The sequence below is a fragment of the Janthinobacterium sp. SUN026 genome, assembly GCF_030397625.1.
GTDB lineage: Bacteria > Pseudomonadota > Gammaproteobacteria > Burkholderiales > Burkholderiaceae_D > Janthinobacterium > Janthinobacterium kumbetense.
Genome location: NZ_JAPQNU010000001.1, coordinates 509,566 through 566,142 on the forward strand (window position 1 = coordinate 509,566; position 56,577 = coordinate 566,142).

General features: G+C 59.6%; 56 protein-coding genes and 1 tRNA gene (1 of these 57 only partly in view). 30 read left to right on the top strand and 27 right to left on the bottom strand.

Annotated features, from left to right (window positions below):
• The 14 genes from OX459_RS02390 to eutC form a co-directional block, all read left to right on the top strand.
• Positions 1-216, top strand: partial view of a cation:proton antiporter gene (locus OX459_RS02390; protein WP_099666623.1) — the final stretch only. Its footprint begins 1,536 nt before the window's first position; only the last 216 of its 1,752 coding nucleotides appear in the window; the start codon falls outside the window, past its left edge; its stop codon occupies positions 214-216.
• Positions 217-308: 92 nt separating this feature from the next.
• Positions 309-1,217 carry an ion transporter gene (locus OX459_RS02395; RefSeq protein WP_099666624.1) on the top strand — a complete coding sequence of 303 codons (909 nt, stop codon included), beginning with the start codon at positions 309-311 and terminating at the stop codon, positions 1,215-1,217.
• 49 nt (positions 1,218-1,266) lie between these two features.
• On the top strand, positions 1,267-2,247 hold the full coding sequence (locus OX459_RS02400) for a 3-oxoacyl-[acyl-carrier-protein] synthase III C-terminal domain-containing protein (protein ID WP_289903648.1): 981 nt from the start codon (positions 1,267-1,269) through the stop codon (positions 2,245-2,247).
• Positions 2,248-2,257: 10 nt separating this feature from the next.
• The gene (locus OX459_RS02405) at positions 2,258-3,295 is read left to right on the top strand and encodes an SDR family NAD(P)-dependent oxidoreductase (RefSeq protein WP_289903649.1); all 1,038 of its coding nucleotides are present in this window, start codon (positions 2,258-2,260) and stop codon (positions 3,293-3,295) included.
• Positions 3,288-4,118 (top strand): MBL fold metallo-hydrolase, encoded by an 831-nt coding sequence (locus tag OX459_RS02410; RefSeq protein ID WP_289903650.1) that lies wholly within the window; start codon positions 3,288-3,290, stop codon positions 4,116-4,118. The genes OX459_RS02405 and OX459_RS02410 overlap by 8 nt, the downstream gene beginning before the upstream one ends.
• Positions 4,115-5,419: a F390 synthetase-related protein gene (locus OX459_RS02415; protein WP_289903651.1), complete on the top strand. Its 1,305-nt coding sequence runs from the start codon at positions 4,115-4,117 to the stop codon at positions 5,417-5,419. The genes OX459_RS02410 and OX459_RS02415 overlap by 4 nt, the downstream gene beginning before the upstream one ends.
• Positions 5,416-6,054, top strand: a complete 639-nt coding sequence (locus tag OX459_RS02420) for a phosphatase PAP2 family protein (RefSeq protein ID WP_289903652.1) — start codon at positions 5,416-5,418, stop codon at positions 6,052-6,054. The genes OX459_RS02415 and OX459_RS02420 overlap by 4 nt, the downstream gene beginning before the upstream one ends.
• Entirely contained in the window at positions 6,051-7,166 is a 1,116-nt protein-coding gene (locus OX459_RS02425; protein ID WP_289903653.1) for a sterol desaturase family protein, read from the top strand. Before OX459_RS02420 ends, OX459_RS02425 begins: the two co-directional genes overlap by 4 nt.
• Positions 7,163-8,287 (top strand): acyl-CoA desaturase, encoded by a 1,125-nt coding sequence (locus tag OX459_RS02430; protein WP_289903654.1) that lies wholly within the window; start codon positions 7,163-7,165, stop codon positions 8,285-8,287. Before OX459_RS02425 ends, OX459_RS02430 begins: the two co-directional genes overlap by 4 nt.
• A gap of 186 nt (positions 8,288-8,473) precedes the next feature.
• Positions 8,474-9,034 carry a GbsR/MarR family transcriptional regulator gene (locus OX459_RS02435; protein WP_289903655.1) on the top strand — a complete coding sequence of 187 codons (561 nt, stop codon included), beginning with the start codon at positions 8,474-8,476 and terminating at the stop codon, positions 9,032-9,034.
• Positions 9,031-9,672, top strand: a complete 642-nt coding sequence (locus OX459_RS02440; RefSeq protein ID WP_289903656.1) for a DUF4166 domain-containing protein — start codon at positions 9,031-9,033, stop codon at positions 9,670-9,672. Before OX459_RS02435 ends, OX459_RS02440 begins: the two co-directional genes overlap by 4 nt.
• Positions 9,669-11,132: a TIGR01777 family oxidoreductase gene (locus OX459_RS02445; protein ID WP_289903657.1), complete on the top strand. Its 1,464-nt coding sequence runs from the start codon at positions 9,669-9,671 to the stop codon at positions 11,130-11,132. Before OX459_RS02440 ends, OX459_RS02445 begins: the two co-directional genes overlap by 4 nt.
• 34 nt (positions 11,133-11,166) lie before the next feature.
• Positions 11,167-12,555, top strand: a complete 1,389-nt coding sequence (locus tag OX459_RS02450) for an ethanolamine ammonia-lyase subunit EutB (RefSeq protein WP_289903658.1) — start codon at positions 11,167-11,169, stop codon at positions 12,553-12,555.
• Between the two features lie 9 nt (positions 12,556-12,564).
• Entirely contained in the window at positions 12,565-13,338 is a 774-nt protein-coding gene (gene eutC / locus OX459_RS02455) for an ethanolamine ammonia-lyase subunit EutC (RefSeq protein ID WP_289903659.1), read from the top strand.
• Here eutC and tsaD read toward each other — a convergent pair whose 3' ends face one another.
• A complete protein-coding gene (tsaD, locus tag OX459_RS02460; protein WP_099666637.1) occupies positions 13,339-14,379 on the bottom strand; it encodes a tRNA (adenosine(37)-N6)-threonylcarbamoyltransferase complex transferase subunit TsaD in 1,041 nt (346 codons plus the stop codon).
• 209 nt (positions 14,380-14,588) lie between these two features.
• Here tsaD and OX459_RS02465 point away from each other — a divergent pair, with 209 nt between their 5' ends.
• Positions 14,589-14,999 (top strand): nitrite reductase (NAD(P)H) small subunit, encoded by a 411-nt coding sequence (locus tag OX459_RS02465; protein ID WP_099666638.1) that lies wholly within the window; start codon positions 14,589-14,591, stop codon positions 14,997-14,999.
• Positions 15,000-15,044: 45 nt separating this feature from the next.
• On the opposite strand, the gene OX459_RS02470 is transcribed toward OX459_RS02465, so the two are convergent.
• Positions 15,045-16,106: a 3-deoxy-7-phosphoheptulonate synthase gene (locus tag OX459_RS02470; RefSeq protein WP_289903661.1), complete on the bottom strand. Its 1,062-nt coding sequence runs from the start codon at positions 16,104-16,106 to the stop codon at positions 15,045-15,047.
• Between the two features lie 150 nt (positions 16,107-16,256).
• Complete coding sequence (locus OX459_RS02475) at positions 16,257-16,934, bottom strand: hypothetical protein (RefSeq protein WP_289903662.1); 678 nt, start codon at positions 16,932-16,934, stop codon at positions 16,257-16,259.
• Positions 16,935-17,081: 147 nt separating this feature from the next.
• Between OX459_RS02475 and ybiB the strand changes: the two genes are divergently transcribed.
• The 10 genes from ybiB to OX459_RS02525 all read left to right on the top strand — a co-directional run bounded on the left by ybiB (position 17,082) and on the right by OX459_RS02525 (position 27,962).
• Positions 17,082-18,074, top strand: coding sequence for a DNA-binding protein YbiB (ybiB, locus tag OX459_RS02480; protein WP_289903663.1), 993 nt, complete (start codon positions 17,082-17,084; stop codon positions 18,072-18,074).
• A 56-nt stretch (positions 18,075-18,130) separates the two neighbouring features.
• Positions 18,131-19,345: an NAD(P)/FAD-dependent oxidoreductase gene (locus OX459_RS02485; protein ID WP_289903665.1), complete on the top strand. Its 1,215-nt coding sequence runs from the start codon at positions 18,131-18,133 to the stop codon at positions 19,343-19,345.
• A gap of 183 nt (positions 19,346-19,528) precedes the next feature.
• Complete coding sequence (gene rpsU, locus OX459_RS02490) at positions 19,529-19,741, top strand: 30S ribosomal protein S21 (protein ID WP_008451879.1); 213 nt, start codon at positions 19,529-19,531, stop codon at positions 19,739-19,741.
• Positions 19,742-19,936: 195 nt separating this feature from the next.
• The gene (locus tag OX459_RS02495; protein ID WP_076567823.1) at positions 19,937-20,389 is read left to right on the top strand and encodes a GatB/YqeY domain-containing protein; all 453 of its coding nucleotides are present in this window, start codon (positions 19,937-19,939) and stop codon (positions 20,387-20,389) included.
• A gap of 130 nt (positions 20,390-20,519) precedes the next feature.
• Positions 20,520-22,316, top strand: a complete 1,797-nt coding sequence (gene dnaG, locus OX459_RS02500) for a DNA primase (RefSeq protein WP_099666643.1) — start codon at positions 20,520-20,522, stop codon at positions 22,314-22,316.
• A 464-nt stretch (positions 22,317-22,780) separates the two neighbouring features.
• Positions 22,781-25,021 (top strand): RNA polymerase sigma factor RpoD, encoded by a 2,241-nt coding sequence (gene rpoD, locus OX459_RS02505; RefSeq protein WP_099666644.1) that lies wholly within the window; start codon positions 22,781-22,783, stop codon positions 25,019-25,021.
• Positions 25,022-25,129: 108 nt separating this feature from the next.
• Positions 25,130-25,208, top strand: a tRNA-Ile gene (locus OX459_RS02510).
• Positions 25,209-25,825: 617 nt separating this feature from the next.
• On the top strand, positions 25,826-26,257 hold the full coding sequence (locus OX459_RS02515; RefSeq protein ID WP_289904809.1) for a site-specific integrase: 432 nt from the start codon (positions 25,826-25,828) through the stop codon (positions 26,255-26,257).
• Positions 26,258-26,298: 41 nt separating this feature from the next.
• Entirely contained in the window at positions 26,299-27,384 is a 1,086-nt protein-coding gene (locus OX459_RS02520; RefSeq protein WP_289903667.1) for a hypothetical protein, read from the top strand.
• 242 nt (positions 27,385-27,626) lie between these two features.
• On the top strand, positions 27,627-27,962 hold the full coding sequence (locus tag OX459_RS02525) for an FKBP-type peptidyl-prolyl cis-trans isomerase (RefSeq protein WP_289903668.1): 336 nt from the start codon (positions 27,627-27,629) through the stop codon (positions 27,960-27,962).
• A 16-nt stretch (positions 27,963-27,978) separates the two neighbouring features.
• On the opposite strand, the gene OX459_RS02530 is transcribed toward OX459_RS02525, so the two are convergent.
• Together OX459_RS02530 and OX459_RS02535 are read right to left on the bottom strand one after the other, a co-directional pair.
• Entirely contained in the window at positions 27,979-28,455 is a 477-nt protein-coding gene (locus tag OX459_RS02530; RefSeq protein ID WP_289903670.1) for a DUF2726 domain-containing protein, read from the bottom strand.
• A gap of 97 nt (positions 28,456-28,552) precedes the next feature.
• A complete protein-coding gene (locus OX459_RS02535; protein ID WP_289903671.1) occupies positions 28,553-29,266 on the bottom strand; it encodes a YjjG family noncanonical pyrimidine nucleotidase in 714 nt (237 codons plus the stop codon).
• Between the two features lie 131 nt (positions 29,267-29,397).
• Between OX459_RS02535 and OX459_RS02540 the strand changes: the two genes are divergently transcribed.
• Positions 29,398-30,123, top strand: coding sequence for a pyridoxine 5'-phosphate synthase (locus tag OX459_RS02540; protein ID WP_289903673.1), 726 nt, complete (start codon positions 29,398-29,400; stop codon positions 30,121-30,123).
• A 5-nt stretch (positions 30,124-30,128) separates the two neighbouring features.
• Positions 30,129-30,644 (top strand): DUF2947 family protein, encoded by a 516-nt coding sequence (locus tag OX459_RS02545; RefSeq protein WP_289903675.1) that lies wholly within the window; start codon positions 30,129-30,131, stop codon positions 30,642-30,644.
• A gap of 7 nt (positions 30,645-30,651) precedes the next feature.
• On the opposite strand, the gene OX459_RS02550 is transcribed toward OX459_RS02545, so the two are convergent.
• Positions 30,652-31,146: a DUF4265 domain-containing protein gene (locus tag OX459_RS02550; RefSeq protein ID WP_289903677.1), complete on the bottom strand. Its 495-nt coding sequence runs from the start codon at positions 31,144-31,146 to the stop codon at positions 30,652-30,654.
• 118 nt (positions 31,147-31,264) lie between these two features.
• Between OX459_RS02550 and OX459_RS02555 the strand changes: the two genes are divergently transcribed.
• Positions 31,265-31,657: a GFA family protein gene (locus OX459_RS02555; protein WP_289903680.1), complete on the top strand. Its 393-nt coding sequence runs from the start codon at positions 31,265-31,267 to the stop codon at positions 31,655-31,657.
• A 96-nt stretch (positions 31,658-31,753) separates the two neighbouring features.
• Here OX459_RS02555 and OX459_RS02560 read toward each other — a convergent pair whose 3' ends face one another.
• Together OX459_RS02560 and OX459_RS02565 are read right to left on the bottom strand one after the other, a co-directional pair.
• Positions 31,754-32,416, bottom strand: a complete 663-nt coding sequence (locus OX459_RS02560; protein ID WP_289903681.1) for a hypothetical protein — start codon at positions 32,414-32,416, stop codon at positions 31,754-31,756.
• Positions 32,417-32,591: 175 nt separating this feature from the next.
• On the bottom strand, positions 32,592-33,311 hold the full coding sequence (locus OX459_RS02565) for a Crp/Fnr family transcriptional regulator (protein ID WP_035828139.1): 720 nt from the start codon (positions 33,309-33,311) through the stop codon (positions 32,592-32,594).
• A 550-nt stretch (positions 33,312-33,861) separates the two neighbouring features.
• Here OX459_RS02565 and OX459_RS02570 point away from each other — a divergent pair.
• A complete protein-coding gene (locus OX459_RS02570) occupies positions 33,862-35,547 on the top strand; it encodes a methyl-accepting chemotaxis protein (RefSeq protein ID WP_289903682.1) in 1,686 nt (561 codons plus the stop codon).
• Between the two features lie 12 nt (positions 35,548-35,559).
• Here the strand turns inward: OX459_RS02570 and OX459_RS02575 are convergent, their stop codons facing one another.
• A complete protein-coding gene (locus OX459_RS02575) occupies positions 35,560-35,778 on the bottom strand; it encodes an oxidoreductase-like domain-containing protein (RefSeq protein ID WP_099666657.1) in 219 nt (72 codons plus the stop codon).
• Between the two features lie 375 nt (positions 35,779-36,153).
• Between OX459_RS02575 and OX459_RS02580 the strand changes: the two genes are divergently transcribed.
• Entirely contained in the window at positions 36,154-37,704 is a 1,551-nt protein-coding gene (locus OX459_RS02580) for a DEAD/DEAH box helicase (protein ID WP_289903683.1), read from the top strand.
• Between the two features lie 278 nt (positions 37,705-37,982).
• On the opposite strand, the gene OX459_RS02585 is transcribed toward OX459_RS02580, so the two are convergent.
• The 18 genes from OX459_RS02585 to rfbB all read right to left on the bottom strand — a co-directional run bounded on the left by OX459_RS02585 (position 37,983) and on the right by rfbB (position 56,114).
• Entirely contained in the window at positions 37,983-39,212 is a 1,230-nt protein-coding gene (locus OX459_RS02585; RefSeq protein ID WP_289903685.1) for a lipopolysaccharide biosynthesis protein, read from the bottom strand.
• Positions 39,213-39,482: 270 nt separating this feature from the next.
• On the bottom strand, positions 39,483-41,423 hold the full coding sequence (locus tag OX459_RS02590; RefSeq protein WP_289903686.1) for a nucleoside-diphosphate sugar epimerase/dehydratase: 1,941 nt from the start codon (positions 41,421-41,423) through the stop codon (positions 39,483-39,485).
• Between the two features lie 284 nt (positions 41,424-41,707).
• On the bottom strand, positions 41,708-42,193 hold the full coding sequence (gene rfaE2 / locus OX459_RS02595; RefSeq protein ID WP_289903688.1) for a D-glycero-beta-D-manno-heptose 1-phosphate adenylyltransferase: 486 nt from the start codon (positions 42,191-42,193) through the stop codon (positions 41,708-41,710).
• A 56-nt stretch (positions 42,194-42,249) separates the two neighbouring features.
• Positions 42,250-42,810: a sugar transferase gene (locus OX459_RS02600; protein WP_070281463.1), complete on the bottom strand. Its 561-nt coding sequence runs from the start codon at positions 42,808-42,810 to the stop codon at positions 42,250-42,252.
• Positions 42,807-43,766: an NAD-dependent epimerase/dehydratase family protein gene (locus OX459_RS02605; protein WP_289903689.1), complete on the bottom strand. Its 960-nt coding sequence runs from the start codon at positions 43,764-43,766 to the stop codon at positions 42,807-42,809. Before OX459_RS02605 ends, OX459_RS02600 begins: the two co-directional genes overlap by 4 nt.
• A complete protein-coding gene (locus tag OX459_RS02610; protein ID WP_289903690.1) occupies positions 43,763-44,761 on the bottom strand; it encodes a hypothetical protein in 999 nt (332 codons plus the stop codon). The genes OX459_RS02605 and OX459_RS02610 overlap by 4 nt, the downstream gene beginning before the upstream one ends.
• Positions 44,762-44,782: 21 nt before the next feature.
• A complete protein-coding gene (locus OX459_RS02615) occupies positions 44,783-45,316 on the bottom strand; it encodes a serine acetyltransferase (RefSeq protein ID WP_035821856.1) in 534 nt (177 codons plus the stop codon).
• Positions 45,313-46,446, bottom strand: a complete 1,134-nt coding sequence (locus tag OX459_RS02620) for an SDR family NAD(P)-dependent oxidoreductase (RefSeq protein WP_289903691.1) — start codon at positions 46,444-46,446, stop codon at positions 45,313-45,315. Before OX459_RS02620 ends, OX459_RS02615 begins: the two co-directional genes overlap by 4 nt.
• On the bottom strand, positions 46,443-47,018 hold the full coding sequence (locus OX459_RS02625; protein ID WP_070281459.1) for a D-sedoheptulose 7-phosphate isomerase: 576 nt from the start codon (positions 47,016-47,018) through the stop codon (positions 46,443-46,445). Before OX459_RS02625 ends, OX459_RS02620 begins: the two co-directional genes overlap by 4 nt.
• Position 47,019: 1 nt before the next feature.
• Positions 47,020-48,300 (bottom strand): hypothetical protein, encoded by a 1,281-nt coding sequence (locus tag OX459_RS02630; RefSeq protein WP_070281458.1) that lies wholly within the window; start codon positions 48,298-48,300, stop codon positions 47,020-47,022.
• Positions 48,297-49,487, bottom strand: coding sequence for a glycosyltransferase family 9 protein (locus OX459_RS02635; protein WP_289903694.1), 1,191 nt, complete (start codon positions 49,485-49,487; stop codon positions 48,297-48,299). Before OX459_RS02635 ends, OX459_RS02630 begins: the two co-directional genes overlap by 4 nt.
• A complete protein-coding gene (locus tag OX459_RS02640; protein WP_289903696.1) occupies positions 49,480-50,715 on the bottom strand; it encodes an oligosaccharide flippase family protein in 1,236 nt (411 codons plus the stop codon). The genes OX459_RS02635 and OX459_RS02640 overlap by 8 nt, the downstream gene beginning before the upstream one ends.
• A 7-nt stretch (positions 50,716-50,722) precedes the next feature.
• A complete protein-coding gene (gene rfaD / locus OX459_RS02645) occupies positions 50,723-51,718 on the bottom strand; it encodes an ADP-glyceromanno-heptose 6-epimerase (RefSeq protein WP_289903698.1) in 996 nt (331 codons plus the stop codon).
• Positions 51,719-51,726: 8 nt separating this feature from the next.
• Positions 51,727-52,662, bottom strand: a complete 936-nt coding sequence (gene rfaE1, locus OX459_RS02650) for a D-glycero-beta-D-manno-heptose-7-phosphate kinase (RefSeq protein WP_289903699.1) — start codon at positions 52,660-52,662, stop codon at positions 51,727-51,729.
• Positions 52,663-52,729: 67 nt separating this feature from the next.
• Complete coding sequence (gene rfbD / locus OX459_RS02655; RefSeq protein ID WP_289903701.1) at positions 52,730-53,593, bottom strand: dTDP-4-dehydrorhamnose reductase; 864 nt, start codon at positions 53,591-53,593, stop codon at positions 52,730-52,732.
• Complete coding sequence (gene rfbC, locus OX459_RS02660) at positions 53,590-54,135, bottom strand: dTDP-4-dehydrorhamnose 3,5-epimerase (RefSeq protein WP_289903702.1); 546 nt, start codon at positions 54,133-54,135, stop codon at positions 53,590-53,592. The genes rfbD and rfbC overlap by 4 nt, the downstream gene beginning before the upstream one ends.
• Positions 54,136-54,138: 3 nt before the next feature.
• A complete protein-coding gene (gene rfbA, locus OX459_RS02665) occupies positions 54,139-55,032 on the bottom strand; it encodes a glucose-1-phosphate thymidylyltransferase RfbA (protein ID WP_289903703.1) in 894 nt (297 codons plus the stop codon).
• Positions 55,032-56,114 (bottom strand): dTDP-glucose 4,6-dehydratase, encoded by a 1,083-nt coding sequence (gene rfbB / locus OX459_RS02670; protein WP_289903705.1) that lies wholly within the window; start codon positions 56,112-56,114, stop codon positions 55,032-55,034. The genes rfbA and rfbB overlap by 1 nt, the downstream gene beginning before the upstream one ends.
• Positions 56,115-56,577: the final 463 nt, after the last annotated feature.

Here is a 56,577-nt window from a genome sequence, read left to right on the forward strand (position 1 = left end):
CTGCCCGTGTATGCGCGGGCGCGCGACGAGGCGCATGCCGTGGCCCTGATACAGGCGGGCGCCACCCTGGTCGTGCCCGAGGCGCTGGAATCGGCGCTGCAGCTGACGGCCACCGTGCTGCACACGGTGGGCCTGTCGGAAGCGCGCACGGCGGACATCGTGCAAGCCGAGCGCGACCGGCGCAATGCCGTGCTGCTGGCGAAAAAGCTGTCGTAGTGTTGTTGTGGGGAAACCTATAGCGCAACCGTGCGTGTCGCCGTGCTTTGTAAATTATCTATACAATAATAGTATATGAGCACATTACCCACATGAAAGCCGCGACGAAGAGCGGAGCGGCGCCCTTGACGCCGCAGCAACTGGCGGCGCAGGAAACGCAGCAGAAATATGGCAAGCCCGAGCGGGGCTGGCGCGAGCAGGTGTACACCGTCATTTTCGAGGCGGAAACGCGCACGGGCCGCGCCTTCGATTTGCTGCTGATCGCCGCCATCCTGATCAGCGTGACGGTGGTCGTGCTCAGCAGTGTCGCCTCCGTGGCCGAGCGCTACGGCACCTGGCTGACGGCGCTGGAATGGTTTTTCACCATTTTATTTACCATCGAATATTTCGCCCGCCTGTCTTGCCTGCAGCATCCGGTGCGCTATGCCAAGAGTTTTTTCGGCATTATCGATTTGCTGGCCATCGTGCCGACCTACATCGGCTTGCTGCTGCCGGGCGCGCACGTGCTGATCGACGTGCGCATTTTGCGCCTGCTGCGCATGTTCCGCATCCTCAAGCTCACGTCGTATGTGCATGAATACACGGTGCTGGGGCGGGCCTTGCTGGCCAGCCGGCGCAAAATCCTCATTTTCTTGTCTTTTGTCATGATGGTGGTCTTTCTGTTGGGTACTGTGATGTACGTGGTGGAAGGACCTGAGAACGGTTACAGCAGTATCCCCACGTCGATTTACTGGGCCATCAGCACCATGACCACCGTGGGTTTCGGCGATATCACGCCGAGGACCGACATCGGGCGCACCATCGCTTCCCTGATGATGTTGCTCGGCTGGGGCATCCTGGCAGTGCCTACCGGCATTATCAGCGCGGAAATGACGGTACAGCGCAGTTCCAAGCTGGTCACCACGCGTACCTGCCCCACGTGCCTGAAGGAAGGGCTCGATGACGATGCCAGTTTCTGCAAGAACTGCGGTGTTGCATTGCCGCCGCTGGCACGCGATTAGCGCATAGACCCTTCATCAACCGTATTTATTTTATTTTGTTAAGGCCAACATGATTCCAGTTCGCCTGATCGCGACGGGCAAGGCCGTGCCGTCGCAGAGTGTGACTTCCGCCAGCCTGGACCTGACTTTGGGCCATCCGGCTGGCTATACCCTGCGCAAGAGCGGCGTGCTGTCGCGCTTTGTCGCCGCGCCCGATGAATCGCAAAGCCAGCTGGGCGCCGCCGCCCTGCTCGACGCGCTGAAGAATGCCAGCCTGCGTCCGGCCGACATCGACTTGTTGATCTGCGCCAACGGCGTGCCCGAGCAAGCGTTGCCGAATACGGCTTGCTTCGTGGCCGAACATGCGGGATTGCCGCCAGGCACGCAAAGCTTCGACGTCAACGCCAGCTGCCTCAGCTTCATGGCCGCCTTCCGCGTGGCCGCGTCCATGCTGGCGGGCAGCGCCTACCGGCGCATCGCCATCGTTTCGTCCGACCTCGCCTCGCGCGGCGTCGACTGGAGCGAGCCGGAAGCGTCGATGATCTTTGGCGACGGCGCCGCCGCCGTCATCGTCGAGCGCGGCGATGGCAGCGCCGGCATCCGCGCCTACAAGATGGGCACGTATCCGGAAGGGCGGCGCTACTGCGAAATCCGTGGCGGCGGCACCGAGCGCAACCCGCGCAATGGCTGCGAGCCGGGCGACTACCTGTTCCGCATGGATGGCAAGGCCGTGTTCCGCCTGGCCGTCAAGGTGATGCCGGATTTCCTGGCGGAATTAATGCTGGAATCGGGCGCGGGACTGGAAAAAGTCGACGTGGTGGTGCCGCACCAGGCCAGCCCGCTGGGGCTCGCGCATGCGGCGCGCATCCTCGACGTTCCCGATGCTAAAATCATCAAGATCTTTGAAACGCATGGCAACCAGGTGGCCGCGTCCTTGCCCACCGCCCTGCACGAGGCGGTGATGACGGGGCGGGCCGTGGCAGGCCAGCGTTTGCTGATGATGGGCACGGCCGCGGGCTTGACCATCGGCGGCATGATTCTTGACCTGTGAAGGTGGTGCGATGAGGCGGATACTGGTCACGGGAGCGACGGGCGGCTTGGGGCGCAATGCCGTGCGCACCCTGCTGGCGCAGGGCGTGGAAGTGCGCGCCACGGGCCGCAACGCCGCCGTCGGCCGCGAACTGGAACGCATGGGCGCGCAATTCGTCGCGCTCGACCTGGCACAGGCATCGCCACGCCAGGTCGATGAACTGGTGCGCGGCATGGACACCGTCTGGCACTGCGCCGCGTTGTCGTCGCCGTGGGGGCCGGAACGCGACTTCATCGCCGCCAACGTCACGGCCACGGGCCAATTGCTGCGCGCGGCGGCCAGCCTGCACGTGGCGCGCTTCGTGCACATCTCCACCCCGGCCATCTATTTCGACTACCGCAACCACCTCGAAGTGCCGGAAACCTTCCGCCCCGATGCCTTCGTCAACGCGTATGCGCGCAGCAAGGCGATGGCGGAAAAGCTGGTGCAGGATTGCGTCGACCGCCACCGCGGCATGACGTGCGTGATCCTGCGCCCGCGCGCCATCTTCGGCCCGCACGACCAGGTCCTGATCCCGCGCCTGGCGCGGGTGCTGCAGGAGCGCGGCGGCAAGCTGCCCCTGCCCAACGGCGGCGCGGCCACCATCGACATCACCTATGTCGACAATGTCGTGCACGCGATGTGGCTGGCCACCGTGCACAAGACCATCGCTTCCGGCGCCGCCTTCAACATCACGAATGGCGAACCGGCGCGCCTGTGCGACATCTTGCGCACCCTGTTCTGCGACCATCTGCAGCAGCCGTTCGAGATCGTCAGCGTGCCTTACCGCGTGCTGGCGCTGGTCGCGCGCCTGATGCAGTTCGCCTCGCGCTTTACCCGCCGCGAACCGTCGCTCACGCCCTACAGCATCGGCGCACTCAGTTTCGACATGACGCTCGATAATGCCAAGGCGCGCAAGGTGCTCGGCTACCGTCCCATCGTCAGCCTGCAGGAAGGCATCGCCCTGACGGCGCAGTGGATGCGCCAGGAAGCGGCGGCGCACAAGGTGGGCAAGGAGCGCAATGGCTAGCATCACCGCGTTTCGCGTCGGCCACTGCACCCATCCTTCGTGCATGGTCTTGAAAGGCAGCGGGCTGGCCAGCCGCTGCTTCCCCTCGCGCGCCTACCTGATCGAAACGCGCGCGGGCCTGTACCTGTGGGACACGGGCTACGCCGAGCACTTCCGCGCCGCAACGTCGAAGGGCGTGTACCGCATGTATGCGTGGGTGACGCCGATTTCCTTCGATGAGAGTGAATCGTTGCAGGGCCAGTTGCGCGCGCATGGCGTGGCGCCCGGCGATATCCACACCTTGCTGCTGTCGCACTTCCACGCCGACCATATCGCGGGGCTGCGCGACTTTCCCGGCGCGCGGCTGATGGCCTCCCAAACGGGCTGGGACGCCGTGCGGGGACTGTCCGGCGTGGCCGCCGTGCGCCAGGCCTTCGTGCCCGAACTGCTGCCGAATGACATAGCCGACCGCCTGGATTTCGTGGAAAGCGTGCCCGAGACGGCCTTGCCGGCGGCCTTGCTGCCATTCACGCATGGGCGCGACGTCAGCGGCACGGGCGAAATCTACATCGTCGACCTGCCTGGCCACGCCATCGGCCATCTGGGCGCCTTCGTGCTGCAGGATAGTGGCTGGACCTTGCTGGCGTCGGACGCGGCCTGGGTACCGGAAAGCTTTCAGCAGCTGCGCGGACCGTCCGAACTGTCGTTCCTCATCCAGCACAAGCGCGCGCCGTACTACGCCACCCTGAACCGGCTGCACCAGCTGCACCAGTCGGGCAATGCGCACATCCGCATCACGCATGAAGACACGGCGGACTATGTTCCTGTGGCGGGCCGTCCGTGAAGCGTATCGTCTGGCTCTTGCTGTCGTACTGGCGCACGCGCCGCCTGCGGTTCACAAGCCGCGCGCAGCTGGGCGCCTACCAGAACAAGCAACTGGCGCGCTTCACCGAGGTGCTGTGCGCGCGCAGCACCTACTTTGCGCCGTTCCGCGATCTGCCCCTGGCGCAGTGGCCGATGATGAACAAGGCGCTGATGCTTGAGCATTTCGACGCCATGAACACGCAAGGCATCACGTTGGCGCAGGCGATGGACGCGGCCATGGCGGCCGAGCATAGCCGCGATTTTACGCCCGCCGTGGGCGACATCACCGTGGGGCTGTCGTCGGGCACCTCGTCGCGGCGCGCCGTGTTTACCGTCAGCCCCCGCGAAAAGGCGCAATGGGCGGGCGTGATGCTGGCCAAGGCGCTGCCCGACGGCCTGTTTTCCGGCGAACGGGTGGCGCTGTTCCTGCGCGCGAACAGCAATCTGTACACGGCCGTGCGTTCGCCGTGGCTGACCTTTGCCTTCTACGATTTGTTCGAACCGTTCGACAGCCTGTGCGCGCGGCTTGCGCAATATCAACCTTCCGTCATCGTCGCGCCGGCCCAGGTGCTACGCCAGCTGGCCTTGCGCGTCATCGATGGCAGCCTGGCGCTGGCGCCGAAAAAAATCATTTCGGTGGCCGAAGTGCTGGAAGCGCAGGACCGCGCGCTGATCGTGCAGGCGTTTGGCGCCGTGCATGAAATCTACCAGGCCACCGAGGGTTTCCTCGCCAGCAGCTGCGAGCATGGCGTGCTGCACTTGAACGAAGAGTATGTGCACATCGAGCCGCAGTGGCTGGACGCTGAACAGAGGCGCTTCGTGCCCGTGATTACGGACTTCACGCGCATCACGCAGCCCATCGTGCGCTACCGCCTCGACGACATCCTGCTCGCGCGCGCCACGCCATGCCCGTGCGGCCGTGCCACGCGCGCCATCGACGGCATCGAAGGGCGCTGCGACGACATGCTGTTCTTGCCATCCGTGCCATCGGCGAACGGCGGCGCCCCCGTCGCCGTGTTTGCCGACGTATTGACGCGCGCGTTTGCGCAAGCCTTGCCGCCGGACGCCGATTACCGCCTGGTGCAGTCGGGCGACGCCTCCTTGCAGCTGCACGCGGCCCTGGATGCTGCCGGCCTGGCCGCCTTGCGCGCGCACCTGGCAGCGGTGCTGCGCGGCCTGGGCGTGGCCGTCGACGGCCTGGCCTGGACGGTGAGCGGCGAACTGCCTCCCTTTGACCCCACCATGAAACGGCGCCGCATCCGGCGCCTCGCAAGCGCATGAATCCTACTTCCATGACCGTACGCGGCCGCCTGCTGCACCTGCTGGCCGGCTGGGGCAGCGTCGGCCTCGTGTATTTTTCCAGCGACCTGCTGCAAGGGCAGGGCGTGCTGCTGCCGGAAACGGCCATCGACCGCGCCATCCCCTACACGGATGCCGCCATCTGGCTGTACCTGTCCTTCTTCATCCTTATTCCCTACGCCTACCTGGCGGCCGATGCGGCGAAGGTGCGCTGGCTGGCGCGCGCCATGGCGCTTTCCGCGCTGGCCTGCGGCGTGGTCTTCCTGCTGTACCCGACCACGCTCGCGTATCCGCCCGTGGGCGAGGGCAGCGCCTGGAGCACGCAGGCGCTGCGCCTGCTGCAGGCGGCGGATTCCACGCAAAACTGCCTGCCGTCGCTGCACGGCGCTCTGACATTGCTGTGCGTGTGGGCCTTGTGCGGCAGGCGCCACCTGCTGCGCTCCGCTCTGGCCGTGGTGCTGGGCGTGGCCATCTGCTATGCCATCATCGCCCTGCGCCGGCACGTGAGCATCGACCTGGCCGCCGGCCTGGCCGTTGGCGTCGCTGGCGGCATCCTGGCGAAAATGCAGGTATCCTTGGCGGCCCGCCGCGCCGTTTCCATAAAAACCGCATCATGATGAATCCCTTTGCCCTGTCGTTTTTGATCATGCTGGCCTTCGTGCTGGCCGAACTGCTGATCCTCAAATGGGTGCGCAAGACCCCCGTGCCGTGGAAGGACGTGATCTTCAACCTCAACTCCGGCCATATCCTGATGTGGGTGTTCCGCGGGGTGGAAGTGGCGGCGTTCGCCCTGCTGCTGCGCCATGCGAACCTGCACGTCGTCGACCAGTGGCCCGTGGCGGCGCAATGGGTGTTCGCCTTCTTTGCCTGGGATTTGTGCTTTTACTGGATGCACCGGCTGCATCATAAAATCCCCCTGCTGTGGGCCGTGCACGTGGTGCACCACCAGGGCGAGCATTTCAATCTGTCGCTGGGCGTGCGCAATTCCTGGTATTCGTCGCTGACGAATTTCCCCTTCATCGCCATCCTGGCCGTGCTGGGCGTGCCGCTGGAAATCTTCCTCGTCGTCTCGTCCCTGCATTACACGGTGCAGTTCTACAACCACAATGCGCTGGTGAACAAGTCCGGCATCCTCGATAGCTTCATGGTCACGCCGTCGCACCACCGCGTGCACCACGGCACCGATAAACGCTACATCAACCGCAATTTCGGCGGCACGCTGTTGATCTGGGACAAACTGTTCGGCAGCTTCCAGCCCGAACTCGAGGGCGTGGAAATGCGCTATGGCGTGAAGGGCATGACACCCACGCATAACCCGCTGCTGGCCAGCAATGGCAAACTATTCAAATGGCTGCGCGCGCGTTTCCCCCACTGGCAGTCGCGCGGCACTTTCCACGTGCCCGAGCTGTTCATCGGCACCGGCGGCGTGATCCTGTTTGGCTTGGTGATCTATTACGTCAACCATGAAGCGCTGCTGGCGGGCGCGCAGCAAGCCATCCTGTTCGCGCTGATCTTCGGCGGTACCCTGGCGCTGGGCGGCCTGTCGGATGCGAGACGCTGGGGCGCCATCGCCTGGGTCGCCATCGCCTTGGCCATGCCGGCCCTGTACCTGGGCTGGTATGGCGCGCGCGATGCGTGGGGCATGGTTTTCCTGGCCGCGCTGCTGGCGCATGGCCTCGACGGCGCGCGCCGCCTGTGGTGGCCGGTAGCGGCGGGGACGCGCGCGTGACGCAGCCTGTACCTTCGCTGCCGCCGCTGCGCTTCCAGCCCGCACGCGATTCCGCCTTCCGCCGCGAATTGCGCGCACGCGCCGACGCCTACCTGGCGGACGAAGGAAAACACCGCTTCGGCGACGCGCGCCTGCATGCGAAAACCGTGTTCCTGGCCGCGCTGACGGTGGGGCTGTATGCGCTGGCGCTGCGCGCCGAAAGCACCTGGCCGTTTGTCGCCAGCTACGTGGCTTGCCTGGTCGCGGCCATGACCTTGGCCATGAATACCCTGCACGATGCGGCCCATAGCGCCATCTTCCGCCAGGGAGCCTGGAACCGCGTGCTGATCCGCCTGGTGGGCTTGCCCGTGGGCGTGGATACGGATTTCTGGACCATCCGCCACGTGCATTTCCATCACACGTATGCGAACGTGGAAGGCTATGACCTCGACACGGAACCGAATCCGTTTTTGCGCCAGACGCCGTTCCAACGCTGGTCGCCGCAGTACCGCTATCAATACCTGTACTGGCCCGTGGTGGCGGCCCTGTCGCTGCCCTATTTGAACTGGTATGGCGACTGGCTGGACCGCTTCGGCAAGACGCCCGTGGCGGCGCACAGCCGGCTGCAGGGATGGCGCGGCTGGCTATCCTTCCTGGGCTGGAAGCTGGGCCATGTGGCGCTGGTGCTGGCGCTGCCGATGTGGGTGCTGCAGCAGCACGGCATCGGCTGGGGTGTGGTGCTGGGCGCGTATTTCGTGGGCCAGATGATCGCCTCGTGCGCGCTGGTGGCGCTGATCCTGGGCACGCACTGGGCCGAAGTCGAGTTTTTCCAGCCGGGCGCGGACGGTACGCTGCCGCACGACTGGTACCAGCACACGTTTTACACGGCTTGCGACTGGACGCCGCAGCCGCGCCGCCTGCGCTGGCTCGGTTACTGGCTCGGCGGCTTGAACCTGCACCTGACGCACCACTTGTTCCCCACCTGGAACCACCGCCACTACCCGGCGCTGGCGCGCATCCTGGCCGAACTGGCGCCGCGCCACGGTCTCGTGTACCGCGAACTCGGTTACGGCCAGCTGCACGCGTCGCAGCAGCAATTCCTGCGCGCCATGGGCCAGCCGCCTGCCGGCAGGGGCCTGTAACGAATCGTGCTTGACTCGGTTTCTGTTCCGTCTTACATTTCTGTAACGACAGAAATAAGAGAAAATCATGAAATCAAGAACGCCTAACAGAACCGTAGCGAGCGGCAGTGATTTGTGGCCGAGAAGCGCAGCTGTGCTTGAGCACAGTGAGCATCGCAGACCGCAAAGCGCGACGCGGAGTAGATTATGGTAGGCGTTCTGAGTCCGACCACGCAAAAATACATTCTCCATTGGGGGGAAATGGGTACGCGCTGGGGCGTCAACCGCACGGTGGCGCAAATCCACGCGCTGCTGTTCCTGGCCAACGAACCCTTGACGGCGGAAGACATCGCGGCCAGCCTGAACGTGGCCAGGTCCAACGTCAGCAACAGCCTGAAGGAATTGCAAAGCTGGGGCCTGGCGCGCATTACGCACGTGATGGGGGACCGGCGCGACCATTTCGTCGCCTTGCAGGATGTGTGGGAAATCTTCCGCGTCATCATGGAAGAGCGCAAGCGGCGCGAGATCGACCCCACCCTGACGGTGCTGCGCGAATGCGCGATCGAGGGCGAGCACGATGCGGCGATACCGCCGGCGACGCTCGAGCGCATGGGCGAAGTGCTGGCGTTTCTGGAAATGCTCAGCAGCACCTACAGCGACTATAAGAACCTGCCGCCGGCGACCCTGCAGCGCATGCTGTCGATGGGCGGCAAGGTGGCCAAGTTCCTCAGCCCGGAAGACAAACCGGGCAAGCGCGAGAAATCATGAACGGCCCCTCGGAAGGAGAATTGTTCAGGAAGGTGATGGGCGAGCAGTGGCTGACCCTGCACCCGGACATCCGCCGCCGCTTCGAGAAAAATCCCGCGCCGGGCCAGCCCCTGTACTACCGCGGTGAACTCAGTGAACTCAGCAGCTCGCGCCTGGGGAAATTCCTCGGCTGGCTGACGCGCCCCTTCATCGATGGCGCCCTGATTCCCCATGACGACCACGACTTCCCCGTGGATATCGAAGTCTATTCGCGCCCCGGCTGCCCCTTCATCTTCAAGCAGCGCACCTACCGCCTGCACGGGCGCGCGCCGATCCGCTTCACCTCCTATATGGCCGAAAGCGCGAAGGGCGAAGTGCTCGAATACGTGGGCATGGGGTTGGGCATGAAGCTGCTGCTCCACGTCGAGGATGGCAACCTGCACTTCACCAGCGACGGCTATTTTTGGGACCTGTTCGGCTGGCGCATGCCGCTGCCCGGCGTGCTCACGCCCGGCAAGACCTATCTGTGCCACCGCAACGAGACGCCGCAGCAGTTCAACATCCGCATCGAGATTCGCCACGCGCTGTTCGGCACCACTTTTACGCAAGCGGGCGTGTTTCGCGAATCCGCCGCACCAGAAATGAAGGAAACACTATGAATACGCATCTGCTGGCCCTGCAACTGATGGCGGCGCAAGGCTGCCTGGGCGCCTTCGACACCATCTACCACCATGAAATCACGGAGGCGCTGCCGCAAAAGGCCTCCGCACGGCTGGAATTGACCATCCATGCGACGCGCGCCCTGATCTACAGCCTGCTGTTCGTGGGCCTGGCCGCCTGGGAGTGGCATGGCGCCTGGGCCTGGGTGCTGGTCATTGTGTTTGGCGTGGAAATCGTGCTGACCCTGTGGGATTTCGTCGTGGAAGACCAGACCCGCCTCTTGCCCGCCACGGAGCGGGTCACGCACACGGTACTGGCGATTAACGCGGGCGCCTTCATCGCCTTGCTGGCCCTGAACAGCAGCGAGTGGGCCACGTTGCCGACGGCCCTCGTGTGGCAGCCGTATGGCTGGCTCAGCGTCTTCCTCGCCCTGTGCGGCGTGGGCGTGGGCTTGTCCGGCTTGCGCGACGCGTATGCCGTGTGGCAGCTGGGCCGGCGCAAGGTGCAGGAAAAGCAAGAGCAGGAAGAGCACCTGCGCTTTGCCGCCGCGCCGCAGTCCGTGCTGGTGACGGGCGCCACGGGTTTCATCGGCCAGCAACTGGTCAGCGCTTTGCTGGCCGATGGGCATGCGGTGACGGTGCTGACGCGCCAGCCGAAACAGGCCGCCTGGACCTTCGATGGCCAGGTGCGCTGCATCGATTCGCTGGACGCATTGGCGGATGCGCAGCGCATCGACATGGTGGTCAACCTGGCTGGCGCGCGCATCGTCGGAAAGCGCTGGACGGAGGCGCGCAAGGCGGCGCTGCGCCGCAGCCGGGTGGCGCTGACGCAGGAACTGGTGGCGTGGATCGCCCGCGCGCAGCACAAGCCGCGCGTACTGCTGTCGGCGTCGGCCATCGGCTATTACGGCGTGCAGCCGCAGGGCGACGCGACGGAATTGACGGAGGAGAGCGCGCCGCAAGCCATCTTCATGTCGCAGCTGTGCCAGGAATGGGAAGCGGCCGCGCGCCAGGCGGAGGCATTTGGCGTGCAGGTGGGCTGCATGCGCTTTGGCCTCGTCTTCGGCCACCAGGGTTCGCTGCCGCAGATGCTGCTGCCGATCCGCTTTGGCGTGGGCGGCCCGCTGGGCAGCGGCAAGCAGTGGGTTACGTGGGTGCACGTGCGCGACGTGATCCGCGGCATCGCCCACCTGGCGCGCCGCAGCGAAGATGCCACCGTCAGCGGCGCCTACAACTTCTGCGCGCCGGAAGCCATCGAGCAGCGCCGCTTCGCCCAAGTGGCGGGCGCCGTGCTGCACCGCCCCAGCTTCCTGCCCACGCCGGCCTTCGTCATGCGCGCCATGCTGGGCGAGCAGGCCGACTTGCTGGTGGAAGGCCAGCGGGTCGCGCCGCGCCGGCTGCTGGGCGAAGGCTTTGCCTTCCGCTACCCACAGCTGGAAGGGGCGCTGCGCAGTTTATAAGTTGGCGTAAGATGGGGATGGGAGGAACCGAACCATGCCCCGTTTCAGCCATACGATAGACAGCCATACCTATGCCTTCGCCAGCCTGAAGGAGCTGCTGGCGAAGGCCACGCCGCCCCGTTCGGGCGATGTGCTGGCCGGCGTGGCGGCAGCCAGCGCGCGTGAACGGGTGGCGGCGCAGCTGGCGCTGGCGGACGTGCCCTTGTTGACCTTTCTCAATGAGGCGCTGGTGCCGTACGAAGACGATGAAGTCACGCGCCTGATCATCGACACCCACGAGCGCGCCGCCCTGGCGCCGATTTCCCATCTGTGCGTGGGCGATTTGCGCGACTGGCTGCTGGACGACGCGACGGATACGCCAACGCTGTCCCAGGTCGCCGCCGGCATCACGCCGGAAATGGCGGCCGCCGTCTCAAAAATCATGCGCCTGCAGGACCTGGTGCTGGTGGCCCGCAAGTGCAAGGTCGTCACGGCCTTTCGCAATACCCTGGGCCTGGAAGGCCGCCTGTCCACGCGGCTGCAGCCGAATCACCCGACGGACGACGCCACGGGCATTGCCGCCTCCATCCTCGATGGCCTGCTGCTGGGCAGCGGCGACGCCGTGATCGGCATCAATCCGGCCACCGACAATGTGGCGCAGGTGGTCGCGCTGCTGCACCTGCTCGATGCCGTCATTGATCAATATCAGATTCCCACACAGTCGTGCGTGCTCACGCACATCACCAATACGCTCGAGGCGATACGCCGCGGCGCGCCCGTCGACTTGGTGTTCCAGTCGGTGGCGGGCACGCAGGCGGCCAACCGCAGCTTCGGCATCGACTTGTCCCTGCTGGCCGAGGGCCAGGCGGCCGCGCTGTCGCTGGGACGCGGCACGGTGGGCAACAACGTCATGTATTTCGAGACGGGGCAGGGCAGCGCCCTGTCTGCCGGCGCACACCACGGCATGGACCAGCAGACGTGCGAGGCGCGCGCATATGCGGTGGCGCGCGCCTTCCAGCCGCTGCTGGTCAATTCCGTGGTGGGCTTCATCGGCCCCGAATACCTGTACGACGGCAAGCAGATCATGCGCGCGGGGCTGGAAGACCATTTCTGCGCCAAGCTGCTTGGGCTGCCTATGGGCTGCGACGTGTGCTACACCAACCACGCGGAAGCGGACCAGGACGACATGGATGCCTTGCTGACCATGCTGGGCGTGGCCGGCTGCAATTTCATCATGGGCGTGCCGGGCGCGGACGACATCATGCTTGGCTACCAGAGCACCTCGTTCCACGACGCCCTGTATGCGCGCCGCGTGCTGGGCCTGCGTCCGGCGCCCGAATTCGCGGCCTGGCTGGCGCGCATGCGGATCACGGATGCGCAGGGCCTTTTGCACACGGCGCTGGCGCCCGCCTTCCAGGCGGCCCTGCTGCGCCTGGGCGACTAGGGAGGATACATGGACGAGAAAAGCCCGTGGCAGGCGCTGCGCGCGCATACGGCGGCGCGCATCGCGCTGGGGCGCCGCGGCGTGAGCGTGCCGACCAGCGCGCAGCTGGCGTTCCAGCTGGCCCACGCGCAGGCGCGCGACGCCGTGCACTTGGCGCTCGATGGCGGCGCCCTGGCGCAGACGCTGACAGAACAGGGGCTGGCCAGCGTGCAGCTGCACAGCGCCGCCGCCACGCGTGCCGACTACCTGCAGCGGCCCGACCTGGGCCGCCGCCTCGACGACGCTTCACGCGTGCGGCTGGCCGCCGGCGCCAGGGGAGTCGACCTGGCGCTGGTGGCGGCCGATGGCCTGTCGGCGCTGGCCGTGCAGCGCCACGCGGCGCCGTTCCTGGTCGCCTTGCGCGAACGGCTGGCGCTGGAAGCGTGGACGCTGTCGCCGCTGCACATCGTGGCGCAGGGACGGGTGGCCATCGGCGACGAAATAGGGGAGTTGCTGAAGGCGCACGCCGTGCTGGTGCTGATCGGCGAGCGGCCGGGCCTCAGTTCCCCGGACAGTCTGGGCCTGTACCTGACGTGGGCGCCAAAAACAGGCTTGCTGGACGAGCGCCGCAACTGCATCTCGAACGTGCGCCCGGAAGGGCTGGCGTATGCGCAGGCCGCGTACCGGCTGCATTATCTGCTTTCGCAGGCGTTCAGCCGGCAGCTGTCGGGCGTGGGCTTGAAGGATGAAACGGTGGCGGAAGGCGCGGCCCTGGCGGGCGCGCGCAATTTCCTGCTGGAGTGATCAGACTTCGCGGATTTCGTCCAGCGGCCAGCGCGGGCGCACGTTGAACGAGTAATCGTGCTTGGCCGCCTGCGGGTTGATTTGCAGGCGCATGGCGCCGGCAAAGGCGATCATGGCGCCGTTATCGGTACAGAATTCCAGCTCCGGGTAATACACCTTGAAGCGCTTCTTGGCGGCGGCCGCGTTGAGCGAGGCGCGCAATTGCGCGTTGGCGCCCACGCCGCCGGCGATCACCAGGCGTTTCAAGCCCGTGTGCTTGAGGGCCGCCACGCATTTGGCCGTCAGCACGTCGACGATGGCGTCGACGAAGCCGCGCGCGATATTCGCCTTGTCCTGTTCGCAGATATTCGCGATGACTTTTTCTTCATGGTTCTTGACCACCGTCAGCACGGCTGTCTTCAAACCGGAGAAACTGAAATTGAAATCCTTCGAGTGCAGCATCGGGCGCGGCAGCTTGTAGGCCAGCGGGTCGCCGAATTCGGCCAGGCGCGAAATGGCGGGGCCGCCCGGATAGCCCAGTCCCAGCAGCTTGGCCGATTTGTCGAACGCTTCGCCGGCCGCGTCATCGAGCGTTTCGCCCAGCATCGTGTACTGGCCGACGCCATCGACGCGCATCAGCTGCGTATGGCCGCCGGACACCAGCAAGGCGATGAAGGGGAATTCCGGCGGCTCGGACGCCAGCAGCGGCGACAGCAGATGGCCTTCCAGGTGGTGGATGCCCAGCACCGGCTTGTTGATGGCCAGGCCCAGGCTGCAGGCGACGGACGACCCGACCAGCAGCGCTCCGGCCAGGCCGGGACCCTGCGTGTAGGCGATGGCGTCGATCTCGGGCAGGGTGATGCCGGCCTTGGCCAGGGTTTCTTCGAGCAGCGGGATGGCGCGGCGGATATGGTCGCGCGACGCCAGTTCCGGCACCACGCCCCCATATTGCTCGTGCATGGCTACTTGCGAGTAGAGGGCGTGCGACAGCAGGCCGCGTTGCGTGTCGTACAAGGCCAGGCCGGTTTCGTCACAGGAGGATTCGACGCCAAGAACAATCATGAAGGTGCTAAATAGGGAGGAGTAATCCGCCATTGTAAAGGAAAGCCGGCTGGTCCACCGTGCGGCGGGCGCACCATTTCGGCGGCAGTGTGCACTTGCGCAGTGCGCGGCGGCGGGGTTTCCCCCTGCATGTTGGCCATTTTTTGCCCGTGCGGCACTGGCACCGCTCTTGCTTAGACAGGCGTGTGCCTTTCTCAAGGGAGCTAGCGATGTCGGAACAATGGAAAATGATTTGCCGCCTGAAGGACATGCCGCCGGCGGGTGCGCGCATGGTGCAGCGGGGCCTGGCCTGGCAGGATTTACCGGGCGTGGCGCTGTTTCGCGCCCTGGATGACACGGTGTACGCGCTGCTCGACACGGTGCCTTGCCTGGGAGGCCCGCTGGCGCACGGGGTGCTGATGGAGAAAAACCTGATGGGACCGAAGAACAGCTGGATCATCGAGCTCGATTCGGGGCGCCTGGTGGCGCCGGTGCAGGGCATGGCGCGCACGTACGCCGTGCGCATCCTGGACGGGCGCATCTACCTGGACGTCAATGAACTCAATATCCCGGCCAGCAAGGCGGAACAGGCGCTGGCGGGATCGTTCGCCGTGCTGCCGCATGTGCAGATGGCAGTGTGAAAAAAAACGGCGCACAGGGCGCCGTTTTTGGTCTCCGCGAGAGGCTTACGCCGGGCGGTTCAACAAGTGCGCATGCGCGTCGCGCAGCATGGTCGCCGTCGTGTCCCAGTCGATGCAGCCGTCGGTGACGGAGCAGCCGTAGGTCAGTTGCGACAGGTCTTGCGGGATCTTCTGGTTGCCGCCGACGATGTTCGATTCGATCATCACGCCCACCAGCGAGCGGTTGCCCTGGCGGATCTGGTTGACCACGTCGGCCATCACCAGCGGTTGCAGTTCCGGCTTCTTGTAGCTGTTCGCGTGCGAGCAGTCGACCACCAGGTTGGCGGGCAGCTTGGCCTTGGCCAGCGCCTGTTCGGCGATGGCGATCGACACGGAATCGTAGTTCGGGCGGCCGTCGCCGCCGCGCAGCACGACGTGGCCGTACGCGTTGCCGCGCGTGCGCACGATGGCCACATTGCCTTCGCCGTTAATGCCCAGGAAGGAGTGCGGGTGCGCCGACGACAGGATGGCGTTGACGGCGATGCTGATGTCGCCATCGGTGCCGTTCTTGAAGCCGACGGGCGTCGACAGGCCGGACGACATTTCGCGGTGCGTCTGCGATTCCGTGGTGCGCGCGCCGATGGCCGTCCAGGCGATCAGGTCGCCCAGGTATTGCGGCGAGATGGGGTCCAGCGCTTCGGTGGCGGTGGGCAGGCCCAGTTCGCACACGTCGAGCAGGAACTGGCGCGCCTTTTCCATGCCTTCGTTGACCTTGAACGAGTCGTCCATGTACGGGTCGTTGATATAGCCCTTCCAGCCCGTGGTGGTACGCGGTTTTTCGAAATACACGCGCATCACCAGCAGCATCGTGTCCTTGACTTCCTCTTGCAGCGCTTTCAGGCGGCGCGCGTAATCGAGGCCGGCGACGGGGTCGTGGATCGAGCACGGGCCGACGACGACGAACAGGCGCTGGTTCTTGCGGTCGATGATGTTGCGCAGCGCTTCGCGGCCGCGGCTGACGGTGTCGAAGGCGCTTTCCGACAGGGGCAGCTTGGCGTGCAGTTCGGCCGGTGTCGGCATGGGCGCGAAAGAGGTGACGTTGATATTTTCGATGTCTGGCGTATTCATGATTCTGGCTCGGCTTTCGCTATTGCGTTCTTTAAGAGGCAATAGTGTAGCGGAAATGCGGCCTGGCGGCGGGGATGGGGCCAAAACGGGAATGGCTGAGTTGTTTTTATGGCAGGGCGGGCACGCCGCCGGCCCCTTGCTTCCGGGCGCTCAATGGCCGCCGGCCAGGCTGGCGCCAACGCTGTAGCGGGCGATGCGCGGGTAGTTGCCGGCCAGCTCGGGTGGCCGGGACAGGCCGGGATGGCGCCGCACATGCGCAAGTATGGCGCTTTCGTGCTGGCGTATCTGCGTATCGAGGCAGGCGATCTGCTGGCGCAGCAATTGATGCAGCGCAATCTGGCCCGCATGGAAATGGGTTTCCAGGCGCGCCATTTCCTGCTGGCGCAGCTGCCGCACGGCTTGCAGGCGGCGCAGCCACTGGCGCAGCTCCACGTAGGCGGGCGAAGGCGGCGTCCAGGGGACAGGGCGTGCCGCCGCGCAATACTTGGCCAGCACCACGGCGCCGCGCACCGCGCCGCCGGGCAGGCCGCAGCCGCGCGCATACGCTTCCAGCCGGCCGGGCTCGGCATCGCAGACCAGCATGCCCATGCCGGCCAGCGCGCTGGCGGCCGCCTCGCTGTGCGGCTCGTTCACGCGCATGCAGACGCGCAAGCCCATGACGGACACGTCGTTCCTTTGCAGCCAGCTGCGCAGCCAGCGGTAGCCGGCCATGTCGTTTTCCAGCACCTTACACAGCACTTCGCCGCCCGAAAGCAGCACGGCTTTCAGCAGCAGCTTGCTCGTTTCGATGCCGACGAAGGCCGTTTCCTGTTTGCTTGCGTGTTCCATGATGAGTCCTCCTGTGCAGTCTTATACGCAGCGGTGGCGCGTTTGGATGCAGTTCCATCCAAGAAATAGCTTGAAAGACTGTTGCATTGGCGTCCATGGCGGCTTCCAGCCCGTCTGCAAGGGGGAGAATCCGTGTAAACTGGCGCCATGACGACTGTTTCCATCCCCCATACCGATGTGGCCGGCGAGCCATTCCCCGCAGCACGTTTCATCAAGGAAATAGGACGCGGCAAGAACGGCGCGCGCAGCATGACGCGCGATGACGCCCGCGCCCTGTACCGCGCCATGCTCGAGGGCCGCGTGTCGGACCTGGAATTGGGCGGCATTTTGTTGTCGATGCGCATCAAAGGCGAATCCGTGGACGAGATCGCCGGCTTCCTCGACGCGGCCGAAGCGTCATTCGTCCCGCTGGCCGCGCCGGCCGGCGAACTCGCGCCCATCATCATTCCCAGCTACAACGGCGCGCGCAAGATGGCCAACCTGACGGCCCTGCTGGCGCTGCTGCTGGCGCGCGCGGGGGCGCCCGTGCTCGTGCATGGCGTGACGAGCGACCCGGGCCGCATCACGACGGCCGAAGTGCTGGCCGCGCTGGGCGTGCCCGCCTCGCCGGACCATGCGCAGGCCGAGGCCGCCATGGCGCGCGGGGAAGCCGCCTTCCTGCCCATCGCCGCGCTGGCGCCGCGTCTGGCACACATGCTGTCCCTGCGGCGCGTGCTGGGCGTGCGCAATTCCACGCACACCCTGGTGAAAATCATGCAGCCGTTCGCCGGTCCCGCCCTGCGCCTGGTGTCGTACACGCACCCGGAATACCTGGAAATGCTCGGTGAATATTTCCTGACTGCATCAGATCCTGCGCGCGGCGATGCTTTCCTGATGCGCGGCACGGAAGGCGAAACGGTGGCCAACGCCAACAAGGCGCAGCAGATCGACTGGTTTCACGGGAGCAAACGCACGGTGCTGGTGGAAAAACAGTTGCTGGTGGAAGAGTTGCCGCACTTGCCGGCCGAGCGCGATGCAGCCACCACGGCCGCCTGGATCGCCGCCGTGCTGCGCGGCGAGGTGCCCGTGCCGCCGTCGATCGCCGAGCAGGTGGAGCAATGCCTGATGGCGTCGCGACAGATTGCAGCACGGCCGCGCTAGCCGCGCCGCCGCAGTTTACAATGGCGTCTTTGTAATCAGCGGTGACCGGAATTCTTATGGCAAAACAATTTGATGTGGCAGTGATCGGCGCGGGCGCGGCCGGCATGATGTGTGCGGCTGTTGCCGCCCAGCAAGGCAAGCGCGTGGTGTTGATCGATCACGCGGCCAAGCTGGCCGAAAAGATCCGCATCTCGGGTGGCGGACGGTGTAATTTCACCAATATTAACGCCACGCCACAAAATTTCCTCTCGGAAAATCCGCATTTCTGCAAGAGCGTCCTGTCGCGCTACACGCCGCAGGATTTCCTCGCGCTGGTGAAAAAATACCGGATCGGCTACCACGAAAAGCACAAGGGCCAGCAATTCTGCAATGAATCGGCCGAACAGATCATCGAGATGCTCAAGGACGAGTGCGCTGCTGGCGGCGTGCACTGGCGCATGCCGTGCAAGATCGACAATGTTGTCCAGCAAGAAGATGGCGGCTTCGTGCTGCAGACCGATAGCGGCGACATCGAGACGGCCAGCATCGTCATCGCCACGGGCGGCCTGTCGATCCCGAAGATCGGCGCTACGGATTTCGCCTACCGCATCGCCAAACAATTCGATTTGATGATGGTCGAGCCCCGTCCGGCCCTGGTGCCACTGACGTTCGACCCGGCCAGCTGGGCGCCGTTCGCGGAATTGTCCGGCATCGCGCTGGAAGTGGATGTGGAAACGGGCAGCCTGAAAGGCCGCAAGGCCACGGGCGCGCGTTTCCGCGAAGATTTGCTGTTCACGCACCGCGGCTTGTCGGGTCCGGCGATCTTGCAAATTTCCAGCTACTGGCTGCCGGGCGAGCCCATCGTCGTCAACCTGTTGCCGGAAGTGGACGTGGCGCAGACCTTGATCGAAGGTAAGGGCACCTTGAAGAAGCAGCTGGGCAATATCGTCGCGCAATGGCTGCCGCAGCGCCTGGCCGACTGTTTGCTGGCCGTCAACGGCCTGGCGCCGGATGCGCGCATCGCCGACATGCCCGACGCGCAGCTGCGCAAGCTGGGCCAGGCCATCAATGCCTGGTCCATCGTGCCGAACGGCTCCGAAGGCTACCGCAAGGCGGAAGTGACGCGTGGCGGCATCGACACGCGCGAACTGTCGCAGCAGACCATGATGGCGAATAAGGTGCCGGGCCTGTATTTCATCGGCGAATCGGTCGATGTGACGGGCTGGCTGGGCGGTTACAACTTCCAGTGGGCCTGGGCTTCCGGCGTGGCGGCAGGTATTGCCTTGCAGTAAGCAAGTCTGTAGGATGGGGTTCTGGCGCCCGGTGCGCCGACCCCGGTGCGTGGTTTACGCCACATTCCGGCAGCGACCGCAGGCTGCATGCCGCACGCAAGTGGGGGAGGGGCTTCCCTTTCCGAATAAAAGCTGCTACTATCTATCTCTTCCTATACACCACCTCAACGGTTTGAATTTTACATGACCACTATTCGCCTTAAAGAAAACGAGCCGTTCGAAGTCGCAATGCGTCGCTTCAAACGCACCATCGAAAAAACGGGTCTGCTGACCGAATTGCGCGCACGCGAATTCTACGAAAAGCCAACAGCTGAGCGCAAGCGCAAGCTGGCAGCTGCTGTCAAGCGTCATTACAAACGCATCCGCAGCCAACAACTGCCGAAAAAATTATTCTAAGACTGTTCAGTCAGAACCAACCCGGGTAGTTCGGCGCATTGTTCGCCACGGGTTTTGTTTTGATTCGCCTGAAGTGATACTTCAGATGAGTCGCATACCCGCTCCGGTTCGCCGCAGCGGGTTTTCGCTTTTGTGGCTGCCTGCTTGGAGTGCACAGATCAGCATCGAGCCCTACTTACCAACACGAGGATTGCCATGAGCTTGAAAGAACAAATTACCGAAGACATGAAAAACGCCATGCGCGCCAAGGAAGCGGGCAAGCTGGGCACGATTCGCCTGTTGCTGGCGGAAATCAAGCGCAAGGAAGTCGACGAGCGCATCGAATTGACGGATGCCCACGTGACGGCCATCGTGGAAAAGATGATCAAGCAGCGCAAGGATTCGATCACCCAGTTCGAAGCCGGTGGCCGTGCCGACCTGGCCGACATTGAAAAAGCCGAGCTGGTGCACCTGATCGGCTACATGCCTGCCGGCCTGTCGGAAGAAGAAGTGGCGGCCGAAGTGGCTGCCGCCGTGGCCGCCTCGGGCGCCGCCGGTCCGCAAGACATGGGCAAGGTCATGGCCATCGTCAAGCCGAAGCTGGCTGGTCGCGCCGACATGACGGTGGTGTCCGCCCTGGTCAAGAAAGCCTTGACGCCGGCAGCGTAAGCATACAATAGTAGCAAGGGCTGCCAGCCGTCGCGCTGGCAGCCTGTTAACAGCCCACACGTTGACCTGGCTCAACCTCAGGCCGCGTGCGGTAGTATAGTCTGACCTATAACAAGACCCGCCCTAGCCAGTGATACCTCAATCCTTCATTTCCGATTTGCTCAACCGCGTCGATATCGTCGATGTCGTGGGGCGCTATGTGCAACTGAAAAAAGGTGGCGCCAATTTCATGGGCTTGTGCCCGTTCCACAGTGAAAAATCGCCCAGCTTTACCGTCAGCCCCACCAAGCAGTTCTATCACTGCTTCGGCTGTGGTGCGCATGGCACCTCGATCGGCTTCCTGATCGAGTACTCGGGCATGGGCTTTGTCGACGCCGTCAAGGACCTGGCGCAGAACGTGGGCATGGTCGTGCCGGAAGCGGACGACAAGATCCCGCCAGCCCAGCGCGCGCAGATCCAGGCGCAAAGCCTGGCCCTGTCCGACGCCATGACGCAGGCGTGCGATTATTATCGCGGGCAATTGCGCCACGCACCGGAAGCCATCGCCTACCTCAAGAACCGGGGCTTGACGGGCGAAGTGGCCGCTCGCTTCGGCATGGGCTTCGCGCCAGGCGGCTGGGACAATCTGCGTTCCGTCTTCCCCGACTACGACGTGGTAGCCCTGGCCGAAGCGGGCCTGGTGATCGACAAGGTCGATGAAGAGGGCAACAATCGCAAGCGTTACGACCGTTTCCGCGAACGCATCATGTTTCCGATTCGCAATACCAAGGGGCAAGTCATCGCCTTTGGCGGCCGCGTGCTCGACCATGGCGAACCGAAATACCTGAACTCGCCGGAAACCCCCTTGTTTTCCAAGGGTTTCGAACTGTATGGCTTGTTCGAGGCGCGCCAGGCCATCCGCGACGCCGGCTATGTGCTGGTGACGGAAGGCTATATGGACGTCGTTGCCTTGGCGCAGATGGGTTTCCCGCAAGCCGTGGCGACCCTGGGCACGGCGTGCACGCCCACCCACGTGCAAAAACTGCTGCGCCAGACGGACAACGTGATTTTCAGCTTCGACGGCGACAAGGCCGGCCGCCGCGCCGCGCGCCGCGCGCTGGAAGCGAGCCTGGCCCACGTGTCGGACAACAAGACCATCAAATTCCTGTTCTTGCCGTCGGAACACGATCCGGACAGCTACATCCGCGAATTCGGCGCCGAAGGTTTTGAGCAGCAAGTGCATGAAGCCATGCCGCTGTCGCAGTTTTTGCTGAAAGAAGTGTCGGGTGAGCATGATCTGTCGGAGCCGGAAGGGCGCGCCCGCGTGCAGTTCGACGCCAAGCCGCTGCTGCAGCTGATGGCGCCGTCCTCCCTGCGCCTGCAGATCGTGCGGGGACTGGCGCAGCTGACGCAGTCCACGCCGGCCGAGATCGAAGCCCTGTTCGAGCTGGCGAAACCCGTTGCCGTGGCGCACCGCGCGCCGCCGAAATCGGGCCGCCCCGTGCCTGTCGGCCTGGAATTGAAGATCATGCGCATGCTGGTGGCGCATCCGCCCCTGACGATGCGCATCGACGAAGCCGCCCTGGCCGCCTTCCAGCACCTGGGGCCGGACGCGGCGCACAGCCTGGGGCAACTGGTGGCCGTGGGCCAGGCTCTGGGCGAGCACGGCAGCTTTGCCGCGCTGGCGCAGCAGTTGAAGGAGCTGGGCAGCGAGTATGACGAGATCATTGGCGAGATCGCGGCCGGTACGGAATCCGATTACGACAGCGAATTGTCGTGGCTGGTGAGCACCATCCGCGAGATCAAATTGAATGCCTTGAAGGCGGAATTGCAGCAATTGTTTGCGTCGGGTTTGCCATCCGAGAAAATTGGTGTACGCTACCGCGAAATCATGCAGGAGCAGGGGGCGCTGGAGCGCGAGCGCGATGCCGAGTTGGTGAATCGCTAACCTTGCCTTGAGGGTATGGCGCGCACTGGAAAAACATTTTTCGCGTGCTATAATTAAATGCTAAGTATTGTGTGCTTTGGCAAGCTAGTTCTGTTTCGTAAATAGTATTTGTTTTCAGTAAGTTAGGCTCTTGATCGGCGCGGTGGATCGTGTCGGCAGCCAGGGCCAACTGGCGTTTTCGGCGTTGCGGGCAAGGCTCGCAGACGCTGGCAAGCCGCGCCAGGCTCTCGCTCCCAACGCGGTCGATGCAGGAATTTTTGCCGAGGCGGCTGGCAACAGCCGGTGGACAGGAATTGCTGCGCTTCCCGCGGATCGTGGCCGATGAGGTGTAAGTAACGTAACAGTGTCGAATTTGCGTAGTCGGCAGGTTCGAAGATGGTGGTTCCCGCAGGTAGACAGGGAACTGGCAGCAAACTTTATCCTAATCCACCGTAAAGCAAGTCGTTGTGTAATCGAAAGCGCCTGTGCCAATCAAGAAACCCGAATCCAAAGCGGCTGCAAAGCCCACTAAAGTTACCACGAAAGCCGAAAAGGCGCTCGACCGGCCAGAAGCGCGCGTTACCAGCGCGCCCGTGGTCAGCCAGACCACCGACGCTGCCACCCTGGCAGCCATCGATACGTCCGGTTATGTCTTGCCGTCGGTAAAAGTGCCAGGCCGCCGCGGCCGCAAGCCAAAAGAATTCCAGCCAGAAAATGATGAAGTCGCCGCCCTGAACGCCGTCGAGCGGGCCGAACTGAAGGCCGTCGACAAGGCCAAGGCCAAGGACCGCAAGGCGAAAGAGCGCGCGCTGCTGAAGGACGCGTTCTCGTCCGATACGGAAGCGAGCGAGGAAGAACTCGAGCGCCGGCGCCAGAAACTCAAGACCCTGATCAAGTTCGGCAAGGAACGCGGTTTCCTCACGTACGCGGAAATCAACGATCACTTGCCTGAAAACATCGTCGATCCGGAAGCCATCGAAGGCATCATCGGTACCTTCAATGACATGGGCATCGCCGTCTACGAGCACGCGCCCGATGCGGAAACGTTGTTGCTGTCCGATAACGTTGCCGTCGTCACCAGCGATGACGAGGCGGAAGCAGCGGCCGAGGCCGCATTGTCGACCGTCGACTCCGACTTTGGTCGCACCACCGACCCCGTGCGCATGTACATGCGCGAAATGGGCTCGGTCGAGCTGCTGACGCGCGAAGGCGAGATCGAGATCGCCAAACGTATCGAAGATGGCTTGAAAGACATGATCCAGGCCATTTCCGCCTGTCCCGTGACGATCGCCGAAATCATCGCCGCCGCCGATCGCATCGCCAACGAAGAGATCAAGATCGACGAAATCGTCGACGGTCTCGTCGATGAAAACGAGCCGGTCGCCGCCGCCCCTGTCGTGGCCGCTCCCGTCGAAGAAGACGAGGAAGAAGGCGAAGCGGAAGAAGAGGAAGAAGAAGAGGAAGAAGAAGCGAGCGCGTCGGGCGCCGCCGGTTTCTCCGCGGAACAGCTGGAAACCCTGAAACGCACGGCGCTGGAAAAATTCGCCGTCATTTCTCAGCAATTCGACAAGATGCGCCGCGCCTTCGAAAAAGAAGGCTACAACTCGAAACCGTACGCCAAGGCGCAGGAAGCCATATCGCAAGAATTGCTGGGCATCCGCTTCACGGCCAAGGTGGTGGAAAAGCTGTGCGACACCCTGCGCGGCCAGGTCGACGAAGTGCGGCATATCGAGAAGCAGATCCTCGACGTGGCCGTGAACCGCTGCGGCATGCCGCGCGCCCACTTCATCAAGGTCTTTCCGGGCAATGAAACCAACCTGGACTGGGTCGATGGCGAAGTCAACGCAGGACACGCGTACAGCGCCATCCTGGGCCGTAACATTCCGACCGTCAAGGAACTGCAGCAGCGCCTGATCGACCTGCAGGCGAGGGTCGTGCTGCCGCTGCCGGACTTGCGCAACATCAACCGCCAGATGGCGGCCGGTGAAATGAAGGCGCGCAAGGCCAAACGCGAAATGACGGAGGCCAACTTGCGCCTGGTCATTTCGATCGCCAAGAAATACACGAACCGCGGCCTGCAATTCCTCGATTTGATCCAGGAAGGCAATATCGGCCTGATGAAGGCCGTCGACAAGTTCGAGTACCGCCGCGGTTACAAGTTCTCCACGTATGCGACCTGGTGGATTCGCCAGGCCATCACGCGCTCGATCGCCGACCAGGCGCGCACGATTCGCATTCCCGTGCACATGATCGAGACGATCAACAAGATGAACCGGATTTCCCGCCAAATCCTGCAGGAAACGGGCGCGGAGCCCGATCCGGCTACCCTGGCGATCAAGATGGAGATGCCCGAGGACAAGATCCGCAAGATCATGAAAATCGCCAAGGAACCGATCTCGATGGAAACGCCGATCGGCGACGACGACGATTCCCACCTGGGCGACTTCATCGAGGACAACAACACCCTGGCGCCGGCCGACGCGGCCCTGCACGCGTCCATGCGGGGCGTGGTCAAGGACGTGCTCGATTCTTTGACGCCACGCGAAGCGAAAGTGCTGCGCATGCGTTTCGGCATCGAGATGTCCACCGACCACACCCTGGAAGAAGTGGGCAAGCAATTTGACGTGACGCGCGAGCGCATCCGCCAGATCGAAGCCAAGGCGCTGCGCAAGCTGCGCCACCCATCGCGCTCCGACAAGCTGAAAAGCTTCTTGGAAGGCAACTAGAAGCCAATAGGGCTTGACGTGCGCCCCTGATACCCCTATCCTCGCGTGTCCGTTTCCAAAACGGCCGCGCGAGGCGAGCATCAACAGCGCCGCCACGCCGCAGTCCCCGGGCCTCTAGCTCATGCTTGGTTAGAGCAGCGGACTCATAATCCGTTGGTGCCGTGTTCGACTCACGGGAGGCCCACCAGAATTTGCAGCAATAGAATGAGCCCCGGCGGGTGACTGCCGGGGCTTTTTTTATGCGCATGACAATCAGCGCAAGGATTTTTCATTCGGATTAGCTAGCTGGTTTCCTCACTAATTTCATCTTTACAGCGGTATGGAGTGCATAAGAGGCGTCGTGCACTCTGTCAACCGTTCGATCTTGTATTCGCAATTACGTACGCGATAGGCCATTATCGTTGTTCAATGTGGCTATGGTTGGGCTTGTGTCTGAATGACGGATTTGACCCTGTCACCCCTCGGTGGTTGCTTGAGAAGGCTGATAAGGCATTTTTGAAGTCGGATCAGTGCATTATTCGTTGGTTGGATCGCTATTTGAGTGGCCTACCTTTGGCCGATATCACCCGGCCGGTAGTCGATTCGTTGGCGCTTAAAAAAATTGCGACGGGTGTCGAAAATGGTACGGTAAATAGGATGCTCGCGCTGCTTCGTTCAATATTGATCCGTGCCTCAGTAGACTGGGAATGGCTTCCGATAATTCCTAAAGTTCGTTTGCTCCGAGAGCCCGTACGGCGAGTTAGATACCTTTCAAAAATTCAGGCTGAGTCTCTTCTTTTGCAGTTACCTCCACATCTTGCAGAAATGACGGCATTTGCGCTTGCAACTGGTCTTCGTAAGAGCAATGTTACTGGACTGTGTTGGTCGCAGGTCGATTTGTCTCGTCGAGTAGCTTTGATTCATCCAGATCAGTCTAAAACGCGGAGAGCGATCGCAGTGCCGTTGAATGTTGACGCGTTAAGGGTGTTGTCTTTGCAGTTAGGTAGGCATCCTGTGCGGGTATTTAGCTATAAGGGGGGACCTGTCGCCCAGGTCACAACTGCTACGTGGTATAAGGCGTTAAAACGTTGTGGAATTGAAGACTTTCGATGGCATGATTTGCAGCATACTTGGGCTAGTTGGCATGTGCAAAATGGTACGCCACTAAATGTACTACAAGATTTAGGGGGAGAGTGCGCAGATGGTAAGGCGATATGCTCATTTCTCGGCTGCTCATTTAGCTCAGTATGCTGGTAATTTTCCATGTATTGTTAGATAAAAATAAATTGGGGGGATGTATGAGTGAAATTGATTTTTTTAGAACTGAAAAAGTTATGTTGGAGCTTTCCAGTTTGGAGAATTTTTGCCGTAATGTAAGTGAATCAAATCAACCTTCTTATAATAAGGCGATTCATTTGCTTACTATAATGGGTTTTATTTCTAGCAATAGAGAGCAGTTTAGCTTACGGTGCTCTTGTAATATACAATGGTTTGGTGATTCTATCGGTGGAAAAACGAGGGATTTAAACCGGCCTGTTGGTTTGGAACATTTGGATTTGTATCTGGTGCTTTTTTATAGATTGGTTTCTGAGTTGGAGGTTTCCACCCCTGATGAAGTTGCTTTGGAGTTGACTTCATTTATAAGTTATGTTGAAAGTTGCTATAGTGAATTAGGCGTTAATCATCAGTCACATATTGATTTCGTTAAGAATAAGATGCCTACGGCAATACTTAAGAATTTATTGAATTCTAAAGAGATTGGATATTTGGGGAGTGTTCCGAAAATCGCATCGGAAGTGAAAGCTAAAGTTTTTAATTGGAGTGCTACTTTAGATGCTCATGTCACAACCGTTGATAATTTGAAGAGAAAACTTGATGAGTATGAGAATGCTTTTAATTTTGTTGGTTTGCACAAGGGATTTAGTGTTCTGTATGATAAGAAGGTCAAGGACTTAGAGGGTTATCAGTGTAATATGCGTATTTTTGGCTGTCTTGTTTTTCTTGTTTTTTTTGTGGAGTTTAGTGTTATAGCTTTGCATCCTGATTCTTTTGATTTTTCAAAAATTCCGTTCGTTGCTAGTCTTGCGCTAATATCATTGTCCATGACCCTATTGTTGGTTTATTTTTTTAGAATTTCTTTAAGGAATGCTGATTCTTGTAAATCTCAAATTGTTCAGATTGAGCTTCGGAAGACATTGTGCGAATTTGTACAAAGCTATGCCACTTACGCTACAGATATTAGAAGTAAGAGTCCTGATATATTGAGTAAATTTGAGGCGGTTGTTTTTTCAAATATTGTTTTGGATGAAGATAAGATGATTTCTATGTTTGAAGGGTTTGAACAAGCGACTAATTTTATGAAGGCAGCGAAGGGCAATGCATAATTCTTTAATTTTCTTGATGAGTTCTGAACGTTAGTGTAACCTGAGAAAATGTTTTGGAATTATGTGTGGGCTGGGCGGTAAGTGGTAGAGCATGTGTCTCATAATCCGTTGATACCGTGTTCGACTCACGAGAGGCACGCCAGAATTTGCAGCAATAGATCAAGCCCCGGCGGGCAACTGCTGGGGCTTTTTTCGTGCTGTCGTACAATCGCGGCATTGCGATTTATCAAGGATGAAATGAGATGACGGCTGAAGTGAAGATGGACGATATTGTGGTGGGTGACGGCAAGGCGGCGGCGCGCGGTGCGCTGATTACGGCGCACTATCGGGGCTGGCTGGAAGATGGGACGGAGTTTGATTCGTCGCACAAGCGGGGCGAGCCATTTCGCTGCGTGTTGAGCAATAACAAGGTGATTCAGGGCTGGATTCTGGGTTTGCAGGGCATGCAGGTGGGCGGCACGCGCAAGCTGTGGGTGCCGGCGGCGCTGGCGTATGGCGAGCGGCAGGTGGGCTTGATTCCGCCAAACTCCAATTTGATCTTCGAGATTGAATTGCTGGAAGTGCTGACGCGCGATTGATGTCTAGATGATGTAATCAGGCCGATACGACGCCGGCTTTTTTCAGCAGCAGTTGCTCGACATCGGCGCGCAGCGCTTGCTGCGTGGGGAAGTTGGCATAGCGCAAGGTCACGTAGCCGGCCAGCCTGAGCATGGCGTCGCGTTCCCTGTCCTGGCGTTCGCGGCCGTTGTGGCTGCTGTCATCGAGCTCGATCACGGCGATGACGTTCAGTTGCTGGCTGCACAAAACAAAATCGGCCACCTTGCGGTCAAAACGGTTTCTGTTCGCCCATCCCTTCGCCGTCACTAGCGCGGAAAACGCCACTTGCGCCAGCACCGTGCATTCCGGCAAGGCCGTTTGCAGCAGGTGGTACATCTGCTGCTCGCGCGCCGTCATGACGGGTTTTTTGTGCAGCCGCAGCGGCGCACGGGACTTCGCGTTTCCGCGCACGGCCAGCATGGCAAAGAGCAGGAGCAAGGCCGCAATGGCGAGCAGGACGGTATAGGAAGGCATGGGCTGGCATCAGGATGGACGAGTCATGATGGTACGCGAACAGCGGCGTGTTTTCGTGCCGCTGCCGACGTATTTCAGGTGCAGCCTTTGTTGAAGATCAAGCCTGTTTCAAGTTGATCTGCATCACGTCCAGCGCTGGCACGATGTCTTGCAGGCTGGCCACTTCATAGGTAGGGATGGCGGCCGAGGTATTGGCCATGCTGTCCGGGTTGAACCAGCAACTGTCGATGCCGTAACGGTTGGCGCCCAGGATGTCGGCGTCCAGCCGGTCGCCGATGATGATGGTCGTATCCTTGCTGCATGCGCGCGCCATGTTGGCCGCGTATTCGAAGAAACGCACATCCGGCTTGGCGTGGCCGCACGCTTCGGAGGTGGCGACGAAGGAAATGTAGTCGCCCAGGCCGGAGGCGGCGATGCGGCGGTTCTGGATGGACTCGACGCCGTTGGTGATGATGCCCACTTCGCCGATGCGCGACAAGGTTTCGCACACTTGTTTGGCGCCATCGATGAGCACGACCGTGTCCGGCAGGGAATCCAGATACAGCCGGCTGGCCAGTTCCGGGTCGATGGCGATGTCGTTCAGTGCAAACGTCTTGCGGAAGCGCTCCACCTTCAGGAAATCCTTGCTCACGTCACCCGTTTCGAAACGTTTCCACAGGTCGACGTTGATCGCCTGGTATTGGGAAAACAAGCCGTCGATGCCGTCGCGCAAGCCCAGTTCGTGCATGGTGTGCAGGAACGAGCGTTTTTCGGACGCCCGGAAGTCGAGCAGGGTATCGTCCAGGTCAAACAGGAATAATTTGTATTTCATGGCGTGTTGTTGAAAGCGTGGAAATCTATCTTGCATCGTAGCACGTAGCGCTGAGTTCGGTTGGTCGTGCCCTGCGCGGGCGATCCGCTACAATCGCTGCCACACCTGTTACCTTCATTCCATTTCCGCACATGACCCAGCTCTCCGTTAACGTCAATAAAATCGCCTTGCTGCGCAATTCGCGCGGCCGCAACTTCCCGGATCTGCTCGCATTTTCCGCGCGCTTTCTCGACCTGGGCGCCGCCGGCATCACCTTGCATCCGCGCCCTGACCAGCGCCATGCGCGCTACGACGATGTTGCCCCGTTGCAGCGCCTGTGCGCGGAGCGGGGGCGCGAGCTGAATGTGGAGGGGTATCCGACGGCGGAATTTCTGGAAATAGTGAAAAGCGCGCGCCCGGCGCAATGCACCCTGGTGCCGGACATGCCGGGGCAATTGACGTCCGATCACGGCTGGGACATCGAACAGCACGCAGCGCTGCTGCGTCCCGTCATTGCGGAATTGAATGACCTGGGCATCCGCGTCAGCCTGTTTGTCGATGCCGACTACCCGGCGCTGGAATGGGCGCGCGAAGTGGGCGCGGCGCGGGTCGAGCTGTACACGGAGCGGTTTGCCGAAAGCCATGGTAGCGAGCACGGCGATACCGTATTCGATACCTATCTGCAGGCGGCGCGGCGGGCGCAGGCGCTGGGACTGGGCGTGAATGCCGGGCATGACCTCGATTTGCACAACCTGGCGCGCTTCCTGGACATTCCCGGCATCCTGGAAGTGTCGATCGGCCACGCGCTGGTGGTCGAATGCATCGAGTTAGGCATGGACAAGGTGCTGGGCCGCTACCTTGAGATATGTCAATCGTAGGAGTCTTGGAGGACGATGCTGGCCGGCCGCTGCAACCTGAAGCGGACTGGCCGTTCTTCGATGCCGATTTCTCCAACCCCGCACAGATGCGGGCGCAAGTGCAAGCGCTGACGCCCCACGCCGCGGCGCAGTTGTGGGCGCGCCATGTGTCGGCCCAGCCCGATGAAATGCACCCGATGCAGTTGCGCGATGGACACCGCCTGCAGCCAACGGTATCGGGGCCGGACTGGCTGGCCGAGTTTGACTCTGTTTCCAGCGAACACCCGGCGCAGGCGGGTCGCGTGGCCGCCTTTCTCGCTTCCCACTTTCACGCTGCCGTGGCGGCCCCCGTCCTGTTCATGGCCAGCCGGGCGCGCGCCTATGCGCTGACACCCGCCGCGCTTGCCGCATGCTGGCCTTGCTTGCTGGCCATTGCCGATGAAAGTCCCTTGCTGTACCAGCCAGTGACAGGCAAGTTCGTCTGGTGCCGGCCACATGGGGCGCTGGCGGGTGGCGAGGACGGGCCGCAGTCCGATTCTTGAGTGGCGATTACCTATCCACCCACCAGTTGAGCAAGGTTTCATCATCGTCGTCATCGAGGTTGACGTAGATATTGGCAAAGTACCATTCCACGCCCGTCGCTACACGGAAGGCGTCAAAGGGACCGTTGACGTTGTAGATGCCGTGGTGTCCCGGCACGCTGAAGGTGAGGTTGCCCTTGTACTGGCCATCCAGGGTGCCGCCCAGCTGGCTTTGCACGTCGCGCTCGAGCTGGTCCACTGCCTCTTGCGACACGTCGTCGGCGTCGTAGATATGGATGCAGAAGTTGCCGCCGCGCTTCAGTACTTCGGCGGGGGCGAGCGGATCGGCGATGTTGACGATGTCGCCGCGTGCCAGGTTCAGGGTCAGGCCGGGCGAGGCCAGCAGTTCGTAGACGTGCTCGTCGATCTGGCGCGCCGGCAGGGTTTCATACACGGGACCGCTGGTGTTTTCGCCTGCCAATACGCGGATATGCGGCAAGCCTTCGCAATTGATGTCTTCCATTTATTCTTTCATAGTGCCGGCGCCACGCACTTTGGGCTGCGCCAGGGGGATTATGGCAATATTGTACCGGGTACGTATCTGCTGGCAGGGCACGCAACGGTGCAAACGAGGAGAAGCGATGGAGAATGTGGTGCAAACAGGCGGCTGTCTATGTGGCGCGGTGCGCTTTGAAGTGACCGGCGAGGGCAGCAATCCGCACAGCTGTTCCTGCCGCAATTGCCAGCAGCATACGGGCGCGCCGACGGTGGCGTGGGTGGAGTTTGCGCGCGATCAAGTGCACTGGACGGGGGCGGCCGGTGCACCGGCAACATACCGTTCTTCCGAGTATTCCAGCCGGGCCTTTTGCGCCGCCTGCGGCAGTTCCATCGGCGCCATCGACGATGCGCCGACGGTGGCCTTACTGGTGGGCAGTTTTGATGATCCTGCCCGGGCGGCCTTTGCGCCCGACTATCACGCGTTTGACGATGTCAGGCCGGGCTGGTGGCCGGCTGCCACTGTTGCGGCTGATTAGCTGGCCTGCGGTACTTGTCCGGTGCCCAGGACATGAAAAAGGCACGCCGTAGCGTGCCTTGTATTTTGCCTGACGGCTTCGTGTCTGGCGGCGTGCTTAGAAGCGGTAGCTGGCGCTGATGCGTAGCACTGGGTAAGCCTTGAAATCCTTGACCTTGTCGGCCAGTTTTTCGTTTTCAGCAGCAACGTCCGTTTTCAGGGCGGCGCATACCAATGGGTCGCAGCCGGTATTGCGCAGCGAGGTTTTCGGCGAACCCTGGAACAAGACACCGATGTCGCTGGAAATGCCCCAGCCCGCTTCCTTTGCCGGATTGCCCCAGCCGATGCCGATGTAGGGCGCGACCTTGCGGAAATCGATGGTGCCGTCCAGCTGGCCTGCGCTGGCTGCCGTATAGGTGTTGCCGTTCAGTGTGTAGCTGCCGTTTTTGTTCGGCTTGCCTTTGGCATCGATTTTATTGCCGTTGTACACGACGCCGGCGCTGACGCGGAAGACGCCGTCCATGGGGAAGTAGTCGAGCAGGGCGTCGACGGTGCGCAGCTTGAGTTTCAGCTTGTAGTCGACATCATCGGTGCTGGAGTCGTAGGAGTAGTTCAGGAAGCCGACGCCAAAACGGGCATTCAGATTCGATTGCAGTGGCACGCTCAGGTGCGCGCCGACGCCAGTCGTGCCCAGGTCGGCCGCGATGGCCATTTCTGCCTGGGCTTGGCTTGCGCAGAACATGCCGGCTAGCAGGGCGGCGATCAAGTGTTGCTGTTTCATGCTTACGGACTCCAGTTGTTAGTCAAACCAAGCGATAAATGTTCCAATTTGAAACTAAAGTTTCTAATTGGTAATTTTTCAAGGATGATAGAGTCTGGAATGCTGTAAGGCAAGTCTGGCGGTGCGAGGTGTTGCTTTCCTGCCGCAACCCTCTGCATTTGTTTACTTCCTCAGCCTAGTTGTGTGCGCTGATGCCGCTGCGGAATTGTTCGAAACCGGCGCGGGCTGCCTTGTAGCAATTGCCGGCGGCCGCTTCCAGGCCTTCGCGGTCGAGCACTTCGACCGTGCCGCGGCGATACTGGATCAAGCCTTCGTCCTGCAGCTTGCGGGCCGTGACGGTGACGCTTTCGCGGCGCACGCCCAGCATGTTGGCCATGGTGTCTTGCGTCACCTTCAGCTCGTTCGACAGCGAACGGTCGAGGCGGTCGAGCAGCCAGCGGCACAGCTTTTGCTCGATGCTGCAATGACGGCCGCCCACCACGTTCTGTGCCATTTGCGCAAACATGGCGCTGGTATAGCGCATCAGCAATTGCGCCAGCGCGCCGCCTTCATTGAACACTTCACGCAGGAAGGCTGTTTTCAGGCGGTAACCGTAGCCGGCCGTTTGCACGATGGCCGTGCAGGTGGCGCGCTCGGCTTCGTACAGCACCACACCGGCCACGCCTTCGCGGCCGATGACGGCGATCTCGGTGGTGGCGCCGTCTTCCATCACATACAGCAGGGAAACGATGGCGTTGGTGGGGAAGTACGTGTATTCAATCTTGCCGCCACAGTCGAACAGGTGCTTGCCGGCAGGCAAAGCGACCAATTCCAGTTGGCAAAACAGGCGCTCCAGATCGGCGCGCGACAAGGCGCGCAGCAATTCGTTCTGTTGCGCGCCCGTGATGCTGATCATGGGCGTGGCGGGAGCGGCTTGCCAGTTGTGCTGGACGGCTGCATGGGTATTCGTTGCTGGTGTCAGGTTGCTATAAGCTTTGTACATGGTAGGGCCTCGTCTTCTGATTTTGTTGGATGGCGCTGCTTTTCTGGCTTGCTAGCGTTGTGCTGAATCTTGTATCCACTATAGAACCGGGGGCTGCGCACGGGCATCGGATGAGCCGACGCGCTTATGTAGGCTAGGAACATTGCCTCGTGTCATCCGACTCCTACGCCTGTTCCTGCATTTTTCCCTGTGGAAACAGCAGCACTTGGGCAAAAATACGCCGCGCTATCCGCGAACTTTGGCCGCATGCCGCGATCAAACCACTCTGCGTCTGGTGCGACGGTGATAAAATGTTGCACTGCGGAAATTTGGTTTGTGCCGGTATGAGTTGCTGCACTTGCTCTTCATCACTGCTCCCTTTCCCGCAGCCTGCCCTCACTGCGCGCGCCGTGCCTTTGCCAGCGCGCGGCTGTCTTGTCCCGCGGTCTTGTCCCGTTTACCCGTTTATGAAGGAAAGCAACGCATGAAATGGTTTTTTGATTTGAAAATTGCCACCAAGCTGATCTTGTCGTTTGGCGCCGTGCTGCTGTTGACGGCCGCGCTGGGCGTGTCGGCGATCTTTTCCATGGCGCGCATCAATACCGCGTCGACGGATCTGTCTGATAATTGGATGCCCAGCGTGCTGGCGGCCATGTCCATGCGCAGCGACGTCAGCGATTTCCGCCGCTGGGAACTGGCGCACATGCTGGCCGCACAGGATGCCGACATGGCGCAGAATGAAACGCGCATGACGGAAACGCAGGCCAAGCTGAAGGTGGACGGCGACAAGTACCGCAGCCTGATCTCGGAACCGGGCGAGAAGGAAGTGTTCGAGCGCTTCCTGGCGCTCAACGATGAATTCATGCGCCTGCACGCAACCATGCTGAGCCTGTCGCGCGAGATGAAAAAGGAAGAGGCGCGCGCGCTGGCCGTGGGGCCGTCGGCCCAGGTCATGACGGACATGATGACGGTCCTCGATAAACTGGTGTCGATCAATACGGATGGCGGCGTGCGCTCGAGCGCCAGCGCCGACGCAACCTATGCGGCCTCGCGCGCCAGCCTGATCGGCTTGCTGGTAGGCATCGTCGTCATCGGCATGCTGCTGGCGCTGTGGGTAGCGCGCAGCGTGGCGCGTCCGCTGATCGCGGCCGTCGGCGTGGCGCGCCAGGTGGCGGCCGGCGATTTGACGGCGCATATTGTTGTGCAATCGCAAGACGAAACGGGGCAATTGATGCAGGCCCTGAAAGACATGAATGCCAGCCTGCAGACGCTGGTGGGCCAGGTGCGCAGCGGCACCGATACCATCGCCACGGCCTCGAGCCAGATTGCCGCCGGCAACCAGGATTTGTCGTCGCGTACGGAAGAGCAGGCCAGTTCGCTGGAAGAAACAGCCTCGTCGATGGAAGAGTTGACGTCGACCGTGAAGCAGAATGCAGACAATGCGCGCCAGGCCAACACCATGGCGCTGACCTCGTCGAGCATCGCCATCGAGGGCGGCAAGGTGGTCGGCGAAGTGGTGGGCACGATGGCGTCGATCAATGCTTCATCGCGCAAGATCGTCGACATCATCGCCGTCATCGACGGCATTGCTTTCCAAACCAATATCCTGGCCCTGAATGCGGCTGTCGAGGCGGCGCGCGCGGGCGAACAGGGGCGCGGCTTTGCCGTCGTCGCCACGGAAGTGCGCAACCTCGCGCAACGCTCGGCCGCCGCGGCCAAGGATATCAAGGTCCTCATCGGCGATTCGGTCGAGAAAGTCGAGGCGGGATCGAAACTGGTGGATCAGGCGGGCCGCACGATGGATGACATCGTTGCCAGCATCACCCGCGTGACGGACATCATGAGCGAGATCACGGCCGCCAGCAGCGAACAGAGCGCCGGTATCGAGCAGGTGAACCAGGCCATTGCCCAGATGGACCAGGTGACGCAGCAAAATGCTGCCCTGGTGGAAGAGGCGGCGGCGGCGGCCGAATCCATGCAGGAGCAGGCCGCCAGCCTGAGCGCCGTGGTCAGCATCTTCAAACTCGACGCGGCCAGCACCTTTGCAACCGGGCCGCGCGCGCCCGCCGCCGTCAAGGCACCGGCAGCCGTGGCGCTGGCAGCGGCGCCGCGTCAACTGGCCAGCACGGCGCGACGTGCCGCGCCGGTGGATGAGTGGGAAAGCTTTTAATTAAGTAATAAATTAAGCGCGCTTGCGCGCTTTCCTGACGCCCTGGGTGGCGGGGGCGGCCGCGGCTTGCTGGCGCTGTTGCCATGCCCTCAGGGCCTCTTCGTAGGCGGCCAGGTCTTCCTGGTACATTTCCAGAATGCAAAAGGTGCAGCCGCTGTGGCAGCACTCGTCATTGCCCGGTTTGCTGGGCGCTTGCGGTGGCGGATCGTGGGGCAGAGGCGGGGTGGGCATGGTGAGGGCAGGGGGCGGCGGAAGAGGCATCGGAGCTGGCATTGAAGTTGCCATCATACGGCATCCCGGCGGGCCTTTGCTGGAACGCTTTTTGCTCAAAAATCACGGTTTCCGTGTACAGTTGCGGTGAATTAGGGTATCGTTTACAGCACTGATATTGTATCTTCTGCGCGCGATGTTCCGCCGGCGCGATCTCCGCCGCCATCGCAGCACATCTCTTCGACGCTCCCGCATACGCCCTACAGCATGTCCCGGAGCACGGAGGTGCCGCAAGAACAATGATCCATGGCTTGCAAGACGGAGCTGCCTGTGCCCCGAAATGTTGTTTATTGAGAAAGCATGGCTTCCGCAGTGCGGAGGCACACCAGAAAATTTATGTCTGAAACCGAATCGACTCCTACGCCCAGCCCGGCGATTGCCCCTGAAGCGGTGCCCGCCGCCGCTACGCCTGCACCAGCACCTGCCGCATCCGCTGCTCCCAGCCTGACTTTTGCCGACTTTGGCCTCGCGCCTGAAATCCAGCGCGCACTGACCGACCAGGGTTACACCCATCCGACACCGATCCAGGAACAAGCGATCCCCGTGGTGCTGCAAGGCCGCGATGTGATGGGTGCCGCGCAGACGGGTACCGGCAAGACAGCGGGTTTCTCTTTGCCGATCATCCAGTTGCTGATGGCGCATGCCAGCAGCAGCATGTCGCCGGCGCGCCACCCGGTGCGCGCGCTGATCCTCACGCCGACGCGTGAACTGGCGGTGCAGGTGGCCGAAAACGTCAAGGCTTACGCCAAGCATACGCCGCTGCGTTCGACCGTCGTCTTCGGCGGCATGGACATGAAGCCGCAAACCGTCATCCTGCGTGGTGGCGTGGAAATCGTCATCGCCACGCCGGGCCGCTTGCTCGACCATATCGAGCAAAAGAACATCAGCCTGAGCCAGGTGCAGATGCTGGTCATGGATGAAGCCGACCGCATGCTGGACATGGGTTTCTTGCCGGACTTGCAACGCATCATCAACTTGCTGCCGAAACAGCGCCAGAACCTGATGTTCTCGGCCACGTTCTCGCCAGAAATCAAGAAGCTGGCTGCCACGTTCCTCAACGATCCGCTGACGATCGAAGTGGCGCGCAGCAACCAGACGGCCGACAAGGTCACGCAAGTGGTGTACAAGGTGACGGAAGACCAGAAGCATGCCCTGGTCGCCCATCTGCTGCGCCAGCGCGACCTGAAGCAGGTCATCGTATTCTCGAATACCAAGATCGGCGCCTCGCGCCTGGCCCGCGTGCTGGAACAGGAAGGCATGAGCGCCACGGCGATTCATGGCGACAAGAGCCAGCAGGAACGCATGGCGGCGCTGGAAGCGTTCAAGAAGGGCGAGATCGACGTGCTGGTGGCCACCGACGTGGCGGCGCGCGGCCTGGATATTTCCGACTTGCCTTGCGTCATCAACTTCGACTTGCCGTACAACGCGGAAGACTATGTGCACCGTATCGGCCGCACGGGCCGCGCCGGCGCCTCGGGCGACGCCATTTCGATCTACTCGGATAAAGACGAGCGCTTGCTGGCCGATATCGAGAAACTCATCAAGCAAAGCATCAAGCGCGGTGAATTGACGGGCTTCAATCCGGCTCCTGCCCGCAGCAGCGACAGCGAGCGCCGTCCGCCGCGCCGCAGCGAAGGTGGCGAGGCGCGTCCTGCGCGCGCACCCGAGAGCCGCCATGCCGGCGAGAGTCGCGACAGCCGCTCCGCCGAGCGCGGTGCGCGTCCCGCCTTTGGTCCCGGCGCCCGCCGCGAAAAGGCCGATCCCTGGTTCCTGAAGCCATATGAGCCCGCCAAGGCAGCAGCCCCGGCTGCCGCCAGCATGGCGCCTGCCGCGGCCAAGCCGAAGCAGAAGGTGGCCGCGTTGCTGGGTGGCTTGTTGAAGCAATAGTGGATGACTGATTGTGCCTGTACGTCGGGCATTGACAATATCCTGGATGAAAATGCTGGATATTGTTGAACGGAAATAAACCGATGCGGAGTAACGATGAACGGCTTGATCGCCTTGTGCGATCAGGCCGTTTTTTTATTCAGCAGCACATGCAGCGTACCGGCGCTGCGAGCACGAGCGAGTGAAGTGGTGATCTGGAGTTGTTGCTGTAAAAAAATGCCGCTCAGTTGTTACTGAGCGGCATCTCGGAATGCTGGTCGGGCAGTTTGATGCCGGACTCAGGTCTTGCTAAACATTTTGCGTCCAAAGATGACGGCCAGGGACAGGATCAAACCTGCAAACAGGCTGAACAAAATGGTTACCGACAGGCGCAAGGAAAGATTTTCTGGCAAGCTAGGACCTGCAATGAAGCGGCTTTTTTCCAGGTACTGGCTGATCGCCGTTTGATTGTCGATAGTGATCTGATTAAAGACCTCCTTGACCGTGTCGTCTTCCATATTCTTGTTTTTGAAGACTTCAACCTTTACCGGTTCCAGGCCGCGCAAGATATCTTCGCCGGATTTCGTATTATCGACCAAGATTTTTGCCTTGTCGTAATACTCGCGCAACAGCACGTTCTGTTGTTGCTCGCGGCGTGCCTTATGGATTTTTTCGGTCGCTTCCGATGCCAGCACCTCGGTGGTCATCAATTGCGTGACTGGCGGCAGATAGCGCGCTGTTTCATCATTGACCGAAACGATCTGTCGCGAAGCCTGGCCAGCGATTTCAGGATAGCGCGATACGATTTTCTTTAAATCATCACCGCTGCGACGGAAATAAGCAAGGCGCTCATTATTTACAATAATTTCGTTTTCCAGCGCCGTGATCTTGGCTGTCATTTCGACATGCTTGAAGCGCAGGATATCCGTGTAAATGATATACACGATGGTATCCATCGTATAGCGGCCCAGTAGTCCAACGATGTTTTGTGCTACTTTCGGATCTTTATCGTCATAGCTGATGCGTAAGCCAATGACGTTATTGTTGCCATCCTTGGGATCTTCCAGTAATTCCTTGGCATCAAGTTTGGTAAATGGAAATACCGGATCGATCCACTTTGAAATGCCTTCGCGCGAAGCAAAGGAACGGCGCAATGACTCGGTGCTGGCGCCTTGTTCCAGTTTGTGCTGAGCCAGGAAGTCCGTGAAACGCTCATTCGACTTGAACGCCGCCGCATAGCGCTTGTAGTCGGCCAGTTTGATGCCAGGGCTTGCTTCCTTTTCCTTTTCTTTCTCTTTTTCCTTGTCAGTGGTTTTCTTGACCATGGGAATAGCCCCACCAAACTGGAAGAAGCCTTCACTCTTGTACTCGGAAAATAACATCCGGCCTGCCAGGCCTGCGGCCACGGCAAGCAAGGTAATCGCCAGTAAAGTACGGCGTCCTTGCCATACGGTCGTCAGCAAATCGGTAACGGGAAGAATGTTTTCATCAATCTCATCCCCTTCAATCATTTTTACTTCTTTATGCATAATTTCTCATTTTAATAAATGCTTGCGGCAGGAGTTTCAAGTATGTGGTTTATATCTGGGGCGAGGCGCATGGTGCTGATTGCACCTGAACTTGCCTTTGTTATGTCGATGCCTGGCAGGCAGAGAGTGGCGTTGTCATGCCGGCTAAACAACGCGCAATTCTCTACATTATAGCGTTTCAATTCTGCCGTGCCGTGCCTAATTGTGACAGTTTGTATAGACGCACTGGCTGGCGCGATCCGGCGTTTGCGCCAGCCTTTGTTGTCAGTGTCATAACATGACGGATGCGCCAGGAGTTTCCTGTGGCGTACGAGATTGTTGCGTACGCTGTTCCAGCCAGATAAAGTCTTCAATGCCACATTGCGGGGTGTATTCCTTGATGATGGTGCGTAATGAGGCACGTACCCCTTCGTAGTCGAACTGGCTGCAGGCGCGGTCCATGTCGTCGAGCATGCCGTGCAATTCGTTCCATGCAATTTCTGACTCCTGGGCACGCATGATCAGGGGGTGGCTGGTTCCTTCGACATTGTCGCCGATCAACAATTCCTCATAGAGTTTTTCACCTGGGCGCAAACCTACATGTTCAATGGCAATGCCATCCGGCGCCGCCTTGCTGCGCACTTCCAGGCCGCTGAGATGGATCATCCGTTCCGCAAGGTCGATGATCTTGACCGGTTCGCCCATGTCCAGCACGAAGACATCGCCGCCTTCTCCCATGGCGCCCGCCTGCAATACCAGCTGGGCCGCTTCAGGGATGGTCATGAAGTAGCGCGTGATCTCAGGATGCGTCAATGTAATGGGGCCACCCGCTTCGATCTGTTTGCGGAATAGGGGCACGACGGAGCCGGACGATCCCAGGACGTTGCCGAAGCGAACCATGCAGAAGCGGGTGTGCTTTTGGTTGCGGGCGAATGCCTGCAAAATCAGCTCGGCCAGGCGCTTGGTCGAACCCATGACATTGGTCGGGCGCACCGCCTTGTCCGTGGAAATGAGCACGAAGCATTTGACGCCGCTGGCAATGGCCGCCTTGGCGATGCTCAAGGTCCCGAACACATTGTTGCGTACGCCTTCGATCGGGTTATGTTCGACCAGCGGCACGTGCTTGTAGGCGGCCGCGTGGTACACCGTATCGACGACGTAGGTCGTCATGATTCGTTTGCATTTCTCCGTATCGAGCACGCTACCGAGAAAAGGCAGCAAATCAAAATGCAATCCATGGGCCGCCTTTATACTCAACAATTCCTGTTTGATGGAATATAGGGCAAATTCCGACATCTCCAGCAGGATCAGGCGCGTCGGGCGCAGGGTAACGATCTGACGGCACAGCTCGGAACCGATGGAGCCCCCCGCACCGCTCACCATGACGCATTTGCCGGTAATGCAGGCGGCGATCAAGGCGGCGTCGGGCGTGACCTGGTCGCGTCCCAGCAAGTCTTCAATCTCGATGTTACGGATATCCTGGAGGCGCAGTTCACCGCTGACCAGGCTTTCCACCGGGGGCGTGACTTTGATATGCACCTTTAAAGGCTCGAGCTTGTCGAGGATGCGCTTCTGCCGGCTTTTCGAAATGGATGGCATGGCCAGCAGGATTTCGCTGATGCTGGTACGGGCGATCACATCGGACAGGTCGGAAGTGCCGTACACCTTCATGCCAGAAATGGTAATGCCATTCAGTTCGCTATTGTCGTCAATGAAGGCCACCGGCAGGTAGTCATGGCCGGCACGCAAGGCGCTGGCCAGTTGCGTGCCAGCCCTGCCGGCCCCATAGATGGCCACTCGCACCATGCCTTGGCGTTTGCTTGGATGCAACAGGAAACCACGCGCCAGGAAGCGGCTGGCCACCACGTAGGCGATGGCGCTGATCCAGTAAATTCCGAACACGCCGCGCGACATGCCGTTCATGTGGGTCATGAAGGCCGCCAGCGCGACCAGCAGGGCTACTGAAATCGTGACGCCGAGAATGACCGAGAAAATGATTTTCTGATCGATGAAACGTATCACCGCGCGGTATAGCCCCAGCCGTATAAAGATGGGCAGGGAAATGAGCGGCACGGCGACGATCAGGTAAAGATAACTCATGAACAGAGCCGTATTGACCGAATCGTAGCGCAGCAGGATGGCGATGCAAAACGTAATCGGCAGAAGAATTAAATCTGCCGTTGCCGCGATCATCTGCTTATGGAACCGAGATAAATCAAGAATGGATTTCATTGTTTGGCTATTAATTATTGTGATTCGACTCGATAAGCCTGATTTCTTCTGCGCAATACCTGCGCATGGCATATGTCAGAAGTATTATCGATGTAAACATCAAGGTAAGAAAGGGGGGATGTGATTCCCTTGATGTTAAAAAACTTTCGATGAATATTCTTCACCGAATAAATTCAAAAAATTATGCTGATTGTCAAACCAGGCAAGGAAAAATTCTTGTAGGATTTGTAATCGCATCGGTGTGCATTTTAATGGAATGGCTGAGGATCTGGCGCGCCTGCCTGCTAGCCTGGCAGTTGGCTGCGCACCTTGGCCAGCAGCTTGGAGGTCGAGCGGTCATGCTGGAAGTCGATCGCCAGCGCCTGCCCGCCATAAGCGAGCACGGCCTGCCCTTCGGGAATGGCATCCATCTGGTAATCGCCGCCCTTGACGTAAATATCCGGGTGGGCTTCGCAGACGACTTGTAGCGCGGTATCGTCATCGAATGCCACGACCAGGCTGACCGATTCGAGCGCAGCCAGCACTGCCAGGCGGTCCGCGCAGGCATTCAGCGGGCGGTCATCGCCCTTGTTCAGGCGCTTGACGGAGGCGTCGGTATTCGCCGCCACGACCAGCGAGGCGCCCAGGGCCCGTGCCTGCGCCAGGTAGGTCACATGCCCGCGGTGCAGGATGTCGAACACGCCGTTGGTCATGACGACTGGCTTGGGAAGGGCTGCAACGCGTTGTTTCAGCTGTTCCAGGGAGGCGATTTTGTTTTCGAATTCAGGCATGGTAGACAGAGAGCTAGGTTAAATACACCTGCCGCGCAGAGGCGCAGCAGGTCGTGTCAGTGTGTGACGCCGTCGCGTTTGATCACTTTCAGGAACGTCAAAAAGATGATTTTGATATCCAGGGCCAGGGATTGCTGTTTCAGGTATGCCACATCGAGTTGCACTTTTTGCGGGATGGGCAAGTCGTCGCGGCCATTGATCTGGGCCCAGCCCGTCAAGCCCGGCAACAACTGGTCGACGCCGTGTTCCGTGCGCAAGGCGATCAGGTCATCCTGATTGAACAGGGCAGGCCGCGGTCCGACAAAACTCATGTCGTTGACCAGGATGCTCCACAGTTGCGGCAGTTCATCGAGGCTCGACTTGCGCAGGAAGGAACCGACGGGCGTGAGAAATTGCGCAGGATTCTGCAGCAGGTGGGTGGCGACTGCCGGTGTGCCGATACGCATCGTGCGAAATTTCGGCATCTTGAAAATACGGTTGCGTTGGCCCACGCGATCCGACCAGTACAAGACGGGGCCAGGGGAGGTCAAGCGTACTGTCAGGGCGACGATGAGCAGCGGCAATGCGAGGATGACGGTAGCAATCAGGGCCAGCAAGAGGTCGAATAGTCGTTTCATGATGTGTGTGTGTATTCTTTACCAGTTTTAATCAAGGCTTCGGCCGTTGTAAAGGGAGCTTGCCATGCCAGCAGCTGTTGTGCCTTGGTGATATCGACAGTCAATCCTGCATCGAGCTTGTCAAGCATCTGGCGCTTGCCAACCAAGGTGCAGGCCAGCGCAAGCAGCGACCTGGGCATGGCCAGCAGGCGCGCGGTCTTGCCCATGCCGATGGCCAGATGGCGGAAAATCTCGGGCAGGGTGACCGTTTGCGCATCCGCTGCCAGAAAAACGTCGTGCAGCGCTTGCGGACAAGTTGCGCAGGTGCGCAGGAAATCGGCCAGGTTCCACACGCTGATCAGGCTGCGTTTCGACCGCAGGCGCCCGAACGGCAGCGGCCAGCCTTTTGCGGCCAGCTTGAGCAGGGTGCCGAAGTTGCCGGGGGCTTCTGGTCCAAAGACGAGTACTGGCCGTACGATCGCATACTCCATGCCACACTGTTGCGCCATGTCCTGCACCAGCTGTTCGGCATCGAGCTTGCTGATGGCATACAGGTCATGCGGCGCCGGCGTGTCTTGCTCCGAGAATGGCGTGATATTGCTGTTGCCGTTGACGCCGATCGAACTGACAAAGACAAAGCGCTTGACGCGCGCATCGGCGGCGCGTTCCAGCAAGCTCCTGGTCAGCCCGACATTCACGCGGCGAAACTCGCCAAGCGGATCGGCAGCGGTGTCGCGCATCACGTGGGCGCGGCCAGCCAGGTGGATCACCGCATCGCACTGCGGCAGCACCGTATCGAGCGCGTCGAGGCGGGCGAAATCGGCGATGCACACTTCCTGCGCCACGCCAGGGATGGGGCGGCCGCCGGCACGCACCAGGGCGATCACGCGGTGGCCATGCTCGGCCAGGTGGCTGCAGAGCCGGCGTCCCACAAAACCCGTGGCGCCGGTCACCAGGATAGTTTGGCTGGTGCTCATGGCGCCACCGAAAAAACATCGCGGAGCCAGCCGTCGATCGAGTATTTGTCATACAGCGCGGCAGGCAGGTCGACATACGGCGTGGTCAGGAAGGCAGGATCGATCTGCGGCGTTTCCCTGTCGATCACGGCGATGTTTTCCGGCCGATAAAAATCGTACTTCCTGACATTTTGATTCGTCGTGATCAATTTCTTCCGGGCGCCCACCATTTCGATGGTGCGCATCGTCAGGCCGATCTGATTCGGATGCTGGAAGTCAAGAATGACATTCGACTTGGCGATGGCTTCCATCACCTGCGCCTTGTTCATCGGCGTAAAGGAAAATTCGGAGATTTTCGATTTGAAGAACGCTGGCACGAACAGCTTCTTCAAGCGGTAGATCACGACGCTGGGAATGAACAGGAAAAAGAAATTCGGCTTGCCATTGGGAGGCAACGCGGCGCTGATCTTCTTCACCAGCGCATAGCGGTCGCTGTGCGCCGTGCCGATAAAGGTGACGTTATAGCCGATGTCCGTGCGCGGCAGATCGCGGTATTCGTTCAGGAAGAACAGCGGCCGCAGGCGGATGCCGGGAATCGTCTGGGCATCCTGGTCATCGAAGGTAAACGCGCTGTCGAACTGCCCCACGGATTGCCTGAAATTGCCATTGTTTTTTACCGAGTCATACGAATAGTAAATGAACTTGGCCTTCGCATTTTTGTCGCGCAAGGCTTGCAGGATGTCGGCCGGCATGCATTCCATCTTGATGATGAACACAAAGTCGTAATTACCGTGGTTGCCATCGAGCAGAACGGAAAAATAGCGGTGAATCGCCTGCTGTTGCGTACGTGGCATGACACGGATGGCGAACTTCGACCAGGCGCTGGTGGACGGACGATCGTCGTGATAGTCGACGTGCGCGCCCAGCTCTTCGAGCCGCTTCTTTATTTCGCGTTCATACCCAAAGAAAGCCGGGGCGATAAACAGGATTTTTTTCCCGTTGAAAAAATTTTCCACTGTACTTAATCAATCAATTATTTAGATGGGTGCGGCGGGAATGCCGACCACGGTCAAGCCAGATGCCACATCCTTGAGGACCACCGCGTTGGCGCCGACGCGTACGTTGTCGCCGAGGACGACGGCGCCGAGCACCTTGGCGCCGGAGCCGACGATCACATTGTCGCCGACCACCGGACGCGAAGCGTCGTGGTAGCCGATATCGATTTCCCGGGCGCCAAACGTGACGTTATGGTAAATCGTTGCATTCATGCCGATGCGCAGGGCGCCGATGACCGTGCCCTGCGTATGCGGGAAATACAGGCCTGGTCCGATTTCGCAGCGAACGGCAATTTCCAGACCGAAGACGACGAAATTAATCAGGGACACCAGCTTTGCCAGCGGCGACAAACGCTTCTGGAAAAACCAGTGAGACAGGCGAAACAGCACCACCGGCATGAAACGCGGCGAGAAAGACGTCAGCAGCAGGCGTCCGAAAGTCGGTTGCCGGTCCGGCTGGCCGGCATAGAAATATTGCCTGGCCAGATCGGCATACAAGGTGGTGCGCAGACTCATGACATCATCTTACGTTTTTTCAGCTCTTCATTTGCCTTGTCCAGGCCGTCTTCCGGCAAGGGCTGGGAGCTGACCCAGGCAGCGAATTCCTCGATGCCGCGCGCCAGCGATACCTGCGGCGTGAAGTTCAAGGTCGCCTTGATCTGGCTCAAATCGGCGTAGCAATGGCGGATGTCGCCCAGGCGATACTGGCCGGTCACTTCCGGACGGACGGTGCCGCCCAGTGCATCGACGAGCAGATTGGCGATGTTGAGCACCGAAGTCGGCTCGCCGGCGCCAACGTTGAGCGTGGCACCGCTGGCGGCGTCGCTTTCCATGGCCAGCTGAATCGCTTGCACGATGTCGTTGACGTGCACGAAATCGCGGCTTTCCAGGCCGTCCTCGAAAATCGGCAAGCTCATGCCGCGCCGGATACGGGTCGAGAAAATGGACAGGATGCCGGTGTACGGATTGTTCAGCGACTGGCCTGCGCCGTAGACGTTCTGGAAGCGCAGGATGGCGGTGCTGATGCCGAGCGAGTCGCCAGCGATGCGGATCAGGTCTTCCTGCGCGTACTTGGTTGCGGCATAGATGGACGCCGGGCTGGGGCGTGCCGTTTCCGGCGTCGGAATGGCGCGCAACGGGCCATTGCATGCGGGGCACAGCGGATCCCACTGGTGGTTTTTCAGCTGTGCCGCACTGCGGGCGCCCGGATACACCGTGCCATGGGTCGGGCAGGCGTACGCGCCTTCGCCATAGATCGAGCGCGACGAAGCGAGGACGATCTTTTTCACCGTATTGGGCTTGTTCGCCAGGATGTCGAGCAATTGCGCGGTCGCCTGCGTATTGACTTCATTGTAGTGGGCGATCTGGTACATCGATTGCGCGGTGCCGGTTTCTGCCGCCAGATGCACGACCGTGTCGACCGTTTGCAAGGCTTGCTCCAGCACGCCGGACTGGCGTACATCGGCGCGAATGAAATGGATGCGGCCGTCGCGCAGCATGGTTTCATCGAGTTGCGGATAGGCGCCGTGAATTTGCGGCGACAGATTGTCCAGCACGGAGATGCGATAGCCGTCAGCCAGCAATTTGCGGCTGAGATTTGTGCCAATAAAACCGGCGCCACCGGTGATCAAGATATGTTTGTTCATGCGGACTCCCATTTGCCGTAACCTAGGTTTTTTTCGATCATTGCACAGATGGTGTGCCCGATGAAGATATGTGCTTCTTGAATGCGTGCCGTGACATTGCTTGGCACGATCATCGGAATATCGACCATGCTGGCCAGTTTGCCGCCATCTTTGCCAAGCCAGCCGACGGTTTCAATGCCCATCGTCTTTGCCATGTCGATTGCATTCATGACGTTTTGCGAATTCCCCGACGTGGAAATGCCGATCAGCACATCACCGGGCTGGCCCACGCCGGCCAGTTGCCGCGAAAATACGTGATCATAGCCATAGTCGTTGGCGATACACGTCAGGGCAGAGGTATCCGTTGTCAGCGAAATTGCCGCCAGCGCACGGCGGTCGTCCACCAGACGTCCGACCAGCTCGGCAGAAATGTGCTGCGCGTCGGCAGCAGAACCGCCATTGCCACAGAAAATGATTTTGCGTTTGTTGCTGATTGCTGTGCTGCAGATGTCAGCAATCTTGACAATTTCATTCTCAATTTGCGGCAGGCGCTGGAATAGTTCGATATGTTGTGTTATGAATTTTTGTAACATTTTATTTAAAAAATTTCTTTTGAATTGAATAAAGAATAAACGGAATCAGGAAAGAATTTTCGAAAATATTCTTCACGATTGATACGGAAAATGGATCACGGTTGAACGTGAATGTCATGCAGGCACAGATCAGGCTATAGATTACGATTTTCTGAACACTGACGGTTTTCCGGTAATTTCCCATCAAATAGCCAACCGCCGCAAAAAAAACGGCAGCGCCAGCGATGCCAAAATTGATCAGTAGTGATACAAAAACATGCAGGCCGCCGAGCGGCATGGCAAAGTCATAGCCAAAATCTAGCGGATTGAGCAGGTAGTTAATTTTCCCCGGAAAAATGACCGAAGGAATCAAGTTAATGAAATCACTGATCAGAAACGATGGAAAATTGATTAGTGGAAGCTTTCCGCTAGTTAAGAATGAAAAGGATGAAATAGAGGTCAGCAGCGGTTCCTGCGCAAGATTCAGCGCCATGTTGAACAGCGAAAAATCACTGCCTGCCCTCAATACACCCCACATTGCTGCGCTGCCAACACCTGCCAGTCCCAGCACGAAAAATTCGCTGAGCTTGACTCGCCAGGAAAAATAGGTCGAGAAGAAGATAATTACAGTGAGCATATTGGTTGCAAAATACAGGCGACCTCCCAGGGAGAGCGCCAGGATGGCAAAGAAATAGTATGCAAGCATGAACGGATCGGTCAGTACAGGCAATATTTTTTGCAAATGCCCATGCTTCATGACAGCGCGCATGAATGCCATGGAAAACAGAATCGAGGTTGACGCGATGAATGTTCCACGTGGCAAGGCATCCTGCACTACACCGTCCTGGTAGTTTTCAAATAATGCAGCGTCATAGCCTGTGAAGAAATAATGCTTGATCGGGATGGCCATCAACGCTGCCAGGCCAATGCCAAGACAGCTCATGATTGTCCAAAAACGTATCGCCCGTTCCGATTTTTGACTGATCGGCTTGCGTGGCGACTTGCCATTGAAGCTGACATAATAAAAAAACAGGAAAATGGCATAAAACAGGAAAGACAATAGCAAGTATATCAGGCTGGTTTCGGCGGTGATCGAAACAAAGCGCTCGATGACTATCTCCAATTCTTCCGGTGGCGTCGAACCTAGCAGAGAGGATAGGAAATAAGGCGTCAGCCAATAGTAGGCATAGCCGACGGAAAAGAAGAAAAATCCGTTCAGGCTGATGGTCCCATTTTTAACGCAAAAAATATAAACTGAAAACAGGATCAGTAGATAATTTATCAGGCACAGGAAAATGATCATTTGTATATCGCCTTCATGATCGCCAGCGGCAATAAATCATCCATGCATTTTGGTGAAGCATAAATGCAGGTATTGCAACGATCTATTATGTGGCCACGCCCGCAGGGACCGCATTCCAGTTCCAGCGAGACTGACTGGCAGCGTTGCCCCCAGGCGCTAAAGCGATGATGGCAGCTCGAGCCGAATATGCCCGTGACATTGATGTTCGACGCTGCCGCGATATGCATGGCGCCAGAATCATTGCCAATGAAGCGATCGCAGTGCCTGAGCAAGGCCGCCATCTGCGCGATGCTGGTCTTGGCGATCATATTGACGACTTTACCCGGGAAATTCGCTTCGAATTGCGCGCCTAAAGCCATGTCGTCCTTGCCGCCGACGAGCAAAATGGCGAGTTCACGGTCCTTGTGTTTTTCTTGTAACAGGCCGGCCAGTTCCACATAATACTGCAGCGGCCAGCGCTTCAGGATGGAATAGCCGCCAGACAAGCCCAGGCCGATGAGCATGCTGCCAGCGGGAACGTGCTCCTGGAGAAGCTGTCGCGCATAGGCCTCGTCCGGCGCGGCCCCCCAGAATTCCAGCGCCGTATCGGCCGGCTGAAAGCCCAGGTGGCGCACGATATCGAGATTGCGCTCGACTTCATGCTTCAGGCCCAGCGCAGGCAGGATTTCAGTGTACAGCATGTCAAAGCCGGCATTGAACACCTGCTTGCGTTGCGTCGCGTGTTCCGTATAGGCGATACGCCGCTTTGCTCCGCTGAAGAGGGCGATAAAGCCAGCATGATGATCTTCATCAAAGCGCGGGACGATGGCAATATCAGGCTGTTGCAAGCGGAAATGGGTCCAGCAGAACTTGAGGCTCAGCCAGTGCCGTACCAGCAGGCTTTTCGGCAGCGAACTACCCCAGTCGTACGTCGCGATATGGTTGACGTACGGGCAATGCTGGACCATCGCCTGGATGCGCGGATGCACGACCAGTGTGATGTCGGCATCCGGATAGGCATGCCTCAGTTCGCGCAGCAATGGCGAATTCATGGCACTGTCGCCCAGCGTCTGGTCCAGGCGCACGACGAGCAGGCGCAAGCCTGCCTGGGGCTGCCGGCGCACCAGCAGCCCCAGGATGCGTGCGCAGAGCAGGCCCAGGAGGACGCTCAAGACCATGAAAGTACGGATAGCGGTGTTTTTAATCATCTTTATTGTTGCTCTTTTGCAATTTTCTTAAAAGAATATTTTGAATAAGAAAATTCAGCGATTCCATTGCCAGTATCGAAAACAGGGCGCCATACGCACCGAATCGGGGCACCAGCAGCACCATGGCAACGGACAGGAAGGTAAAGTTCCAGACCGCGACCGAGGTGATGAATTTATATTTCCCATGTGCCTGGATGGCCGCGGTACTGATCAAGTTGCCGCACTTGAAAATCAAGATACATCCGGTCACATTCAGCATCGCTTGCGCGGCAGCATATTGTTTAAACGTATACACCAACAGGACATTCGCCAACACCAGCACCGTCAACAGGGCCAAGCCGGCGTACAGGGCCATGACTTTGCGGTAACGGGCATTCACTGCAGATGCCGCCGCTACCGACGTTTTCAACGATGCAGCGATATGACCATAGGCATTGACGGCCAATGCGCCCGCAATAAATTGAAACGGTTCCACCAGACGCACGGCAAACGCATACAGGCCCAGTTCTTCCGCGCTACGGAATTTCTCCAGGAAAAACACATCCATGCGTCCATAGGTGATGCCCAGGATGGTCGCGGCGGCAATCGGCAAGGTCATTTTCAGCAGCTTCAGCATGCCTGGGAAATTCAGGCAGGCCAGGCTGCCGCGCATGACGGGCACCTTGGCAATCAGGAACAGGCCAACTAGGGCTTCGGCCGCGGGAATGGAAAAGAATGCCAGCGCCGGATTGCTGGCAAACGTGAACAAACCATAAAAAACACCGAGCGACAACAAGCCCGCCATGGCCACGAACGGCGCGATATGGCGCCCGCGCATCTTGGCGATAAAAAAATTGATCGGCAAGTTCATCAGCAGCGGCGACATGACCATGAGCGCAAAGGGCAAGGTCGAGCCAAGCTCGCCAGGCCGTAAATGCAGCATGACGGCCGTGCTGGCGATGGCCACCAGCAAGCCCAGCATCAGCTTGGCGCTCATCGCCGCACCTATCGTCTGACGCAGCACCGCCTTGTTGCGATGCGATGCGTACTCGCGCATGGTGTACGTGTCGATGCCGAAATCGGCCAGCAGGCGTCCAATTTCGGCAACCGTAAAGAACAGGGCTATAGTGGCAAAATATGCCGGTTCCGAATAGCGCGCCGCAATCAGGAGAGCGAATATCCGCACTCCGAATGAGGCACCCCGTATTAATGCTGTGAGTATCGAGTTTTTTAGTATGTTCTTTAACAAGATAATCTCATCGGGCGTGCAGCCAGTTCCGGATGTACCGGCTCACTCCCTCCGAGACGGAGTAGAACGGCGCGTCATAGCCGGCTGCCCGCAGGCGCGAGATGTCTGCCTGGGTAAAGGATTGATACTTGCCGATCAATGCATCGGGAAACTTGATGTATTCCAGCATGCCTTGCGCCACCATTTCTTCACGGGTCAGTGGCGCCAGCGCATCGAGTTCGCGGCAGGTGTTGACGGCAGCGACGGCGATGTCATTGAACGGCTGCGATTGGCCGGTGCCCAGATTGAAAATGCCGGACTGTTGCGGGTGGTCCAGGAACCACAGATTCACCTTGACGACATCCTCGACGGAAACGAAGTCACGCAACTGGCCGCCATCGGCATAGCCATCGCGGCCTTCAAACAGCTTGACCTTGCCATGTTCGCGATATTGATGGTAATGGTGGAATGCCACCGATGCCATGCGTTGCTTGTGCTCTTCGCGGGGACCATAGACGTTAAAGTAGCGGAATCCGACCACCTGGGAAGTCAGGTCGGCCATGCGTTCGCGTACGATCTGGTCGAACAGGAATTTCGAATAGCCATAGATATTCAAGGGCTTCTCAAACTCGCGCTCTTCCTTGAAGATGCTGCCCGTGCCATATACCGAGGCGCTGGAGGCATATAGGAAGGGGATTTTATTTTCTTGGCAATAATCGAGCAAGGCCAGCGAATAACGGAAATTGTTTTCCATCATGTATTTGCCGTCTGTTTCCATGGTGTCGGAACAGGCGCCCTGGTGGAAGACGGAGCTGATTTTTCCTGCGTACGCAGGGCTGGCCAGTTTGCTCAAGAACTCAGTCTTGTCGATGTAGTCGCTGATATCGCAATCGACCAGATTGCGGAATTTATCGCCGCGCGTCAAGTTGTCAACAGCGATGATCTGGCGATGGCCACGTGCATTGAGCGCTTTGACGATATTGGAACCAATGAGTCCTGCGGCACCTGTTACAACGATATACATAATTTCTCCTAGCAGAACAGTTCTTCTTGGCTTACCACGGCCGTGCCCAGCTTGCCGACGACGATGCCGGCCGCGCGGTTGGCGATGCTGATAGCTTCTTCATAGTCATACCCGGCCGCCAGCATCAGGCCAAGCGTGCCGATCACGGTATCTCCGGCGCCGGAGACGTCAAAAACCTGGCGCGCAACCGTGGGCTGGTGCAAGACCTCGTCCTTCTGGTAGAGGGACATGCCTTCTTCGCTGCGCGTCACCAGCAGCGCGTCGAGCTGGAGTTCCTGGCGCAGCGCCTGGGCTTTTTGGGTCAGCGCGGCTTCGTCGGACCAGCCGCCCGCCACGGCCTGGAATTCCATGCGGTTAGGCGTGAGCAGCGTCGCTCCCTTGTAATGGCTGTAGTCGCTACCCTTGGGATCGACGAGGACCGGCTTGCCCAGCGCCCGCGCGGCAACAATCATTTTTTCCGCATAGCGCAGGCATCCCTTGCCATAGTCGGACAGAATCACCAGATCATGCTCGCTGACCAGCTTGGAGTAGATCTCGAGCTTGTTGGTCAAAATCTCGTCCGTAGGAATTTCCTCGAAATCAATGCGCAGCAATTGCTGTTGACGAGACAGCACGCGCAATTTCACGGTCGTGGAAATATTGCTATCTCGATATAGTTGTGTATTGACGCCATTTTCTTTGAGTAAGCCTTCCAGGGCATCGCCTGCCTCGTCCTGGCCGATGACCGAAAGTAAGGTCGCTTGGCCGCCCAGGCTGGAAATATTCCGCGCCACGTTGGCCGCGCCGCCCGCGCGGTCTTCGCGATGGGAAATCTTCGCGATGGGAACCGGTGCTTCCGGGGAAATGCGATTGACTTGTCCAAACCAGTAGCGGTCGAGCATGACATCGCCGACTACCAGAATCTTTGCTTTGGATAAATTGTCTTTATAGCTATGGTTAACCATGATATGAGTAATTGGAGTATGCGATGCCGGAGGCCGCTGTGCCGACGAGCGGCAGGCAGGGGCAGAATCAGGATTGACACAACCTTAACGCGGCATCCCATTGTGGTAAGGGGCCGAAGCGGTCGATCAGCTTGGCGCAAGAGAGCAAGGAATACATGGGGCGCTTGGCGGGCAAGGGATAATCGGCCGTGGCGATGGCTTGAACGTGTACCGGTTTGGCTGGCGGGGTGTTGCGCAGGATTTCTTCCGTGAAGCCCGCCCAGGAGGTGCTGCCTTGCGACGTCAGGTGATACAGTCCGCCATTTTCCCGCCACCAGCCATGGTCGCCGGTGCGCGACTGGCTGACGATGTGCGCCGTCACGTCGGCAATCGTGCGGCACCAGGTGGGCGAACCAGTCTGGTCGCCGACGATGCGCAGTTCGCTGCGGTCCTGCGCCAGACGTTGCACGGTCAACAGAAAGTTCTTGCCGCGCGTGCCATATACCCAGCTGGTACGCAAGATCAGGTGCGCTGCGCCCGAAGCGGCGATGGCTTGTTCGCCTGCCAGCTTGCTCTTGCCATAGACGTTGAGCGGATTGGTGGCAGCCGTTTCCACATAGGGTGTCGTGGCCGTGCCGTCAAACACATAATCGGTGCTGTAATGGATGAGGGCTGCGCCCAGCCGTGCGGCTTCCTCCGCCATGATGCCCGGCGCCTGCGCGTTCACACGCATGGCCAGTTCCTCGTCGGTCTCGGCCTTGTCGACAGCCGTGTAGGCGGCAGGATTGATGATCAGGTCTGGCTGGATTTTGCGGATCACGTCGCGTACCTGATCCAGGTCGCTCAAGTCCATTTCGCTGCGATCGACAGCGATAATATGACCGATGCCCTGCAGGCTGCGTTCCAGCTCATAGCCGACCTGGCCATTTTTTCCGGTGACGAGGATTTTCACGCGAATACCTCGGCGTCCGCCAGCAGTTTGCCCAGCTGGTCTTTGCCCGACAGCACAGGTTCGCCATCGCCTGGCCAGGTGATGCCCAGGGCCGGATCGTTCCAGAGTATGCTGCGTTCGAATTCAGGCGCCCAGTAATCGGTGGTTTTATAGAGGAACTCGGCCGACTCGCTCAGGACGATGAAACCATGCGCAAAACCTTCAGGGATCCAGAGCTGGCGCTTGTTCTCGGCCGACAGCGTGACGCCGACCCATTGCCCGAAGGTGGCCGAGCTGGCGCGCAAGTCCACCGCGACGTCAAAGACTTCGCCCGCGGTAACGCGCACCAGCTTGCCTTGCGGTTGCTGGATCTGATAGTGCAGGCCGCGCAGGACATTCTTGCTGGACTTGGAGTGGTTATCCTGGACGAAATTGGCCGTAATGCCCGTCAAGTCGGCAAAGCGCTGCTGGTTGAAGCTTTCGTAAAAAAAGCCCCGGTCGTCGCCAAATACTTTGGGTTCGAGGATCAATACGTCGGGAATGGCAGTGGCTTGAATATGCATGGCTTAAAAAATCTTATCATTCAACAGGCGTAATAAATATTGTCCGTAACCGTTCTTTTTCAGCGGTTGGGCCAGTTGTTCCAGCTGGGCGGCAGTAATGTAGCCTTTGCGGTAAGCAATTTCCTCAGGACAGGCAACTTTCAAGCCCTGACGGTGTTCAATTGTGGCAATAAATTGGCCAGCTTCGAGCAGCGACTCGTGCGTACCCGTATCGAGCCAGGCCATGCCACGGCCCATGCGTTCCACCTTGAGTGTGCCACGGTTCAGATAGACGCGGTTGACATCGGTAATTTCAAGTTCGCCCCGTTCGGATGGCTTGATCGATGCGGCGATATCGGCAATGTCCTTGTCGTAAAAATACAGGCCGGTGACGGCATAATTCGACTTTGGCTGCAAGGGTTTTTCTTCGATGCTGATGGCTTGCTGATTGGCGTCGAATTCCACCACGCCATAGCGCTCCGGATCTTGCACATGATAGGCAAACACGGTCGCGCCGTCCGTGCGCTCGGAAGCGGCAGACAGGCTCGATTCGAAATCATGACCATAATAAATATTGTCGCCCAGGATTAATGCCGAAGGCGCATCGCCGAGGAACTCGCGGCCGATGAGGAATGCCTGCGCCAGGCCATCGGGTGATGGCTGTACCGCATAGCTCAGGTTAATCCCCCATTGGCTGCCGTCACCGAGCAACTCCCGGAAACGGGGCGTATCGGCGGGCGTGGAAATGATCAGGATGTCGCGCATTCCCGCCAGCATCAACGTTGTCAGCGGATAGTAAATCATCGGCTTGTCGTACACGGGCAACAGTTGCTTCGAGACCGACATGGTCACGGGATACAGACGTGTGCCCGAACCCCCAGCCAGGATAATGCCCTTGCGGGCTAGTTTGGCTTCCATCAAGCCTCCGTATTCTGTTCGGCGCGGGCCGTATAGTTTTTTTCCAGCCACGTCAGGTAGGCGCCGGACTGGACGTCGCGCACCCATGCATCGTTGTCCAGATACCATTGCACCGTCTTGCGGATGCCCGTATCGAAGGTTTCTGCCGGCTTCCAGCCCAGTTCGCGCTCAATTTTGCGCGCATCGATGGCATAGCGGCGATCATGACCTGGCCTGTCGGCAACATAGCTGATTTGTTCGCGATAGCTGCCGCCAGTTGCCTTCGGTTGCAGTTCATCGAGGATGTCGCACAGGGTATGCACCACGTCGAGATTGGCTTTTTCGTTCCAGCCGCCGATATTGTAGGTTTCTCCCGTGCGTCCGCTTTCCAGTACGCGGCGAATGGCCGTGCAGTGGTCGCTGACATACAACCAGTCGCGCACTTGCTGGCCATCGCCATAGATAGGCAAGGCCTTGCCTGCGCGCGCGTTGGCAATAATCAGGGGAATCAGTTTTTCCGGGAAGTGGTACGAGCCATAATTATTCGAGCAATTGGTGGTCAGCGTCGGCAAGCCATACGTGTGATGATAAGAGCGCACCAAATGGTCCGACGCTGCCTTTGTTGCCGAGTAAGGGCTGTTGGGCGCATAAGGCGTGGTTTCTGTAAACGGCGCATCGTCCGGTCCCAGTGTCCCATATACTTCATCGGTCGAGACATGCAGAAAGCGGAATGCCGCGCGTTCTGCTTCAGGCAGTGCTTGCCAATGGGCACGCACGGCTTCCAGCAGGCTGAAGGTGCCATTGATATTGGTGCTGATGAATTCTGCCGGTCCATGAATCGAACGATCGACATGGCTCTCCGCTGCGAAATGCACGATGGCACGTGGCTTATGCTGCGCCAATAACTGTGCCAGCAGGGCGCCGTCATTGATGTCGCCTTTGACAAACAGGTGACGTGGATCGTTCTGTACCGTCAGCAAGTTATTCAGATTTCCCGCATACGTCAGCTTATCCAGATTAATTACCGGTTCATTACTTTGCGCGAGCCAATCCAGAACGAAATTCGATCCGATAAAGCCTGCGCCACCTGTCACTAAAATCATCTGAGCTTCCTGTGCAAAAAAAATACAAATAAGAGATGCTGCTTAATTCATTTCTTTAATAATAATAGTAGGCAACGAGAATTTGTCTATCCAAGATGCGTATATTCCATGATGTTAATAACTGAAAACATCAATCAATCCTTAACTCTTGATTATAATTCAGAACCCCTTAAATTGCCATGTTTGCAGCAGTTTGGGCGCGTCCTGGTCAACGCTTTCCGCATGGTGTGTTGTACTTTTCCCATAGGCAAGCCGCATGTGGGCAGGTCGGCATGAAGCAGCCGCCGATTGAATTTTTCGCATGACTCACTGAGCCAGGGAAAGCTAGTGTTTATGAGAATGGCAAACAAATCCAATATTGTTACATTTGTTTGCTTTTGAACCGCCTGGGTGCCGCCGGACCAGGCAGGGGAAATGCTGATCAATTGTTATTCTAAAATTGATTTTTTTGAAATATGTCGCC

What these genes read in the sequence shown, in the direction of transcription:
- OX459_RS02395 (WP_099666624.1), top strand. Translation starts at nt 309, where the DNA reads ATGAAAGCCGCGACGAAGAGCGGAGCGGCGCCCTTGACGCCGCAGCAA.
- OX459_RS02400 (WP_289903648.1), top strand. Translation starts at nt 1,267, where the DNA reads ATGATTCCAGTTCGCCTGATCGCGACGGGCAAGGCCGTGCCGTCGCAG.
- OX459_RS02405 (WP_289903649.1), top strand. Translation starts at nt 2,258, where the DNA reads ATGAGGCGGATACTGGTCACGGGAGCGACGGGCGGCTTGGGGCGCAAT.
- OX459_RS02410 (WP_289903650.1), top strand. Translation starts at nt 3,288, where the DNA reads ATGGCTAGCATCACCGCGTTTCGCGTCGGCCACTGCACCCATCCTTCG.
- OX459_RS02420 (WP_289903652.1), top strand. Translation starts at nt 5,416, where the DNA reads ATGAATCCTACTTCCATGACCGTACGCGGCCGCCTGCTGCACCTGCTG.
- OX459_RS02425 (WP_289903653.1), top strand. Translation starts at nt 6,051, where the DNA reads ATGATGAATCCCTTTGCCCTGTCGTTTTTGATCATGCTGGCCTTCGTG.
- OX459_RS02435 (WP_289903655.1), top strand. Translation starts at nt 8,474, where the DNA reads ATGGTAGGCGTTCTGAGTCCGACCACGCAAAAATACATTCTCCATTGG.
- OX459_RS02440 (WP_289903656.1), top strand. Translation starts at nt 9,031, where the DNA reads ATGAACGGCCCCTCGGAAGGAGAATTGTTCAGGAAGGTGATGGGCGAG.
- OX459_RS02445 (WP_289903657.1), top strand. Translation starts at nt 9,669, where the DNA reads ATGAATACGCATCTGCTGGCCCTGCAACTGATGGCGGCGCAAGGCTGC.
- OX459_RS02450 (WP_289903658.1), top strand. Translation starts at nt 11,167, where the DNA reads ATGCCCCGTTTCAGCCATACGATAGACAGCCATACCTATGCCTTCGCC.
- eutC (WP_289903659.1), top strand. Translation starts at nt 12,565, where the DNA reads ATGGACGAGAAAAGCCCGTGGCAGGCGCTGCGCGCGCATACGGCGGCG.
- tsaD (WP_099666637.1), bottom strand. Translation starts at nt 14,379, where the DNA reads ATGATTGTTCTTGGCGTCGAATCCTCCTGTGACGAAACCGGCCTGGCC.
- OX459_RS02465 (WP_099666638.1), top strand. Translation starts at nt 14,589, where the DNA reads ATGTCGGAACAATGGAAAATGATTTGCCGCCTGAAGGACATGCCGCCG.
- OX459_RS02470 (WP_289903661.1), bottom strand. Translation starts at nt 16,106, where the DNA reads ATGAATACGCCAGACATCGAAAATATCAACGTCACCTCTTTCGCGCCC.
- OX459_RS02475 (WP_289903662.1), bottom strand. Translation starts at nt 16,934, where the DNA reads ATGGAACACGCAAGCAAACAGGAAACGGCCTTCGTCGGCATCGAAACG.
- ybiB (WP_289903663.1), top strand. Translation starts at nt 17,082, where the DNA reads ATGACGACTGTTTCCATCCCCCATACCGATGTGGCCGGCGAGCCATTC.
- OX459_RS02485 (WP_289903665.1), top strand. Translation starts at nt 18,131, where the DNA reads ATGGCAAAACAATTTGATGTGGCAGTGATCGGCGCGGGCGCGGCCGGC.
- rpsU (WP_008451879.1), top strand. Translation starts at nt 19,529, where the DNA reads ATGACCACTATTCGCCTTAAAGAAAACGAGCCGTTCGAAGTCGCAATG.
- OX459_RS02495 (WP_076567823.1), top strand. Translation starts at nt 19,937, where the DNA reads ATGAGCTTGAAAGAACAAATTACCGAAGACATGAAAAACGCCATGCGC.
- OX459_RS02515 (WP_289904809.1), top strand. Translation starts at nt 25,826, where the DNA reads ATGACGGCATTTGCGCTTGCAACTGGTCTTCGTAAGAGCAATGTTACT.
- OX459_RS02520 (WP_289903667.1), top strand. Translation starts at nt 26,299, where the DNA reads ATGAGTGAAATTGATTTTTTTAGAACTGAAAAAGTTATGTTGGAGCTT.
- OX459_RS02525 (WP_289903668.1), top strand. Translation starts at nt 27,627, where the DNA reads ATGACGGCTGAAGTGAAGATGGACGATATTGTGGTGGGTGACGGCAAG.
- OX459_RS02530 (WP_289903670.1), bottom strand. Translation starts at nt 28,455, where the DNA reads ATGCCTTCCTATACCGTCCTGCTCGCCATTGCGGCCTTGCTCCTGCTC.
- OX459_RS02535 (WP_289903671.1), bottom strand. Translation starts at nt 29,266, where the DNA reads ATGAAATACAAATTATTCCTGTTTGACCTGGACGATACCCTGCTCGAC.
- OX459_RS02540 (WP_289903673.1), top strand. Translation starts at nt 29,398, where the DNA reads ATGACCCAGCTCTCCGTTAACGTCAATAAAATCGCCTTGCTGCGCAAT.
- OX459_RS02550 (WP_289903677.1), bottom strand. Translation starts at nt 31,146, where the DNA reads ATGGAAGACATCAATTGCGAAGGCTTGCCGCATATCCGCGTATTGGCA.
- OX459_RS02555 (WP_289903680.1), top strand. Translation starts at nt 31,265, where the DNA reads ATGGAGAATGTGGTGCAAACAGGCGGCTGTCTATGTGGCGCGGTGCGC.
- OX459_RS02560 (WP_289903681.1), bottom strand. Translation starts at nt 32,416, where the DNA reads ATGAAACAGCAACACTTGATCGCCGCCCTGCTAGCCGGCATGTTCTGC.
- OX459_RS02565 (WP_035828139.1), bottom strand. Translation starts at nt 33,311, where the DNA reads ATGATCAGCATCACGGGCGCGCAACAGAACGAATTGCTGCGCGCCTTG.
- OX459_RS02570 (WP_289903682.1), top strand. Translation starts at nt 33,862, where the DNA reads ATGAAATGGTTTTTTGATTTGAAAATTGCCACCAAGCTGATCTTGTCG.
- OX459_RS02575 (WP_099666657.1), bottom strand. Translation starts at nt 35,778, where the DNA reads ATGCCCACCCCGCCTCTGCCCCACGATCCGCCACCGCAAGCGCCCAGC.
- OX459_RS02580 (WP_289903683.1), top strand. Translation starts at nt 36,154, where the DNA reads ATGTCTGAAACCGAATCGACTCCTACGCCCAGCCCGGCGATTGCCCCT.
- OX459_RS02585 (WP_289903685.1), bottom strand. Translation starts at nt 39,212, where the DNA reads ATGCATAAAGAAGTAAAAATGATTGAAGGGGATGAGATTGATGAAAAC.
- OX459_RS02590 (WP_289903686.1), bottom strand. Translation starts at nt 41,423, where the DNA reads ATGAAATCCATTCTTGATTTATCTCGGTTCCATAAGCAGATGATCGCG.
- rfaE2 (WP_289903688.1), bottom strand. Translation starts at nt 42,193, where the DNA reads ATGCCTGAATTCGAAAACAAAATCGCCTCCCTGGAACAGCTGAAACAA.
- OX459_RS02600 (WP_070281463.1), bottom strand. Translation starts at nt 42,810, where the DNA reads ATGAAACGACTATTCGACCTCTTGCTGGCCCTGATTGCTACCGTCATC.
- OX459_RS02605 (WP_289903689.1), bottom strand. Translation starts at nt 43,766, where the DNA reads ATGAGCACCAGCCAAACTATCCTGGTGACCGGCGCCACGGGTTTTGTG.
- OX459_RS02615 (WP_035821856.1), bottom strand. Translation starts at nt 45,316, where the DNA reads ATGAGTCTGCGCACCACCTTGTATGCCGATCTGGCCAGGCAATATTTC.
- OX459_RS02620 (WP_289903691.1), bottom strand. Translation starts at nt 46,446, where the DNA reads ATGAACAAACATATCTTGATCACCGGTGGCGCCGGTTTTATTGGCACA.
- OX459_RS02625 (WP_070281459.1), bottom strand. Translation starts at nt 47,018, where the DNA reads ATGTTACAAAAATTCATAACACAACATATCGAACTATTCCAGCGCCTG.
- OX459_RS02630 (WP_070281458.1), bottom strand. Translation starts at nt 48,300, where the DNA reads ATGATCATTTTCCTGTGCCTGATAAATTATCTACTGATCCTGTTTTCA.
- OX459_RS02635 (WP_289903694.1), bottom strand. Translation starts at nt 49,487, where the DNA reads ATGATTAAAAACACCGCTATCCGTACTTTCATGGTCTTGAGCGTCCTC.
- rfaD (WP_289903698.1), bottom strand. Translation starts at nt 51,718, where the DNA reads ATGTATATCGTTGTAACAGGTGCCGCAGGACTCATTGGTTCCAATATC.
- rfaE1 (WP_289903699.1), bottom strand. Translation starts at nt 52,662, where the DNA reads ATGGTTAACCATAGCTATAAAGACAATTTATCCAAAGCAAAGATTCTG.
- rfbC (WP_289903702.1), bottom strand. Translation starts at nt 54,135, where the DNA reads ATGCATATTCAAGCCACTGCCATTCCCGACGTATTGATCCTCGAACCC.
- rfbA (WP_289903703.1), bottom strand. Translation starts at nt 55,032, where the DNA reads ATGGAAGCCAAACTAGCCCGCAAGGGCATTATCCTGGCTGGGGGTTCG.
- rfbB (WP_289903705.1), bottom strand. Translation starts at nt 56,114, where the DNA reads ATGATTTTAGTGACAGGTGGCGCAGGCTTTATCGGATCGAATTTCGTT.